The 57,671-nt window shown below is 42.2% G+C and carries 54 protein-coding genes and 1 tRNA gene (2 of these 55 cut by a window edge); 51 read left to right on the plus strand and 4 right to left on the minus strand.

All coding sequences use genetic code 11. From position 1 onward, the window contains the following. From T357_RS0104275 to loaP, 37 genes are all read left to right on the plus strand, one after another. Positions 1-34: the end of a hypothetical protein gene (locus T357_RS0104275; RefSeq protein ID WP_031549108.1), read on the plus strand. 197 nt of this gene lie to the left of the window's left edge; the window shows 34 of its 231 coding nt (coding positions 198-231); the start codon falls outside the window, past its left edge; the stop codon is at positions 32-34. Between the two features lie 162 nt (positions 35-196). After that, a complete protein-coding gene (locus tag T357_RS0104285) occupies positions 197-427 on the plus strand; it encodes a hypothetical protein (RefSeq protein WP_031549111.1) in 231 nt (76 codons plus the stop codon). Then, positions 403-522: a hypothetical protein gene (locus tag T357_RS22305; protein WP_139297899.1), complete on the plus strand. Its 120-nt coding sequence runs from the start codon at positions 403-405 to the stop codon at positions 520-522. The genes T357_RS0104285 and T357_RS22305 overlap by 25 nt, the downstream gene beginning before the upstream one ends. A 61-nt stretch (positions 523-583) precedes the next feature. After that, positions 584-1,309, plus strand: a complete 726-nt coding sequence (locus tag T357_RS0104290) for a tyrosine-type recombinase/integrase (protein WP_049962260.1) — start codon at positions 584-586, stop codon at positions 1,307-1,309. After that, the gene (gene ychF, locus T357_RS0104295) at positions 1,309-2,406 is read left to right on the plus strand and encodes a redox-regulated ATPase YchF (RefSeq protein WP_031549117.1); all 1,098 of its coding nucleotides are present in this window, start codon (positions 1,309-1,311) and stop codon (positions 2,404-2,406) included. The genes T357_RS0104290 and ychF overlap by 1 nt, the downstream gene beginning before the upstream one ends. Positions 2,407-3,179: 773 nt before the next feature. Continuing rightward, positions 3,180-3,608, plus strand: coding sequence for a division/cell wall cluster transcriptional repressor MraZ (gene mraZ / locus T357_RS0104300; RefSeq protein WP_029200249.1), 429 nt, complete (start codon positions 3,180-3,182; stop codon positions 3,606-3,608). Then, on the plus strand, positions 3,605-4,549 hold the full coding sequence (gene rsmH / locus T357_RS0104305) for a 16S rRNA (cytosine(1402)-N(4))-methyltransferase RsmH (protein WP_031549122.1): 945 nt from the start codon (positions 3,605-3,607) through the stop codon (positions 4,547-4,549). The genes mraZ and rsmH overlap by 4 nt, the downstream gene beginning before the upstream one ends. 171 nt (positions 4,550-4,720) lie before the next feature. Next, positions 4,721-5,251, plus strand: a complete 531-nt coding sequence (locus T357_RS0104310; RefSeq protein ID WP_031549125.1) for a hypothetical protein — start codon at positions 4,721-4,723, stop codon at positions 5,249-5,251. 79 nt (positions 5,252-5,330) lie between these two features. Next, positions 5,331-7,499, plus strand: a complete 2,169-nt coding sequence (locus tag T357_RS0104315; RefSeq protein WP_242840059.1) for a peptidoglycan D,D-transpeptidase FtsI family protein — start codon at positions 5,331-5,333, stop codon at positions 7,497-7,499. Positions 7,500-7,640: 141 nt separating this feature from the next. Beyond that, positions 7,641-8,597 carry a phospho-N-acetylmuramoyl-pentapeptide-transferase gene (gene mraY, locus T357_RS0104320; RefSeq protein ID WP_031549131.1) on the plus strand — a complete coding sequence of 319 codons (957 nt, stop codon included), beginning with the start codon at positions 7,641-7,643 and terminating at the stop codon, positions 8,595-8,597. 7 nt (positions 8,598-8,604) lie between these two features. Then, positions 8,605-10,068 (plus strand): UDP-N-acetylmuramoyl-L-alanine--D-glutamate ligase, encoded by a 1,464-nt coding sequence (gene murD / locus T357_RS0104325; RefSeq protein ID WP_255342795.1) that lies wholly within the window; start codon positions 8,605-8,607, stop codon positions 10,066-10,068. A 131-nt stretch (positions 10,069-10,199) separates the two neighbouring features. Continuing rightward, positions 10,200-11,327, plus strand: coding sequence for an FtsW/RodA/SpoVE family cell cycle protein (locus T357_RS0104330; protein WP_031549136.1), 1,128 nt, complete (start codon positions 10,200-10,202; stop codon positions 11,325-11,327). 165 nt (positions 11,328-11,492) lie between these two features. After that, entirely contained in the window at positions 11,493-12,311 is an 819-nt protein-coding gene (locus tag T357_RS0104335; protein ID WP_242840060.1) for a cell division protein FtsQ/DivIB, read from the plus strand. Positions 12,312-12,533: 222 nt separating this feature from the next. Next, the gene (gene ftsZ, locus T357_RS0104340) at positions 12,534-13,817 is read left to right on the plus strand and encodes a cell division protein FtsZ (protein ID WP_031549140.1); all 1,284 of its coding nucleotides are present in this window, start codon (positions 12,534-12,536) and stop codon (positions 13,815-13,817) included. 171 nt (positions 13,818-13,988) lie between these two features. After that, positions 13,989-15,581 (plus strand): peptide chain release factor 3, encoded by a 1,593-nt coding sequence (locus T357_RS0104345; protein ID WP_031549141.1) that lies wholly within the window; start codon positions 13,989-13,991, stop codon positions 15,579-15,581. A gap of 11 nt (positions 15,582-15,592) precedes the next feature. After that, complete coding sequence (locus tag T357_RS0104350) at positions 15,593-16,987, plus strand: Sapep family Mn(2+)-dependent dipeptidase (RefSeq protein ID WP_031549144.1); 1,395 nt, start codon at positions 15,593-15,595, stop codon at positions 16,985-16,987. A gap of 446 nt (positions 16,988-17,433) precedes the next feature. After that, positions 17,434-17,517, plus strand: a tRNA-Leu gene (locus tag T357_RS0104355). A gap of 168 nt (positions 17,518-17,685) precedes the next feature. Continuing rightward, complete coding sequence (locus T357_RS0104360) at positions 17,686-18,711, plus strand: methionine ABC transporter ATP-binding protein (protein WP_031549145.1); 1,026 nt, start codon at positions 17,686-17,688, stop codon at positions 18,709-18,711. Further along, positions 18,711-19,373, plus strand: coding sequence for a methionine ABC transporter permease (locus T357_RS0104365; RefSeq protein ID WP_031549148.1), 663 nt, complete (start codon positions 18,711-18,713; stop codon positions 19,371-19,373). Before T357_RS0104360 ends, T357_RS0104365 begins: the two co-directional genes overlap by 1 nt. Before the next feature lie 170 nt (positions 19,374-19,543). Next, positions 19,544-20,512 (plus strand): MetQ/NlpA family ABC transporter substrate-binding protein, encoded by a 969-nt coding sequence (locus tag T357_RS0104370; RefSeq protein WP_031549150.1) that lies wholly within the window; start codon positions 19,544-19,546, stop codon positions 20,510-20,512. 606 nt (positions 20,513-21,118) lie between these two features. After that, entirely contained in the window at positions 21,119-23,359 is a 2,241-nt protein-coding gene (nrdD, locus tag T357_RS0104375) for an anaerobic ribonucleoside-triphosphate reductase (protein WP_031549152.1), read from the plus strand. 165 nt (positions 23,360-23,524) lie between these two features. Next, complete coding sequence (locus T357_RS22310) at positions 23,525-24,163, plus strand: Sec-independent protein translocase subunit TatA/TatB (RefSeq protein WP_049962261.1); 639 nt, start codon at positions 23,525-23,527, stop codon at positions 24,161-24,163. Positions 24,164-24,247: 84 nt separating this feature from the next. Further along, positions 24,248-24,454, plus strand: coding sequence for a Sec-independent protein translocase subunit TatA/TatB (locus T357_RS0104385; RefSeq protein ID WP_031549155.1), 207 nt, complete (start codon positions 24,248-24,250; stop codon positions 24,452-24,454). Continuing rightward, positions 24,438-25,217 (plus strand): twin-arginine translocase subunit TatC, encoded by a 780-nt coding sequence (tatC, locus tag T357_RS0104390; RefSeq protein WP_031549158.1) that lies wholly within the window; start codon positions 24,438-24,440, stop codon positions 25,215-25,217. Before T357_RS0104385 ends, tatC begins: the two co-directional genes overlap by 17 nt. Before the next feature lie 34 nt (positions 25,218-25,251). Further along, a complete protein-coding gene (gene nrdG, locus T357_RS0104395) occupies positions 25,252-25,809 on the plus strand; it encodes an anaerobic ribonucleoside-triphosphate reductase activating protein (protein WP_031549160.1) in 558 nt (185 codons plus the stop codon). Positions 25,810-26,062: 253 nt separating this feature from the next. Beyond that, complete coding sequence (locus tag T357_RS0104400; protein ID WP_031549162.1) at positions 26,063-28,144, plus strand: methyl-accepting chemotaxis protein; 2,082 nt, start codon at positions 26,063-26,065, stop codon at positions 28,142-28,144. A gap of 48 nt (positions 28,145-28,192) precedes the next feature. Next, positions 28,193-30,262, plus strand: coding sequence for a methyl-accepting chemotaxis protein (locus T357_RS0104405; RefSeq protein ID WP_049962262.1), 2,070 nt, complete (start codon positions 28,193-28,195; stop codon positions 30,260-30,262). An 81-nt stretch (positions 30,263-30,343) separates the two neighbouring features. Further along, positions 30,344-31,681, plus strand: coding sequence for a DUF975 family protein (locus T357_RS0104410; protein WP_031549166.1), 1,338 nt, complete (start codon positions 30,344-30,346; stop codon positions 31,679-31,681). 89 nt (positions 31,682-31,770) lie between these two features. Next, on the plus strand, positions 31,771-32,238 hold the full coding sequence (nrdR, locus tag T357_RS0104415) for a transcriptional regulator NrdR (protein WP_031549168.1): 468 nt from the start codon (positions 31,771-31,773) through the stop codon (positions 32,236-32,238). A 41-nt stretch (positions 32,239-32,279) separates the two neighbouring features. Then, positions 32,280-33,047, plus strand: coding sequence for a type I 3-dehydroquinate dehydratase (aroD, locus tag T357_RS0104420; protein WP_031549170.1), 768 nt, complete (start codon positions 32,280-32,282; stop codon positions 33,045-33,047). Beyond that, a complete protein-coding gene (locus T357_RS0104425) occupies positions 33,044-34,003 on the plus strand; it encodes a C40 family peptidase (protein ID WP_031549173.1) in 960 nt (319 codons plus the stop codon). Before aroD ends, T357_RS0104425 begins: the two co-directional genes overlap by 4 nt. Before the next feature lie 126 nt (positions 34,004-34,129). Further along, positions 34,130-34,858, plus strand: coding sequence for a hypothetical protein (locus T357_RS0104430; RefSeq protein WP_049962263.1), 729 nt, complete (start codon positions 34,130-34,132; stop codon positions 34,856-34,858). A 262-nt stretch (positions 34,859-35,120) separates the two neighbouring features. Then, complete coding sequence (locus T357_RS0104435; RefSeq protein WP_031549177.1) at positions 35,121-36,482, plus strand: hypothetical protein; 1,362 nt, start codon at positions 35,121-35,123, stop codon at positions 36,480-36,482. Between the two features lie 4 nt (positions 36,483-36,486). Continuing rightward, positions 36,487-37,146: a ribulose-phosphate 3-epimerase gene (locus T357_RS0104440; RefSeq protein WP_031549179.1), complete on the plus strand. Its 660-nt coding sequence runs from the start codon at positions 36,487-36,489 to the stop codon at positions 37,144-37,146. Continuing rightward, positions 37,143-37,829 (plus strand): IspD/TarI family cytidylyltransferase, encoded by a 687-nt coding sequence (locus T357_RS0104445; protein WP_031549181.1) that lies wholly within the window; start codon positions 37,143-37,145, stop codon positions 37,827-37,829. The genes T357_RS0104440 and T357_RS0104445 overlap by 4 nt, the downstream gene beginning before the upstream one ends. Positions 37,830-37,930: 101 nt before the next feature. Then, on the plus strand, positions 37,931-38,995 hold the full coding sequence (locus tag T357_RS0104450; protein ID WP_044916096.1) for a galactitol-1-phosphate 5-dehydrogenase: 1,065 nt from the start codon (positions 37,931-37,933) through the stop codon (positions 38,993-38,995). 65 nt (positions 38,996-39,060) lie between these two features. Further along, positions 39,061-39,636, plus strand: coding sequence for an antiterminator LoaP (loaP, locus tag T357_RS19985; protein WP_049962264.1), 576 nt, complete (start codon positions 39,061-39,063; stop codon positions 39,634-39,636). 116 nt (positions 39,637-39,752) lie between these two features. Here loaP and T357_RS0104460 read toward each other — a convergent pair whose 3' ends face one another. After that, the gene (locus T357_RS0104460; RefSeq protein WP_031549187.1) at positions 39,753-40,604 is read right to left on the minus strand and encodes a hypothetical protein; all 852 of its coding nucleotides are present in this window, start codon (positions 40,602-40,604) and stop codon (positions 39,753-39,755) included. A gap of 757 nt (positions 40,605-41,361) precedes the next feature. On the opposite strand from T357_RS0104460, the gene T357_RS0104465 reads away from it, so the two are divergent. From T357_RS0104465 to T357_RS18995, 5 genes are all read left to right on the plus strand, one after another. Then, positions 41,362-41,694, plus strand: coding sequence for a nucleotidyltransferase domain-containing protein (locus T357_RS0104465; RefSeq protein WP_031549190.1), 333 nt, complete (start codon positions 41,362-41,364; stop codon positions 41,692-41,694). Positions 41,695-41,715: 21 nt separating this feature from the next. Then, positions 41,716-41,868, plus strand: a complete 153-nt coding sequence (locus tag T357_RS21105; RefSeq protein ID WP_255342798.1) for a HEPN domain-containing protein — start codon at positions 41,716-41,718, stop codon at positions 41,866-41,868. A gap of 208 nt (positions 41,869-42,076) precedes the next feature. Next, positions 42,077-42,229: a HEPN domain-containing protein gene (locus tag T357_RS22315; protein ID WP_442944860.1), complete on the plus strand. Its 153-nt coding sequence runs from the start codon at positions 42,077-42,079 to the stop codon at positions 42,227-42,229. Between the two features lie 114 nt (positions 42,230-42,343). Next, positions 42,344-43,171 (plus strand): ATP-binding protein, encoded by an 828-nt coding sequence (locus T357_RS0104480; protein ID WP_049962265.1) that lies wholly within the window; start codon positions 42,344-42,346, stop codon positions 43,169-43,171. A gap of 69 nt (positions 43,172-43,240) precedes the next feature. Next, positions 43,241-43,486, plus strand: a complete 246-nt coding sequence (locus T357_RS18995) for a nucleotidyltransferase domain-containing protein (RefSeq protein ID WP_049962266.1) — start codon at positions 43,241-43,243, stop codon at positions 43,484-43,486. A gap of 169 nt (positions 43,487-43,655) precedes the next feature. Here the strand turns inward: T357_RS18995 and T357_RS0104490 are convergent, their stop codons facing one another. After that, entirely contained in the window at positions 43,656-44,105 is a 450-nt protein-coding gene (locus tag T357_RS0104490; protein ID WP_031549193.1) for a hypothetical protein, read from the minus strand. A 315-nt stretch (positions 44,106-44,420) separates the two neighbouring features. Beyond that, positions 44,421-44,894: a PBECR3 domain-containing polyvalent protein gene (locus T357_RS0104495; RefSeq protein ID WP_031549195.1), complete on the minus strand. Its 474-nt coding sequence runs from the start codon at positions 44,892-44,894 to the stop codon at positions 44,421-44,423. Positions 44,895-45,492: 598 nt separating this feature from the next. Here T357_RS0104495 and T357_RS0104500 point away from each other — a divergent pair. From T357_RS0104500 to T357_RS0104530, 7 genes are all read left to right on the plus strand, one after another. Then, on the plus strand, positions 45,493-45,825 hold the full coding sequence (locus T357_RS0104500) for a nucleotidyltransferase domain-containing protein (RefSeq protein WP_031549197.1): 333 nt from the start codon (positions 45,493-45,495) through the stop codon (positions 45,823-45,825). A 212-nt stretch (positions 45,826-46,037) separates the two neighbouring features. Next, positions 46,038-47,105, plus strand: coding sequence for an NHL repeat-containing protein (locus T357_RS0104505; protein ID WP_031549199.1), 1,068 nt, complete (start codon positions 46,038-46,040; stop codon positions 47,103-47,105). Further along, the gene (locus T357_RS0104510) at positions 47,102-48,445 is read left to right on the plus strand and encodes a radical SAM family protein (protein ID WP_049962267.1); all 1,344 of its coding nucleotides are present in this window, start codon (positions 47,102-47,104) and stop codon (positions 48,443-48,445) included. Before T357_RS0104505 ends, T357_RS0104510 begins: the two co-directional genes overlap by 4 nt. Positions 48,446-48,863: 418 nt before the next feature. Beyond that, the gene (locus T357_RS0104515; RefSeq protein ID WP_031549203.1) at positions 48,864-49,142 is read left to right on the plus strand and encodes a hypothetical protein; all 279 of its coding nucleotides are present in this window, start codon (positions 48,864-48,866) and stop codon (positions 49,140-49,142) included. Between the two features lie 2 nt (positions 49,143-49,144). Beyond that, complete coding sequence (locus T357_RS0104520; protein ID WP_044916098.1) at positions 49,145-51,535, plus strand: polysaccharide pyruvyl transferase family protein; 2,391 nt, start codon at positions 49,145-49,147, stop codon at positions 51,533-51,535. A 54-nt stretch (positions 51,536-51,589) separates the two neighbouring features. Then, on the plus strand, positions 51,590-53,002 hold the full coding sequence (locus tag T357_RS19990; protein WP_049962268.1) for a glycosyltransferase family 2 protein: 1,413 nt from the start codon (positions 51,590-51,592) through the stop codon (positions 53,000-53,002). A 38-nt stretch (positions 53,003-53,040) separates the two neighbouring features. Then, on the plus strand, positions 53,041-53,451 hold the full coding sequence (locus T357_RS0104530) for a hypothetical protein (protein WP_031549209.1): 411 nt from the start codon (positions 53,041-53,043) through the stop codon (positions 53,449-53,451). Between the two features lie 281 nt (positions 53,452-53,732). Here the strand turns inward: T357_RS0104530 and T357_RS19000 are convergent, their stop codons facing one another. Then, complete coding sequence (locus T357_RS19000; protein WP_242840061.1) at positions 53,733-54,818, minus strand: IS110 family RNA-guided transposase; 1,086 nt, start codon at positions 54,816-54,818, stop codon at positions 53,733-53,735. A gap of 367 nt (positions 54,819-55,185) precedes the next feature. Here T357_RS19000 and T357_RS0104545 point away from each other — a divergent pair, with 367 nt between their 5' ends. Then, positions 55,186-57,108, plus strand: coding sequence for a pyruvate formate lyase family protein (locus T357_RS0104545; protein WP_031549211.1), 1,923 nt, complete (start codon positions 55,186-55,188; stop codon positions 57,106-57,108). Positions 57,109-57,114: 6 nt separating this feature from the next. Next, positions 57,115-57,671, plus strand: the 5' portion of a protein-coding gene (locus T357_RS0104550; RefSeq protein ID WP_049962269.1) for a 4Fe-4S cluster-binding domain-containing protein. 211 nt of this gene lie beyond the right edge of the window; 557 of the gene's 768 nt are visible here — the first part of the coding sequence; its start codon is at positions 57,115-57,117; the stop codon falls past the right edge of the window.

Genomic DNA, 57,671 nt, shown 5'->3' on the forward strand with positions numbered 1-57,671 from the left:
TTCTAGAATGCATCGCAGGAAATCTGCATGGTAAAAAAGCCGAAAAGCCATACCTGTTTTCATGCCGCAGACTATCTGCGGTTTTATTTTGCACTTTTTTATTTTCTTGTTTCGGATTAGCCAATATCTTGTCCCACATACAAGATGAAAGGCAAAGAAGCTTCAGCCAATATTAATGCAGGACAGGAGGATTGCAATGAGTGATTACACTGATGAGAAATTTGTGAAGATATTGAGGCATCTGGCATCACAATTGCCGGCGTACTGGGTTGTGAGTTGTGAAGGGGGAGTGAGTTCCAAAAAACTTAAGGAAGAGCTGATGGATGAATTTAAAATGCCTGAGTCCAGTGCCAGAGCGTGTGTGAATGTGGCAAAAAGTAATAGTATCGGACTGATTTTGTATTGTATGTTGGGAAGAAAACTTTAATCAAAAGAGTGCCCTTCGAAGAGTACATAAACCGCGCTACAGAGGTGCGATTCGCCTTTTTGACTTTACGCCAATATATTGATAAAAGAGCCTGATTGTGGTAATGTATTGCTTGCACTTAGGCTCTTTTTCGGAAGAAGGAAAGGAGCTGATCGTATGGGTAGAGATCTGAAAGGTAAAGAACTTGGACCTGGGGTCATGCAAAGGAAAGACGGAAAATATTCCGCCAGATATACAGGTGCAGATGGTAAGCGACATGAGAAATACTTTGATAAAGTATCAGAAGCAAAGAAATATGTCGCTTTGGGAAAACTGAATAATGATGAGGATGTGGACGGCAGAGTAGAGACTCTTACTGTTGATCAGTGGTATCGGTACTGGATGAGGACTTTTAAATCCTCATTGGCGCCAAACACACAAAGGAACTATCGTGACAGGTATGAACGTGATATCAAGCCTCGTATAGGTAAGATGAAGATTACGGATGTCAAAGCTATGCATTGTCAGCAGATCATAAATGCGATGTCTGGTAGATATGCCACAAGCACAATCTATCAGACTTATATTTGCATGGGTTCAATGCTGAAAAGTGCTATGATGAATGACATTATTCCCAAGCAGCCGATTAATGGTGTTGTGATGCCTAAGGATAAAAAGAGAGGTGTGATACACTTCCTTACTATCGATGAGCAGGACCGTTTTGTTGAAGCTGCTAAGAAGACAAGGAATGCGCCGCAGTTCCTGCTTGTTTTACAGACAGGCTTGAGAACGGGAGAGCTTATTGGATTGACATGGGTTTGCGCCAGTTGGCGTAAAATTGGCGTAAACCTCCGAAATAAAATACAAGAAAAGCCCGTAAATTCGGGCATGGAGGAAATATAATGAAATTAGGAATCGTGGGATTACCGAACGTTGGTAAGTCAACACTTTTTAACGCAATAACAAAGGCAGGAGCTGAGTCTGCAAACTATCCTTTCTGTACCATCGAACCGAATGTCGGCGTAGTAGCAGTACCGGATGAGCGCCTCGACAAGCTGGCTGCTCTTTACAACTCACAGAAGATCACACCGGCGGTTATCCAGTTCGTGGATATCGCAGGACTTGTAAAGGGAGCATCAAAGGGTGAAGGTCTCGGCAACCAGTTCCTTTCAAACATCAGAGAGACAGATGCCATCGTTCACGTAGTCCGCTGCTTCGATGACGGCAATATAGTACACGTAGACGGTTCCGTTGATCCTATCAGAGACATCGAAACCATCAACCTTGAGCTCATCTTCTCCGATCTTGACCTCCTTGACAGACGTATGGCAAAGACCAAGAAGCTAGCCAACAACGACAAGGATGCCAAGGCCGAGTACGCCCTCCTCGAGGAGCTTCACGCACACCTCGAGTCAGACAAGCTCGCCATCTCCTACGACGCCGGTGACGACGACAAAAACGCCTTCGTAGATTCCCTCGACCTCCTCACCAGAAAGCCTGTAATCTATGCGGCAAATGTTGACGAAGATTCCGTTGCTGACGATGGCGCTTCCAATGCCTACGTCCAGAAGGTTCGCGAGTATGCGAAAACCAACAACTCCGGAGTATTTGTTATCAGTGCCAGAATCGAAGAGGAAATCGCAGAGCTTGAAGACGACGAAAAGGCAGAGTACCTCGAAAGCCTCGGCATGACAGAGTCCGGTCTCGACAAGATCGTCCGTGCCTCCTACAGCCTTCTTGGCCTCATGTCCTTCCTGACAGCCGGCGAAAAGGAAACCAGAGCCTGGACCATCAAAGTGGGAACCAAAGCTCCTCAGGCCGCCGGCAAGATCCACTCCGACTTCGAAAGAGGCTTCATCAAAGCCGAAGTCATAAACTATCAGGACCTTCTCGATTGCGGCTCCACCTCCGCCGCCCGCGAAAAAGGCCTTGTAAGAATGGAAGGTAAGGAGTACGTCATGCAGGACGGCGATGTTGTAGAATTCAGGTTCAACGTATAAAGCGCATTGCAAACTCCCGAACTTCCTGTAGTTTTAAAAAAGTGAGATTAGAAGCAGTAAAGTGTACAAAGCACTTTGCTGCTTCTTGTATTTTTCGCATTTGTATGCAAAAAAGGTGATTTTAGTAGAGAAACTAATGTTTAAGAATATGCTACTATCGCCTTATACAAAGTGAGGAAAATGGAAGGGATGTGTGGCTAGGCTTGCGAACCTTATCAGCGTTTCGTGAGAAATGCTGATGCCCCCAGGCGACGAGGCTGTTTCGGCGTAAGCCGAAATCAAGCGAAAATGCCTGCGCGTAGCGCATTTAAATGGCATTTTCTCCTTAGTACTTCGTGAGCCGTCACGCGTCCCTTCCATTTTCCGTACCATTTCAAAAAAACGGTGGAGAAAAATCCCAAAATCCTGGGATTTCCCTCCACCTTATTTTTTTGCGATTTTTACCCCGAAAAAAGATACTATTCTTACATCCCCCACTATCCACCACCAAAGAACCGGTCGCACTGTTCAAGGGCCGGCACGTCAACCGTGCCACTCAAAAACCCACGCAATTCCGCCAAAATTCTGTAAAAATTTCGAAAACTCCATATTAAAATAATTAAAAATCCCGGAGAAAAAACCCTAAAATAATATAAAAATATCCTAAAAATTTATTATAAAATTCAGAAGCTTTACCCCCATTATTACGGTATCTTAGCTTGACACCGATGGTAAAAAATTGCATTATATTTATAGAAGTGGTAGAAAGTGGTAGAAAGTGGTAGGAAAGGGATATGTCATTTACAGGAGAATATCACCACAACCTAGATGCCAAGGGCAGACTTATCATTCCCGCCAAGTTCAGAGACCAGCTCGGAACGGAGTTCACGGTTACAAGAAGCTTGGACGGATGTCTTGCCATGTATGCAGCTAAGGAGTGGGAAATCCTTGAAAACAAGTTAAATGCTCTTCCTATGACAAACGAGAAGGCCAGAGGCCTTAAAAGATTTCTCCTCGGTTCTGCCAACACCTGCGAGTTAGATAAGCAGGGAAGAATCCTTATCCCGCCGGTTCTCAGAGACAAAGCGAACCTCGATAAGGACATTACATTACTCGGAGTGGGAGACCACATTGAGATATGGAACGCTGATCTTTACAACGAAAAGTACAATTTTGATGATGAGGAAGCTCTTGAAGCCGACTGGGAAGGTCTTGGTATCTGATGTTTAAACATTATTCCGTTCTTTTACATGAAACAGTAGATGGACTCAACATTAAACCGGACGGAATCTATGTAGACGGAACCCTGGGGGGCGGCGGACATGCATCACTTGTATGCGAAAGGTTATCATCGGAAGGAAGACTCATCGGTATAGATCAGGATAAGGATGCCATAGCGGCAGCCACAGAAAGACTGAAGGACCACAAGGACAAGGTCACCATAGTCAGAAGCAACTATGAAGCCATCGACAAGGTGCTTCAGGATCTTTCAATCAGCAAGGTCAATGGCATTTACCTCGACCTCGGAGTTTCAAGTTATCAGCTTGACACCGCAGAGAGAGGCTTCAGCTACAGGGCGGATGCGCCCCTTGATATGAGGATGGACGACAGAAATCCCATAACTGCAGCTGATATCGTTAATGATTACACCGAGTCTCAGCTCTTTCACATGATCAAAAACTATGGGGAGGATAGATTTGCACAGAATATCGCAAAGCATATCTGTCAGTATCGTGAGAAAAAGCGCATAGAGACAACCTTTGAACTGTCAGAGATCATTTCGGGAGCAATTCCCGCAAGGATTAGAGCGACCTCGGGACATCCCGCAAAAAGAACCTTTCAGGCGATACGAATCGAGCTGAACCGGGAACTGGATGTTCTTGAGGACTCCATCGACAAGATGATCGATGCCCTGGAGGAAGACGGAAGACTTTGCATCATCACCTTCCATTCCTTAGAGGACAGGATAGTAAAAAACAAATTCCGCACAGCCGAGAAGCCGTGCGTTTGCCCGCCGGAGTTTCCGATCTGCACCTGCGGAAGGAAATCAAAAGGCAGGGTTATCACAAGGAAGCCGATACTTCCGAGTGAACAGGAGCTTTTGGAGAATTCCAGATCCAAGAGCGCAAAGCTCAGAATTTTCGAGAAACACACAGACTTATAAAACGGACAGCAGAGTCACAACATGTAGACATTAGCATCAGACAGAAACACGAGGCACCGGCCGAAGGGCAGCCTTTGGCCATGGATTGGTCGCACAGCCAGGGATGGCTTTTACATAGTTCCTGTTATATGCGGTAAGAGGGACCGTTAGGAATTCAGGGGAGGAGTAGTTATGGCACGAGTACGTAAGGGTGCAGCGACAACATCTAGAATAGCCAGAACTTATGTAGATGGAAATACTGTACGTAAGGTACAGGACAGACGTCAGGAGGCGCTGCGTCAAAAGCAGAAAAAACAGAAGGCGCTTGAGCGCGAAAAGATATTACAGGATCGTGAGAAACAGTACAGAGCTCAGCAGGAGAGACTCAGAAACAAGACAGTGGAGATGGATGCGCCATTTATCGCAACTCTTGCTATAGCCCTTACATGCACACTTTTAATGTGCTTTTCTTACATTCGCCTGCAGACAAATATTAATACGAGGATTCATTCCATAGAGCTTATGAAGCAGGAGCTTGACAAGCTTAAGTCCGAGAACGACGCTCTTCAGAACAGTATCGACACTTCACTGGATCTTGACAGGATCTACCGTGTTGCAACTCAGGAGTTAGGTATGGTTTATGCTGATGACAGTCAGACCATCTTATATGATAAGACTGAAAGCGAGTACGTAAGACAATATGAGAACATCCCAAAATACTGATAATGAAAGAAAAGTCAAAAGGGGAAAGATTCTTTCCCCTTTTATGCAGAGAAAGCTAGCCGTCACACTTGGTGTGATAATGCTAGCTTTAATTGCCCTTATCGTGGCGATATACATGCTGGTAAAAAATAACAGTGAGGAGTACAACAAGATAGTTCTGTCCCAGAGACAGGCTTCCTATGACTCCCGAACCATTCCTTTCCGTCGTGGAGACATCATGGACAGGAACGGCACTGTGCTTGCCACCAGCCAGAAAGTATATAATCTTATACTGGATCCCAAGGTCATCCATTCCGGTGAGGGAGACAGATATGTGGAGCCTACTATTCAGGCTCTGGTATCCTACTTTAGTTATGATGAAAGTGAACTCCGGACACTCATCAAAGAGAAAGCCGACAAGTCTTATGTTAAGTATAAGAAAGAGCTTTCCTATGATGAAAAGTCGGGGTTTGAAGAGTATATCAAAAATCAAAACGCGGTATATGTGAAAAAGGGTGATAAGGCCCGTATCCGCGGCATATGGTTTGAGGACGAGTACAAGCGAATGTATCCCTACGGCTCACTTGCCTGCAATGTCATCGGTTTCTCCAGTGCTGACGGTTCAGTGGGAACCGGCGGTGTGGAACAGTTCTATAATGATACCCTCATGGGCGTTAATGGCCGTGAGTATGGTTATCTTGACAACGATACAAAGCTTAAGTCTGTTCTTAAGGAGCCGACAGATGGTGATACTGTGGTTACCACCATCAATACAAACATTCAGATGTCCCTTGAGAAATATCTCAATGAGTGGCAGCATGACGATGTAGGTTCCAAGGTGGCAGGCGCCATCGTTATGGACCCGAAGACCGGCGAGATCCTGGCTATGGGTTCCACCAACCAGTTTGATCTTAACAATCCGAGAGAACTGGATGAGTCACAGTACACAAACTCTGAGCTTATGGAGCTTGGAAGAAAAGAAGCGGTGGGAGTTTACAAGAGACAGAATCCCGATGCCGAAAAGATTTCCGTGGATGAGGTCGGAAAGTACTTTTCGGAGGATGAAATCCTTTCTTTCGGTAAACAGGTTGCCTGGAACCAGGTTTGGAGAAATGTTGTCATCTCCGACACATATGAGCCGGGTTCAACAGCCAAGTCCATTACCCTAGCGGCAGCCCTTGAAGAGAGAGCTATTACCCCTTCCACAACCTTTGACTGTGAAGGTTTCATCGCTCTCAGCGACGGCATCCACACATGGAGAATCCGCTGCCACAATCATGACGGTGACGGTGTTATCGACGCACAGACAGGTCTTATGAGATCCTGTAATGTCTACCTCATGAACACAGCATTTGCACTTGGAGCTGAAAATTTCGTTAAGTACCAGCATATTTTCGGTTTTGGAGAGAAGACAGGCATCGATCTTCCGGCTGAAGCTGATACTTCAACTCTTGTTTATCCGGCAGAGAGTCTCGGACGTACGACTCTTGCTACAAACTCTTTCGGTCAGAACTACAACGTTACCATGGTTCAGATGGCTGCGGCTTACTGCAGTATCGTGAACGGCGGTAATTATTATAAGCCGCATGTGGTTAAGCAGATCCTGAACGGAAACGGCACAGTGATCCAGGATGTGAAGCCTGAGCTGCTCAGAACCACCTGCTCAAAGTCCACCAGTGATTTCCTCAGGGAAGCTCTGTACCAGACTGTTGAAGGCGGAACCGGTACCAAGGCGAAGATCCAGGGTTACCATGTAGGCGGAAAGACCGGAACAGCCGAGAAGATCCCCCGTTCCGCAAAGAACTATCTTGTTTCCTTTATTGGCTTTGCGCCGGTTGAGGATCCACAGGTTGTAGTATATGTTATAGTAGATACTCCGAATCTTGTGGGAGAGGCACAGGCAACAGCATCCTTCGCGATTTATATTGAAAGAAAAATCATGAATGATGCTCTTCAGTTCCTGAATATTCCTCCGGTTAGTGATACTGATCCGGAAGATAACATTAACAAGAAGCTTTCCGGAGGTTCTGAAGGTATCAACGATGAAGCCATGGGTGAACAGGTAACCTCAGGTTCTGATAACGAGAATGGCGAGTCTGAGACAGTTGAAACTGACGATGAGGGTAATGCTGTCGTTCGTACTCAGGCACCGCCCGTTACTGATGAGGTAATCTCAGGTGATGATGAAGGCTTCGAACTTCCGGATGCGGTTCCCAACAGCGGTGAAGGTTTGGAAGAACAGCCGGAAGAAGCTGAAGAAGAGGACTGAATCTGAGCCGGGTCCGATGAACCTGTTGCGTGGCGTCAACCTTTCGTGCAGAGTATTAAAACAGGCCGGAATTGCCGGCAGCTGTAGCGCAAATCGGTCGGACCTCGAATTTTTGACATTATATATTTTGTGGAGAGTAAAATGTATCTTGATCTGGTAATTTCAGTAATACTGGGCTTTGTGATAGTTGCGGCTGTCATGCCCTTTGCCATACCCGAACTTCACAAGCTGAAGTTCGGACAGCAGGTTCGTGACGACGGACCTGAGTCACATCTTAAAAAGCAGGGTACTCCAACCATGGGAGGCCTGGTTTTTGTGCTGGCCATCATTATCGTAAGTGTGTTTTTCGTAGGGCGATATCCAAAGATAATCCCTGTGCTGCTCCTTACAGTGGGCTTTGCCATCGTTGGATTTATAGATGATTATTTAAAGGTAGTTAAGCACCAGTCTGAGGGATTCAATCCGAAACAGAAATTTGCCTGTCAGTTTGTATTCACGCTGATCTTCGGCATTTATCTTTATATTTCTCCGGATTATGAAAATCTCATGAGGGTACCCTTTACGGATTTCTATCTTGACCTTGGGTGGTTTTATGTGCCGGCGCTTCTCTTTATAGTGCTTGGAACCGATAACGGAGCTAATTTCACGGACGGCATCGACGGACTTGCAAGCTCTGTGACATCTGTGATAGCAATGTTTATTGCCTTTGTAAGTATGTTTAATGGCGATGGTGAGCTTGTGCCCATCGCAGGTGCGGTTTGCGGCAGCCTTTTCGGCTTTTTGGTATACAACAGTCATCCGGCAAAGATATTCATGGGAGATACCGGTTCTCTCGCTTTAGGCGGTTTTGTGGCGGCGGCTGCATTTGAAATGGAAATCCCGCTTTTTATACCGTTTTTTGCACTGATTTATCTCGTGGAAGTACTGTCAGTCATTATTCAGGTGACTTATTTTAAGGCAACTCATGGCAAGCGTATCTTCCGAATGGCACCGATACATCACCATTTTGAGTTGGGCGGATGGTCTGAGACTAAGGTCGTGACAGTATTTACAATTATTACAATACTGCTTTGTCTTATTGCTGGACTTGGGATGTAAAGAGTGAGTGTATCAGGGTTTAACGCTGACTGCCTGCGGGCTGAAGGATGCCCTGAGGGATTCCTGTAAACAAAAAAATAAGATTAAGCATATATTATTAGGCGGGGTGAGTGAAATGAAAAGTCGGAAGGTGCTCGTGCTGGGCACGGGAAAGAGCGGGATCTGTGCAACAAAGCAGATCCTTAGTCTGGGAGGAGAGGTTATCCTCTATGACTCAAATGCGGAGCTTGATAAGCTGCAGCTCCTGAAAAATTTTGACAAAAAAGCACAGGTTACGGTTATAGCAGGTGAGCTGAAACCTGCAGATCTCATACAGGTGGATCTTGCGGTTATAAGTCCGGGAATACCTCTGGACAAGCCCTTTGTAAAGATGCTTGATACAGCAAAGATTCCTATCTGGGGTGAGATAGAGCTGGCATATCAGTCAAGCAAAGGAAAGCTTTGCGCGGTAACCGGAACCAACGGAAAGACAACTACAGTATCTCTTATCGGAGAGATACTTCAGGAAGAGTACGAAGATACTCATATATGCGGAAACATTGGCAACCCTTATACAGCGGAGGCCCTTGAAACAAAGGATGATTCTGCCACTGTTCTTGAGGTAAGCTCCTTCCAGCTTGAGACCATAATGGATTTCCATCCACATGTTTCCTGCATTACAAACATTACCCCGGATCATCTTGACAGGCATAAGACCATGAAGAATTATGCAAGAGTCAAGGAGGATATAGCCCTCAATCAGACAGAGGAGGACTATATCGTTTTAAACTATGACGATCCTGAGCTTAAGAAGTTTGGAAAGAGAAAGTCTTTAAAGCCGAAGGTAATCTGGTTCAGTACTTCACATATTCTGAAACAGGGATTATATTATAAAGAACCGAATATCCATTATGTTAATGATGGAAAAGATGAGGTTCTTCTGGATGTCCATGAGACAAATCTTCTGGGAGCGCATAACTATGAGAATATCATGTGTGCCATTGCCGTATGCATGCATATGGATGTTCCCATGAAGAAGATTCTGAAGGCGGTTAAGAATTTCAAGCCGGTTGAGCACCGTATAGAATTTGTGAGAGAAAGAAACGGAGTAAGATATTATAATGACTCCAAGGGCACAAATCCTGATGCTGCAATCAAGGCACTGCTTGCCATGCCGGGACCTACGATCCTTATCGGAGGAGGTTATGACAAGGAGATACCGTTTGATGACTGGTGCAAACTTTTCGAAGGAAGAGTTAAGTATCTTATACTTATAGGTCAGACCAGAAACATTATCGCAGACTGCGCTAAAAAATACGGTTTTACCAATGTTGTATTTGCAGAGGATATGGAAGAAGCAGTCAGGGCCAGTGCAGCTTATGCCGAGGCCGGTGACTACGTGCTTCTGAGCCCTGCCTGCGCATCCTGGGGAATGTTCAAGAATTTCGAGGAGAGAGGACGCATCTTTAAGGAATGTGTAAATGCACTCTGAAATGAGTGATGACTCAGGAATAGAAATTGGAGTATAAGAGAAGGCAAGATGCAGATTCGAGTGACTGGTGTCACTGAATAGCATCTTTGAATAGAAAGATCAGACTCAATTAGTCAGAGGGGGAATAATATTTGGGAAAGAAAAAGAAAATTAAACACTTCTTTGACTTCAGTTTGATGTCTACCATCATATTTGTCACGGGTTTCGGACTGCTTCTGATGTATTCCGCATCGGGTTACAGTGCACAGAATTCCATGAATGATGCAATGTATTTCCTGAAGAGACAGGCGATATTTGCGGTGGGCGGCGTGGTATTTATGCTGCTGGTATCCTTTATAGACTATCACCTGTATGCCAAATTCAGTGCCATTATCTTCGCTGCTGCCTGCTTCCTTCAGGTTGCAACCCTGGGTATCGGAGTTGCTTCTCATGGATCCGCAAGATGGCTTAGCCTCGGCGGTATGAGATTTCAGCCTTCGGAGGTTACAAAGGTAGCGGTTATCATCATGCTGTCTACATTGATAACGAAGAAGATCTACCATATGGATGAATGGAAAACCATATTTCAGGTTGCTGCAGTGGGAGTCCTGCCCGGAGTTTTCATTGCCATATCAAACCTTTCAACGGCTATGATCATCCTGGGAATAACCTTTTTCATGATCTGGATATCAAGTAAAAAAGTGGTTCCTTTCGTTGCGGTAGGTGCAGCGGGAACCGCGGTTTATATATTTGCCTATCCGGTGGCGAGACTCCTGCAGAGATTAAACATACTTCAGGAGTACCAGCTTACGAGAATTTTTGCCTGGAAAGACCCTTCGAGTTATGCGGATGAAACCTTCCAGACATTGCAGGGGCTTTATGCCATAGGTTCCGGAGGAATCTTTGGAAAGGGTCTCGGTGAATCGGTTCAGAAGTTCCTTATGCCTGAGGCACAGAATGATATGATATTTACCATCATCTGTGAGGAGCTGGGACTTTTCGGAGCGGTGTCCATCATCCTGATCTATGCATTCATCATCTACAGACTTTACGATGATGCAAGAAATGCAAGAGACCTTTTCGGGTCAATGCTTACAATCGGAATCATGTGCCATGTTGCACTTCAGGTAATCCTCAATATCGCGGTTGCCACAAATACGATTCCGAATACCGGTGTTACACTTCCTTTCATAAGTTATGGAGGTACTTCACTTTTTATTCTGATGGCAGAGATGGGAATCGCACTTTCGGTATCAAGACAGATAAGGCTGGAAACGTAAGATGCCGGTTGGGTATGCATTACCCTGACAGACTGCATTGCAGTGAGGGTGTAATGTAGAGACTGATATGCGTGAGTCATAGCTTTAGCTTAAAACATTAATATCAAACTAAGAAATAAACGCGATGTTATTGAAATGACATCGCGTTTTTGTATAATTTAACGTATGAAAAAAGATAAGTTTAATAATGACGATTATTTTTACGAAGATGAATATGATGATGACGAATATGATGATGTCTACGAAGACGAAGACCGTTACGAACGGGAAAAGAAAGCAAGACGTATGCTTCTCGGAGGATTTGCCATCATCATTCTTCTTGTGGCTGTGATACTTGCCAGCGCCAGGATAAAGAACATTAAGGTTTTAGGGAATAACAGATACACCAGTGAGGAGATGGTGTCGAAGATCTTTTCCGATTACTGGGATACAAATGCATTTTACTGTTTCTGGAAAGACAAGACCAAGCCGCATAAGCAGATTCCTTTTGTACAGAGATATGATATCAACTGGGAAGGCCCCCTTTCCGTAAGCATCACCGTGTACGAAAAAAATATAGTTGGTTATGTTGATTACATGTCAAGCCATATGTATTTTGATAAGGATGGTATAGTTGTGGAGTCCACAAGGGAGAATCTGGCGGGCATTCCCAGGATCACAGGACTTACCTTCGGATCCATAATTCTGTATAAAGAGCTGCCGGTTCAGAATATGCATGTCTTTAATGACATATTGAATCTTACGGGTTCTCTCAGTGATAATGAGATCAAATGTGACGAGATCGCATATGATGAGCTTCTGAATGCTACCTTAAAGATGGGTGACATCCAGGTATATCTCGGAAGCAACAAGGACATGGAAATGAAGATATATACCCTTAAGGATATACTTCCGAACCTTGAAGGCTTGAAGGGTACGCTTAATCTGTCAGATTACAATGAAAGTACCGATCATGAGAGCTACATTTTCAGATCGTCGACTTAAGAAATAATGTCATAAAAATGTAAGAAATAAGTGAAAAAACCTTAGGTTTAAAACGCTTATCTGCGTGCTAAAATCTGTTAAGCTATTGATAATAGTTAAATAAATATGTATATTTAATTAGGGTGTGTGACCGGACTAGATGAGATTTGGAAATACAAGCGTATGTGGTCACGCAAATTCAAGCTACATTATGGGATGATATAGTGTTGAAGGAGGAAGATTATGCTTGAGATTAAACTTCCTGAGTCAGAGGCAGCTGCAAGAATTATCGTTGTTGGTGTTGGTGGCGCAGGTAATAACGCGGTGAATCGCATGGTGACTGATGGCATTGTCGGCGTTGAGTTCATCGGCGTTAATACAGATAAGCAGGCCTTACAGTTCAGTCAGGCACCAACTACTATGCAGATTGGTGAAAAGCTTACAAAGGGACTTGGTTGCGGAGGCAGACCTGAGGTTGGTGCCAAGGCAGCTGAGGAAAGTTCAGAGGATATTACTGCAGCTTTGCAGGGCGCAGATATGGTATTTGTAACCTGCGGTATGGGAGGCGGAACGGGAACAGGTGCAGCTCCTATCATTGCAAAGATTGCAAAGGATATGGGTATCCTTACTGTTGGTGTAGTAACAAAGCCTTTCCGTTTTGAAGCTCGTCAGCGTATGCAGAATGCTATAAAGGGTATCGAGCAGCTTAAGGAATCTGTAGATACACTTATCGTTATTCCTAATGACAGACTTCTTGAGATCGTTGACAGAAGAACTACCATGCCGGATGCACTTAAGAAGGCAGACGAAGTTCTTCAGCAGGCTGTTCAGGGTATCACAGACCTTATCAATGTTCCCGGTCTTATCAATCTTGACTTCGCCGATGTATCTTCAGTTATGAAGGACAAGGGTATCGCTCATGTAGGTATCGGCGCAGCTAAGGGTGATGAGAAGGCAACAGAGGCTGTTAAGATGGCTATTTCATCTCCGCTCCTTGAGACAACTATCCAGGGCGCAACAGATGTTATCATTAATATTTCAGGTGATATCTCTCTCGTTGAAGCAAACGAGGCAGCTTCTTATGTAGAGGAGCTTGCAGGTGAGAATGCAAATATCATCTTCGGTGCTATGTATGATGAGAGCGCACAGGATGAGTGCAAGATCACAGTTATCGCTACAGGCATTCAGGATGAGCAAGCAACACAGTCTGTTTTTGATGCTCCTGAGAAGAAGACTGTTGCACCACAGGCAGCACCACGTCAGGCAGTTCCTGTTCGTGAGCCACAGCCGGTACAGACTCAGAGACAGCCTATTCCAAGCTTTCTCAACACACCGTCTCAGTCTGTAGGATATACAATGCAGAACCAGGCAGCACCTTCAGTTCAGACTCCTTCAGTTGCGCCTCAGGTTCATGAGACACATATGCCGAGCATGGAGCCGGCTCCTTCAGTTCAGCCAAGCTACCGTCCTCAGCAGAACAAGGATCTGTCAATCAACATTCCTGAGTTCCTGAGAAACAAGAGATAAAGAGTATATATTTGGAAAATAAGAGACTATGTCTTTACGGCATAGTCTCTTTTATGTTAAGATGCAACGCGGAATAAAAAAGTTTGATGTATAAATATTGGAAATCAAAGGTGGAGAGGAATATATGATCCACCCGGGATACCTAAGGATACATTTATATATGGAGAAGACATGGCAAATTTAAAAGAAGAGATTGAGAAGAGACGTACGTTTGCGATCATTTCTCACCCGGATGCAGGTAAGACAACATTAACAGAGAAGTTCCTTCTTTACGGAGGTGCTATCAACCTTGCAGGTACCGTTAAGGGACGTAAGGCCACCAAGCATGCAGTTTCAGACTGGATGGAGATAGAGAAGCAGAGAGGTATTTCCGTTACTTCTTCAGTGCTTCAGTTTAATTACGGAGATAAATGTATAAATATCCTTGATACTCCGGGTCACCAGGATTTCTCGGAGGATACCTATCGTACACTTATGGCTGCCGACAGTGCCGTCATGGTTATCGATGGCGCAAAGGGTGTTGAGCCTCAGACAATCAAACTTTTCAAGGTCTGCGTAATGCGTCACATTCCTATCTTTACTTTTGTTAATAAGTTTGACCGTGAGGCCCGTGACCCATATGAGCTTCTTGACGAAATCGAGAGCGTTCTTGGCATCCACACCTGTCCTGTAAACTGGCCCATTGGCTGCGGACGCAACTTCAAAGGCGTCTTCGATCGTGAGACTGAAACCGTGGAGCTTTTTACTGCCAATGCCGGCGGCACCAAAGCTGTTGAGGAGCAGGACGTAAAACTTGATGATCCTAAGTTAAAGGATCTTGTGGGTTTTGAGTATTATGACAAGCTTCAGGAGGATCTGGAGCTTCTGGACGGAGCTTCTGACGATTATGATCAGGAAAGAGTCAATAAGGGAGAGCTTACTCCTGTATTCTTTGGCTCAGCTCTTACAAACTTCGGTGTCAGAACCTTCCTTGAGCACTTCCTGAAGATGACATTACCACCTCTTCCCAGAAGTAGTGACAAGGGCGTTATCGATACAGTTGACGAGCAGTTCTCAGCCTTCGTTTTTAAGATTCAGGCTAATATGGATCCAAAACACAGGGACCGTGTCGCTTTTATGCGTATATGCTCGGGCGAATTCGATGCAGGAATGGAAGTTAATCACGTGCAGACCGGCCGTAAGGTGAAGCTCAGCCAGCCTACCCAGATGATGGCGGATGAGCGTAAGATAGTTGAAAAGGCCTACGCCGGAGACATTATCGGAATTTTCGATCCGGGTATCTTCTCTATCGGAGATACACTGGAGCTTTCCAATAAGAAGTTTGCTTACGAGGGAATCCCTACCTTCGCGCCGGAACACTTCGCAAGAGTCCGTCAGGTAGACACCATGAAGCGTAAGCAGTTCCTGAAGGGTATTTCCCAGATCGCCCAGGAAGGTGCCATCCAGATTTTCCAGGAGTACAACACCGGTATGGAAGAGATCATCGTAGGCGTTGTAGGTGTACTTCAGTTTGAAGTCCTCACCTTCCGTCTCAAGAACGAGTACAACGTTGACGTCAAGCTCGACATGCTGCCCTATGAGCATCTGCGCTGGGTTGAGAACTACACCGAGATCAACATTGACAAGATCCAGGGAACTTCGGACATGAAAATCGTAAAGGATCTGAAGGACCGCCCGCTGCTTCTGTTCGCGCATGAGTGGTCGGTAGGTATGGTGCTTGACAGAAATAAGGATCTCAGGCTTACTGAGTTTGGAAAGAATTAAGAGGTAAATATATGAACGAATCAGTAAATAAGTGGATAGAGGAACATTTAGACGATCTTATAGAGGATCTGAAGGGTTTTGTCTCAATCAATTCTGTACAGGGCTCATACGAGCAGGGAAAGCCTTTTGGAGACGGTCCCTTTGATGCCCTGAACTTTGCGATTGATCTTTGCGACAAGTACGGATTTTCAGTAAAGAATTATAACAGCTATGTAGGTACTGCGGATTTTGATCCGGAGCTTCCCAGAACCCTCGACATGCTTTGCCACTGTGATGTGGTGCCCGCAGGCGAGGGCTGGACGGTTACAGAGCCTTTTAAGCCTGTAGTAAAGGACGGAAGAATCTACGGCCGTGGAACATCTGATGACAAGGGTCCGCTTCTTTGCGCACTTTATGCTATGCGCGCCATCAAGGAGTGCGGCGTCCCTCTTAAGAAGGGCGTTCGTCTCATTATGGGTTCCGATGAAGAGACAGGTTCTAGTGATATTGAGAAGTACTATGCTGTAGAGCCCGAGGCAGAGATGACATTTTCTCCGGATGCGGAGTTCCCTCTTATAAATATAGAAAAAGGTCAGTTCAGAGCCGGAATCGTAAAAAGCTTTGAGGAGTCAAAGACTTTACCGCGACTTGTTTCACTTGAGGCAGGTGTGGCCGTTAATGCTGTTCCCCAGAAGGCAGTCATCACACTTGAGGGTCTCGATATGAATATGGCTGAGGCTCCCATGGACGAGGTTGCAAAGGAGTGTGGTGTTACCTGTGAGCAGACCGGTATGAATGAGATAACAGTTATCGGTGAGTCTGCCCATGCATCAACTCCCGAGCTTGGAAAGAATGCCGGCATCGCTGCACTTATGCTTGTTGCAAAGCTTCCTCTTCCCGAGTGCGAGCAGATAAAGGCTATTAAGAATGTACTTAAGCTGTTCCCTTACGGAGTTACAGACGGTTCCGGCCTCGGCATCAAGATGAGTGATGCAGAGTCCCACGATCTTACATGCACCCTGGATATGTTCCATATCACAACTACCGGGCTTGATCTCATGTTCGACAGCCGTACACCGCTTATTGCAACCAAGGAGAACTGTGAGGATGTGGCAGGAAAAAGTATTGAGTCCCTCGGCCTTGAGTTTGAAAGCAAGGGTATAGTTCCTCCTCATGCGGTTCCTTCAGACTCTGAATTTGTTCAGAAGCTCCTTAAGTCCTACGAGACAGTAACCGGCCTCAAGGGCGAAGCCATGGCCATCGGCGGCGGCACCTATGTTCACGAGTTAAAGAACGGCGTAGCCTTCGGTGCAGTCCTTCCGGGCGTTGACACCCGCATGCACGGCGCCGACGAGTTCTTCGACCTCGATAACATCGTGATTGCCACCAAGGTGTACGCAGAGGCGATCATTGAGCTTTGCTCATAAAATTGCAAAAGGAGACCATGGGGGCAAATCTTGCGTCCATGGTCTCAATTAGTTTATCTTGAAATTGAGTCAACCATATAGATGTAATTGATTGACTGCAAATCCAATAATGGCTTGATATGAGTCAAATCCCAAGCATATTATTGATGACTTCAATTCAAGATATTTTCATGAGAGTCAAACGATGAGTTTGATCAGAATGCTTCAAAATCTTCAAATCAACAATATGAGTCATGTTTGCAAGCAATAATGGATGACTTCCATTATGATATTGTTCAAAATGGGTCAGCTTGAAGATTTGTAACAGTTCAGCCGATCCTGTTTTTAGAACCTGGGTCAAATATTTTTTGTATCAGTGCAATTTTTTCGGGGCCAAAAAAATTTCTGTATTTGTAGTATTTTTTTCTTGACTTTTATATATCGAGGCTGTATATTATACGAGTCGCGCGGAGGTGCTGAAATTGGCAGACAGGCAAGACTAAGGATCTTGTGTCCGGTAGGACGTGTGGGTTCAAGTCCCATCCTCCGCAGCAAAGAGCAACAGGTTAGACCTGGTGCTCTTTTTTTGTTCTCAGTCTTCCCGGTAATCTCTGCTATAGCTTCTCTTTATAACTCATTATCGTTTTAATTTAATTGATTAAATCCCAACCGTGTACTAAAATTTGATGCATATTGAATTCGATATATGGAGGAACTTAATGGCTAAGGGTGATGTAATCATCCAATTGGTCAACATGGGCAAGGCATTTCACACAAGTTCCGGGGATGTTGTTGCGCTTGATGACATTAATTTGGATATAAAGGAGGGTTCCGTTCAGGGAATCATCGGACTTTCCGGCGCAGGAAAGTCAACACTTGTAAGATGTATAAATTATCTTGAGATACCCACAAGTGGTAAAGTTATTTTCGAGGGCAAGTCCCTCGGCGATCTTTCCGAAAAGGAGGTTCGCGAAGCCAGAAGAAACATGGGCATGATCTTCCAGCAGTTTAACCTTCTGGATCAGCGTAATCTTCTGGATAATGTTACCTTCCCGCTGGAAATCGCGGGAACGGACAGAAAGAAGGCCAGGGAGAGAGCCATGGAACTGCTCAAACTCGTAGGTCTCGAAGACAGAGTAAAGAACTATCCGGCACAGCTTTCCGGAGGTCAGAAGCAGAGAGTGGCTATCGCAAGGGCTCTCGCTACAAATCCGAAGGTGCTACTTTGTGATGAGGCAACCTCGGCCCTGGACCCAAAGACCACAACTCAGATCCTTGAGCTTTTGAAGCAGATCAATCAGGAGATGGGAGTCACGGTCATAGTCATTACCCACCAGATGTCGGTTATCGAAGCCATCTGCGATTCCGTGGCCATCATTGACCACAGCCACATCGCCGAGAGCGGACCTGTGGCGGAGGTATTCAGCAACCCGAAGACAGAAATCGGCCGCAGGCTTATCCTTGGGGATGGTAATGCTGACTCCGTGAAGCCGGTGGATTTCGGTGTAGACAGTAACAGGAAGATACGTATCGTATTTGACGGCCACTCTGCTCATCAGCCTATCATTTCGGATCTGGTGCTCACCTGCAAGGTGCCGGTCAACATCCTTTTTGCAAATACTAAGGAAGTTGAAGGTCAGGCAGTGGGCCAGATGGTGGTGGAGCTTCCCGGAGAGGAAGAGGATGCAGAGAAGATCCTGCATTATCTTAAGGACAACAGTATAAAGTTTGAGGAGGTGAACTGATGGACGCAGCATCAATTTCCATGTATTTTGAGGAGACCTGGGCGACCATTTACATGACACTCATCTCCAGTGCTATTTCATATCTTATAGGTATCCCCCTGGGAGTTATCCTGGTTGTAACGGATAAGGACGGTATCGCACCCTGCAATCCGGTGCACACGGCACTTGGTGTGGTTATCAATATTTTCCGTTCCATTCCGTTCCTGATCCTTCTGGTAATGGTTTTGCCCCTCACCAAATTCCTGGTGGGGACAACATTGGGACCTAAGGCTATCATTCCGCCCCTTATCATTGCTTCCGCCCCCTATATAGGAAGAATGGTGGAGTCCTCACTTAAAGAGGTAAGCGCCGGCGTTATAGAAGCCGCAAAGTCAATGGGTGCCAGCAACTGGCAGATTATTTACAAGGTGCTGATCCCTGAGGCAAAGCCAAGCCTTCTTGTGGGAGCCGCAATCTGTATCACAACCATCCTCAGCTATTCGGCTATGGCAGGTTTTGTAGGAGGCGGAGGCCTGGGAGCCATCGCCCTGAACTACGGATATTACCGCTACAAGACAGATATCATGATGATCGCGGTTGTGATCCTTGTGGTGCTTGTACAGATCATTCAGGAATTCTGGATGAGAGTTTCCAGGGCTACGGATAAGAGAGCAAGGAACTGACAAGTTTAATGTTTTCGTATTTTCTCTGGTGCTTCCCGAAGGAGTGTCAGTCTAAATAAAACCGACAGGTCAAACCTGTCGTGGGGATCACCGTTTCCCCAAAAAACGGTATACGTAAGTCCTTCGTCTGACAAGACGAAAAATCAAAGGACCAACGAGGGAGGAACATTATGAAAAAGAATTTAACAGTAGTTCTTGTAGCAGTACTTGCGGCAGCATCACTTGCAGCCTGCGGTTCATCAGAGACCAAGGCAACAACAGCTGCAGCAACAGAAGCAGCTGCAACATCCGCAGCAACATCCGCAGCAACAGAGGCTGCCAAGGAGACAGAGGCAGCAGGCGAGACAGAAGCCGCTAAGGAAACAGAGGCAGCTGCTGAGGCAGGCAGTGCCGTAGAGCCGCTTGCAGAGGCAGTAGACATTAAGATCGGTGCAACACCAAGCCCTCATGCAGAGATTCTCGAGCAGGCAAAGGATGAACTTGCAGCAGCAGGCATTAACCTTGACATCGTTGTTTACAATGATTACGTTCAGCCAAACCTTGCTACAGATCAGGGCGAGATCCAGGCTAACTACTTCCAGCACCAGCCATATCTTGATGATTTCAATGCTGAGAACGGAACCCACCTTACATCAGTGGGCGCTATCCACTATGAGCCGTTCGGAATCTACGCAGGAAAGGCAAATGATCTTTCAAACATCGCTGACAAGGCTCAGATCGCTGTTCCTAACGATACAACCAATGAGGCTCGTGCTCTTCAGCTTCTTCAGGCTAACGGCATCATCACTCTCAAGGAGGGTGTAGGTCTCACAGCTACAAAGCAGGATATCGTTGAGAATCCTCACAATGTTGAGATCCTTGAGGTTGAGGCTGCTCAGATCCCGAGATCTATCGAGTCAGTTGATTTTGCCTGCATGAACGGTAACTATGCCATCGATGCCGGCTTCAAGCCTTCAGATGCTCTTGCTCAGGAGGATGCTTCTTCAGAGGCAGCCCAGACTTATGCCAATGTTGTGGTAGTGTCAGATGCTGACGCTGATTCAGAGTGGGCTAAGAAGCTTGTTGAAGTGCTTCAGTCTGAGAAGGTTTCTGAGTACATCACAAATACTTATGAGGGCGGCGTTATCCCGATGAAGTAATATATATGCTCAACACATGAGCTGCCATCACTATATATAGTGATGATTCCCACCTACATATGGATTTTTGATCCCTGCAGACATATGCTCTGCAGGGATTTTTCTTTGCTCCCGAAAACAATAATATGACAAAATTTAAGTGATTATTTAAGATTTTAAAAATCAAGTTGGAATTTTCAACAAAACATCGGCGAAACCGGCGAAAGCCCGGAAGACCGCGAAAATGCTTGATTTATACCCCTGTAATCTATGAGAAATCGTGGGTGGATTTTTAGGTGGAAATTGCTAAAATTCTCCGTTTTTTACAAAAAATTGACTTTTGGATATTTGGTATTTAAATCCGGTGGAAATAGTAGTATAGTATTTCTGCACACAAGATATAGTGTTTTTAGAGACGAGAAAAACAATATTTGGTAAAAACACTATAGAAGAAATATATTTTTGAAAATGCACTTAGGCTGATGAAATTACGAAATCATCAGAAGATGTCGAGGCCGAAACATTGGTCCGGGCACAAAATATAATAAAGATTTTCGAGGTTCGGGTTAAAGGGAACTGGTCTGAAATTCTTTCTGCGGTGTGGATGTAAATAAAGGGGGAGCAGATATGGAAGTTTTAACAGAAGTCGTAAAACAGAATGTTATCAAACGTAACGGCAAGGAAGTCCAGTTTGATATTTCAAAGATCGCTAACGCTATCCGTAAGGCAAACAATGAGGTAGAGCCTATTTATCAGATGAATGAGTACCAGATCATGGGCATTTCCGAGAATGTTGCCGCAAAGTGCGCAAAGCTCAATCGTGCGGTATCGGTTGAAGAGATCCAGGATATGGTTGAGACCGGCATCATGGAGATGCGTGGTTATGAGGTTGCTCAGAAGTATGTGCGTTATCGTTACAAGAGAGAGATCGCACGTAAGTCAAACACAACCGATGATGAGATCCTTTCACTTATCGATCAGTCAAACGAGGAGCTGAAGCAGGAGAATTCCAACAAGAATCCTGTTATCAATTCTACACAGCGTGATTACATGGCAGGTGAAGTTTCCAAGGATCTTACAAAGAGACTTCTTCTTCCCGAGGATGTGGTAAGAGCTCATGACGAAGGCATTATCCACTTCCATGATTCTGATTACTTCGCTCAGAAGGAGCATAACTGTGACCTCGTAAACCTCGAGGACATGCTGATGAACGGCACAGTTATTTCTCAGACCATGATCGAGAAGCCACACAGCTTCTACACAGCCTGCAACATCACAACGCAGATTATTGCGCAGGTTGCTTCCAACCAGTACGGCGGACAGTCATTTACATTGTCACACCTTGCTCCATTCGTAGACATTTCCCGTCAGAAGATCAGAAGCCAGGTTGAGGAGGAGAATGCTGAGGCCGGCGTTCAGATGACAGCCGAGCAGATCGGAAAGATCGTTGAGAAGCGTCTTCACGAGGAGATCACAAGAGGCGTTCAGACCATCCAGTATCAGCTCATTACTCTCATGACCTGCAACGGCCAGGCTCCTTTCGTAACTATGTTCATGTACCTGGATGAGGTTCCTGAGGGACAGACAAGAGATGACCTTGCGATGGTTATCGAGGAAGTTCTGAAGCAGAGAATGAAGGGCGTTAAGAACGAGAAGGGTGTCTGGATCACACCGGCATTCCCGAAGATCATCTACACTCTCGATGAGGATAATGTTTACCCTCAGTCAAGATACTATTACCTTACAGAGCTTGCTGCCAAGTGCACAGCCAAGAGAATGGTTCCGGATTACATCTCCGCTAAGAAGATGAAGGAGTACAAGGGCGATGTTTATCCTTGCATGGGATGCAGATCCTTCCTTACACCGGATAACGAGTCACTTGCAGAGGGTCTTTGCGATGCAGGAAACAAGTCAAACAGCAAGACTTATACAGAAGGCAAGCATAAGTATTACGGACGTTTCAACCAGGGCGTTGTAACCATCAATCTTGTAGACGTTGCATGTTCAGCTCACGGAGATATGGACGAGTTCTGGAAGATCTTCGATGAGAGACTTGAGCTCTGCCATAAGGCATTGAGACTCCGCCATGAGAGACTTAAGGGCACAACCTCAGATGTTGCACCTATCCTCTGGCAGTATGGTGCACTCGCAAGACTTAAGAAGGGCGAGAAGATCGACAGACTTCTCTATGGCAACTATTCAACCATCTCCCTTGGATATTCAGGTCTTTACGAGATGTGCGTACGCATGACAGGAAAGTCACACACAGATCCTGAGGCAAAGCCATTTGCACTTCAGGTAATGCAGCACATGAATGACAAGTGTGCAGAGTGGAGAAAGGCAGAGAACATCAGCTACTCACTTTACGGTACACCGATGGAGTCCACAACTTACAAGTTTGCAAAGGCTCTTCAGAAGAGATTTGGAATCATCGAGGGCGTTACAGATCACAACTATGTAACAAACTCTTATCACGTAAATGTTCGTGAGGAGATCGATGCATTTACCAAGCTTAAGTTTGAGGCTGATTTCCAGAAGCTTTCACCGGGAGGAGCTATCTCTTATGTAGAGGTTCCTAACATGCAGAACAACATTCCTGCAGTACTCAGTCTTATCAAGTTCATCTATGACAACATCATGTATGCTGAGCTTAACACCAAGTCAGATTATTGCGAGTGCTGCGGCTATGACGGCGAGATTAAGATCATAGAGGACGATATGGGCAAGCTTGTCTGGGAGTGCCCTAACTGCGGAAACCGTGATCAGAGCAAGATGTCCGTTGCCAGAAGAACCTGCGGATACATCGGAACCCAGTACTGGAACCAGGGCCGTACCCAGGAGATCAAGGACAGAGTGCTTCATCTGTAAAAGTCATTTACATTCATTGTAGACATACACCCCAATTCAGGAAAGCTCCGACCTCGCAGAAAAGGTCGGAGCTTTTCTTTTTTTGATGTTGCATTATATGTGTGTGAACAATTATAATAATTAGGTTATAGAAAGATATAGAAGGAAAGATCAAGGAATCGAGTTATGAAAATAGGATTTTCAGAATTAATCATCATTTTCGTCGTGGCGCTCATCGTCATCGGTCCTGACAAGCTTCCTGAATATGCAAAAAAGCTGGGGGAATCCCTGAAGGCATTCAGGAATGTCTCAAACGATCTGACAAAGGACATCAGGGAATCGGTGATAGAACCTTTGGAAGAGGCACAGAAGCCCATAAAGGAAGCTATGCAGCCGGTTACCGAAGTGGCAGATGAGATCAAGAAGAACATCGATGATGTGAAGAAAACGGTGAATGACATCGGAAAGCCTTCATCTGTAAAACCGGAGCCTAAGGCAGAGGAAAAGACGAAAGAGAATGGGGCTGAAACAGCCACAGCAGAGGTAGAAAAGGCTGAAGAGAATAAGACAGAGTTGATTTCAGATGAACCTGGTACCGTTGCAGAAGAAGTGACATCAGAAGAAAAGCTTGAAAAGAAAGATTCTGAGTCAGCTGCAGCTGATTCCGGAATGGCTGAAGAAAAAACGAAGAGCGATAATCAGTCAAACGAGGCGAAGTCAGAAGAGCATTCAGAAACCAAAGACACAGATGCTGAAGAGGCAAAGGCTGAGAAGCCTGCCGAAGAAACCGGCAAATTTGATACAGTCGGTCATTACAGAGCATAATGTTTAAAACAAAAGAGCTGATTAAATCTGCATCTGCATGTCAGAAATAAACGGCAAAAATATGTATTTATAGAGGAGAAAATCATGAAAATCGGAACACAGGAATTATTAATCGTACTTGCAATTGTTGTAATCGTATTCGGACCTACACAGCTTCCTAAGCTTACAAAGATGTTTGGAAAGTCTGTAAAGAGCTTCAGAGACGGCATAGCTGATTCAGAGGAAGAGAGTAAGGACAAGGAAGATAAAGTAAGCGAGACAAAGGCAGCAACTGATGAAAAGAAAGACTGAGAAGAAGCCGGCTGATGGCGAGATGACACTGAGCGGTCATCTCACAGAGCTTAGAAACCGCATCGTTGTAATCGTGGTGGTGCTGGTGATAGCGGCGTTTGTAGGACTGGGGCAGGCCGAGAAGATCGTGTCTGTGCTTCTTGATATAGGAAGAGCCAAGGGCTACCAGTTTGTATATCTGGCACCACAGGAAATGCTTATCCAGTTTTTTTCAATCTCCCTCATTTTTGCAGCTCTTATTGGGCTGCCTCTTATATTCTATGAGGCATACGCATTTATGAGTCCGGGACTCAGGAAATCCGAAAAACTGTTTTTCCTGCTGGCTATCATCTTTGGCATCATTTTTGGATTTTTGGGGATATTGTTTGCTTACAAAGTGCTGATACCCTTTATGCTCTATTTTTTGCTTGATGTAAGTAGGGGTGTTAATGTCTCAGCTTCAATAAGTGTCGGAAATTATATTTCCTTCCTAATGACCATATTCATCATTTTTGCGGTGATATTTGAGTTTCCGGTTGTCACAGTGCTGCTTACTCAGCTCGGAATACTGAAAGTAGAGTGGATGAAGAAGGCCAGAAAGATAATGATCGTTGTGATTTTTATCATGGCGGCCATAGTTACTCCTCCGGATATAGTATCCCAGGTAATGGTGGCTCTTCCAATGCTCCTTCTGTATGAACTCAGTGTCATCCTTTGCACAGTTTTAGGAGCCTTCAGGAAAAAATCTGTTGAAGTTCCCGAGGAAGATGACGAAAACGAATAAGCCACCGTTTTAAAGCGGCAAAATGAGGATTAAAATGAATTACGCGGAAATAAAGCATTTTGATATAGCAAACGGACCGGGTGTCAGACTCAGCCTCTTTGTTTCAGGCTGCACTCATGCATGCCCGGGCTGCTTCAACAAAATCGCCTGGGATTTCAATTACGGAAAAGAATTCACAAAGGAAGTTGAAGACAGCATTCTCGACGAACTATCCGATGAAGCATATCAAGGCCTTACGCTTTTAGGCGGAGAACCCTTCGAGCCGGAGAATCAAAAAGGACTTGTTTCCCTCGTAAAAAGGTTCAAGGAAAGATATCCGGAAAAGGACCTTTGGATATTCTCCGGTTACCTCTTCGATGAAGATATGCTTGATCGCATGTGGTCTCAGATCCCCGAAACCCGGGAGATCCTTGAAAGAACCGATGTCCTGGTAGACGGCGAATTCAAACAGGACCTTAAAGACATCACCCTTCTCTACAAAGGTTCCTCAAACCAGAGAACCATTGACGTCCAAAAGTCCCTTAAAGCAGGTCACATCGTCCTCTGGGACCCCGGCGACAACCTCACAGTTTCAAACACATCACATTTGTAAAAATGTTTGATGTCTAATAGCTCATACGGAATATAAAACGTAGCCGTAGCAGGAGGGCATCCATTTAAAGGCGAGTCGCCTTTAAACGGATGCCCTCCGGCTTCGGCGTATTCTATGCCGGTTTTCTTTAAATCCCAACCCGAAAAACAATTTTTCTTTTAACACTTAACAAAAACCATATTCTGCCGATATGAAAGATAGACAGTGTAAAAACTTAGCAGTAATGCGAAATTCATACCAGGCAGGAGGCAGTATGAGTAAGTTAGAAATGAAAAAGACAGAGAACGGCAAAGGTAAATTTGTGAGCCTTGCTGTCCGCATACCAACCATAGTTGTTGGTGCGGTTCTTGTCGTAGTTGTGATCATTTGCATAGCCTTTGGTGTTCTGACCATCAGGTCCATCAATGACCTTGCAAAGAAACAGATCAGTAATGTTGCCAGGGAAAATGTTCTTACTATCCAGAAGTATATGGATGGTATGAATATCTATGCGGATACCCTGGGCGACAGCGTAATGAATTACAGGAACTTGGGAAGAGAGGACGGAGAAACGGCGATAATTGAAGCCCTTACCCGTGCTGTTGAGTCCGGCAAGATTTTTTCTGCGTATTTTGCATTTGAACCAAATGCATTTTTCAGTGATACAGATAATGGATTATCGTATTACGTTTATAAAAGCGGAAACGGAACTGCAACGGATATCCTGAATGACTTTGATTCATACGGTGAGGCAGATTACTATGCGCCTACAAAGGCAAGCCTTAAAACACACCTTACCGATCCCTATGAGTATGAGCTTTCAGACGGAACCGCTGTATGGCTTATTACATTAAGTACACCTATCGTGGAAAACGGTAAGTTCATCGGTGTTGCCAACTGCGATATGCTCCTTGATACCTTAAAGGATCTTGACTATACAAACGGCAATTACAAAACATCATATATGACCATAACCGATGACAAGAATACCTACATTGTTCATTCCAAGACCCCTGAAGCTGCAGGACAGGTTGTGGATTACAATGAAGGCATAGTTCAGCGTGTTCTCGGAGGAGAGACTGTAATAAGAACCGATATCCAGGACAAGATTGACGGGGCAATGTCCTTTGTGGTATTTACTCCGGTACTGCTTGAGGGTTCGGATCTTCAGTGGGTACTCACCAATATCGTTCATCGCTCAGAGGTATATGCACCGGTTTATACATCACTTCTGATAATCATAGTGATAGGAATAATCGGAATCGCAGTCCTCGCATTCGTGGCATTCAGCATTGTCCGTTCAGCCCTTGCACCTATCAAACCGCTGATGAAAACGGCTGAAGACGTAGGTGAATTCAGACTTTCCGACGCTCAGAATAATTACGAATATCCAAACAATGAATTTGGAAAACTTGCGGATACCTTCCTTTCCATGTCTGATAACCTGAAATCCATCATTTCCGATGTGGATGTGGTTCTCAGCGGAATGGCAGAAGGTGATTTTACCGCCAACAGTTCATGCCCTGAGAAGTATGTCGGTGACATGAAAAATGCTCTGATGTCCATCAATTCAATTCAGGAAAATCTGGGAAATACCCTCAAGGATATCAGTGAATCCGCAGAGAGAGTGGCAGTGAATTCGTCTCAGATTTCAGACGGATCCCAGGCATTGGCACAAGGCGCTACCGAGCAGGCAGGTTCTGTTCAGGAACTTAGCGGCACCATTAACAACGTCAGTGAGGAAGTCAGAAACAATGCCGATAATGCAGGCAACGCAAGTACCATTGCTCTTCGCACCAAGGAAGCCATTGCAGCAAGTAATGAAGAGATGAGCAAGCTTACAGCATCCATGGATTCCATAGAAGAAGCCTCAAATAAGATACAGGATGTCATCAGCATCATTGACAATATCGCTTTCCAGACCAACATCCTCTCCCTCAATGCAGCTATCGAGGCGGCAAGAGCGGGACAGGCAGGAAAGGGCTTTGCGGTTGTTGCGGATGAGGTAGGAAACCTTGCAAAACGCAGTCAGGAAGCAGCACAAAGTACCAGCGATCTCATACAGATGGTTACTGAAGCGGTTGACAGAGGAAAAGGCATTACCGATGATACGGCAGAAGCTCTTGAAAGAGTATCCGGATACGCAGATGAGACCAATGACATGATCAAGGATATTTCCGAAGCATCCATAAATCAGTCGGAAGCACTTGAACAGATAAGCATTGGCATCGGACAGATCTCGGAGGTTGTACAGACCAATTCCTCAACCTCTGAACAGAGCGCGGCAGCCAGCATTGAGCTTGCCAATGAAGCAAATAAGCTGAAGGAAATCGTAAAGCCTTTCAAGCTTAGGTAATGGAAATTTTGTCGTATGAATGCTTAAGTATCGAGAGGTGAAAAGAGTATGTCTAACATAAATAATAAAAATAAAAAAAGACCATACATGAGCCTTGCAGTGCAGATACCTATGGTGCTGGCAGTTACCGTATTTGTGGTTATCGCCGTCATGTGCATTGTTTTCGGAATAGTTACCTTCAAAAACATTGACACTATGGTTCAGACCCAGATAGAAAATATCGCGGATCAGAACGTGACAACGGTACAGAAATATGTCAGCGGTATCGAGATCTACGCAAGCTCTCTTGGCGACAGTATCATGAATTACCGCGAAATGGGCAGAGAGAAGGGTCAGGAGGCTATCCTCGAGTCCATGAGAGAGGCTGTTAATTCCGGAAGAGTATTCGCAGCCTACTATGCCTTTGAGCCTAATGTTTTCTTCCCGGACACACCGGATGGCCTTTCCTATTACGTATATAAGAGCGGAGGCAGTCTGGGCACGGATATCCTGACGGATTACGATAGTTACGGAGTTGCCGACTACTACGTTCCTGCTAAGGAAAAAGGTCTCACCCATATAACAGACCCGTATGAGTGGACCTGTGAAGACGGTTCAGTCCTTCATCTGATCACAATTTCAACTCCTATTATGGATGACGGAAAGTTCATCGGAGTTTCAAACTGTGATGTGGAGCTCAGTTCCATGGCCGATCTGGAATATTCAAACGGTGGCTATAACAGTGCTTATGTTACAGTTAATGATTCCAACAAGACCTATCTCGCAAATACGGGAGATCCGGCGACTGTTGGTACGGCAGCTGATTTTTCTGATTCCATCATTGAAAGTGTTACAGGTGGAGACAGACTCCTGAAGTCAGTTAAGGACAATATCGGCGGCAAGGACTCCTTCGCGATTTTCGTACCGGTTAAGATCAACGGAACGGATATCAACTGGGTTCTCACCAGTATCGTTCATAAGGATGAAGTAAGGGCAGCGGTTTATCAGTCCCTTATGATTGTTGCGATCATAGGAATCATCGGAGTAGTTGCACTTGTTATGATTTCATCATATGTTGTCAACAAGTCTCTGGCACCGGTTAAGCCACTTATGAAGATCGCAGAAAATGTGGGAGAGTTCAATCTCAGTGAAGTGGATAGTAATTACAAGTATCCTAATGATGAGATTGGTGAGCTGGCCGGAACATTTACGCATATGTCTGAGAATCTTAAGCGTATCATAGAAGATCTCGGATTCATGCTTTCTGTAATGTCAGATGGAGACTTTACAGTTGAGAGTACCTGTCCCGGAAATTATGTGGGAGATATGAGATCGGCTCTTAATTCCATGAATACAATTAAGTCCACTCTTGGACGGACTCTGAAGGACATCAGCATTAGCGCAGGTAAGGTTGCGGACAATTCTTCACAGATTTCCGATGGTTCCCAGGCTCTTGCCCAGGGTGCAACCGAGCAGGCAGGTTCCGTTGAGGAGCTTAGTTCCACCATCAGTTCGGTAAATGACAAGGTGCAGACCAATGCTGAGAATGCCGAAAAGGCAAGTAAGATTGCCATGCGCACCAAGGATGCCATTACCGAGAGTAATCAGGAGATGCATAAGCTTACGACTTCCATGGATGAGATCGAGGAAGCTTCCAACAAGATCCAGGATGTCATCAGCATTATCGATAATATCGCTTTCCAGACCAATATCCTTTCTCTCAATGCTGCCATTGAGGCTGCAAGAGCGGGTCAGGCAGGCAAGGGCTTTGCGGTTGTTGCCGATGAGGTAGGAAATCTTGCGAAGCGCAGTCAGGAAGCGGCTCAGAGCACCAGCGATCTTATTCAGATGGTTACTGAGGCAGTAAACAATGGTAAGGGTATCACTGATGATACAGCGGATGCTTTGGAAAAGGTTTCAGGCTTTGCGGATGAGACCAATGAGATGATCGGACAGATTTCCGAGGCGTCACACAAGCAGGCGGATGCTCTTGATCAGATCAGTATCGGTGTCGGACAGATTTCCGAGGTTGTACAGAATAACTCATCAACTGCGGAGCAGAGCGCTGCCGCAAGTATCGAGCTTGCAAATGAGGCAAAGCGGCTGTATGAGTTGGTGGAGCGCTTCAAGTTACCATAATGAATATAGAGGATGCCGTTCACGGCATCCTCTTTTTTTGGTATAATATTCTAAGTGACTTGAAGCGGAGGGTGTAGAAATATGATGACTATAGCTCAGATTAAGATGTTTGCTAAAAGACAGTTGAGGGGCAATAAGATGGCGGCGGCGGGAGCCATGATTTTGACATTGGTCTGCGTCATGCTTTGGAGTTTTGCGCTGTTTTGTACTGTTTTTGTGGGTATCATAGCGCCTGCTACGGGTAGATTTTTAATCCCTGGATTAGTGGGAGATGAGAGGCGGAAGCTTTTGTTTTTTGTGGGGATAGGCATCATTATCGCATCCCTTCTGTTTATTGGGCTTTTCCTTTATTCGGGGCTGATGCTCGGCACTCAGAAGCTTTACCTTAATATCGCAAAGGGCAGACGGGTTTCGGCTTTTGATGTGTTTAAGGGCTTTTCGGACGGTGCCCATCTAAGTCATTTTTTCTCAGTTATTCTCATTATTTTGCTTATACAGATTCTGATCATGGTTCCTGAAACTGTTATAGGGATTGTTTACGGCAAAAGATCCATGGATTACAAGATCACAAGTTATATCGCAAGTTTTATCATGTATATCGTTGCTCTTTTTCTCAGTATGGCAAGTTTTGCGTCTGCGGATCATCCGGAAATGGGTGCATGGGAAGCCATCGGCGTTTCGCTTCATCTTATGAGAAAAAGAAAATTTAAGCTTATGTGTCTGGAGCTCAGTTTCATTGGATGGTTCGTGATTTTCGTCATAACCTTTGGTATTGCCGGACTTTGGATCATACCGTACTTCAATACTTCTTTAAGTATCTTTTATCTAAGTGTATACGGTCAGGATTACATCAGTACTCCGAAGGATGTTTATGTCAGGGGGGATGCAAAACCTGATGCCGAGAAGCCGTCCATAGCTGAAGCGGTGATGGCGGGCTACACGGAACCGGAGGATGTGGAATCGGAATCATCAGCTTCGGAGTATAAGGCGGCAGATACTAAATCCGGAAGCAGAAGCTTTGAAGAAGTGAGGAGTGAGTTTACAAATTTCGGTGGATATGAGGATAATGCTTCTGCAGATTCAGGTACATATGGTACAGATGATTCTACAGTGAGTGATGGCACAGCCACAAGCGTGACTGAAGTCGGCAGCTTCTTAAATGCTGAGAATAACGACACTGAAAATTCTTTTGGAAATGAAGAGAGCGACTTTGATAAGACTTATGATGCTAAATCGGATATGGGTGCCGGAACAATTAAGCCGGAGGAAGGTTTAAAGAAAAACTACAATACCGAAGAGGATGCATACGCTGCTTACGTACAGTGGAAAAAGGATCACGACATCACCATTGACAATCCGGATCCGTTCCACAACATTCACCATAAGAGTAATGAGAAGGGTAATGCAGGCGAGGAGTAAATTGAATGGTAGGTCAGACCCCCTTAAGAATTATGTAAGGGGGTCTGACCCCAAGGGGAGCTCCGCAAAGGAGTATAAAGGGGGAAAATATGAAGTGTCCGTTTTGTAATGCAGAAGATACCAGAGTTATCGATTCCAGACCGGCTGATGACAATACAGCCATCAGAAGAAGACGTCAGTGTGAGACTTGCGGAAAGAGATTCACAACCTATGAAAAGCTTGAGACCATTCCTTTGATGGTTATCAAGAAAGATCAGAGCCGTGTGCCATATGATCGTTCGAAGATTGAGGCAGGTATAGTGAGAAGCTGTCACAAGAGACCGGTATCCACGGCTGAGATCAGTAATGTGGTGGATGAGATTGAGAATGAGATTTTCTCAATGGGAGACCGTGAGATAACAACATCTGAGATCGGAGAGCTTGTTATGAATAAGCTGAAGGCTCTTGATCAGGTAGCTTATGTAAGATTTGCGTCAGTTTACAGAGAATTCAAGGATGTTAATACTTTTGTGGATGAGATCGGCAAGCTGCTGAAAACTCAGAAAAAGGAAAAATGATATAAACAGCAAAGCTGACATTTGATTGAGGAGACCTGAAGATGAAAGAGCATCAAGTTAAAATCATTGTTCCTGTTACAGGGGCGGATGAAGAGACTATATTGAAAGAAGCGGCATCAATTTCAGAAACTGTGGCGGATTGCGTTGAGTGGAGATTTGATCTTGCGAAAGAGCTTTACTCCATTGACATTACTTCAAAGCCTGGGGAGTCTTACGTAGACGAAGCTTCCGCAAATCTTTTAAAGGTTTTGAAAGAGCTTGCCGGGACACTTGAAGGAAAAAAGCTGCTTTTCACCATCAGGACGAAGTGTCAGGGCGGAGAATTCCCGGACAATCCTGAGGTTTACGAAAGACTTGTAAGTGATGCTGTTAAAAGCGGAGACATTGGACTGGTGGACCTGGAGGATACGGTGGCTGCCGACAGTTTCAGCCGTATACTTGAGCTGGCTAAAAAAAATGGAGTCATAACCATAGCTTCATATCATAATTTTTCCTACACTCCGGATGTGGATGAGATAATCAACAAGTTCATGATATTGAGAAGTTCAGGCGCAGACATTTTAAAAACTGCTTTTATGCCTGTGAATCCGAAGGATGTTGCCGCGGTTCTCTATGCTACCGCAAAGTTCAAAGAAGAGGATAAAGGACAGCATGAGATGATCACCATGTCTATGGGAGACCTCGGAAGGATCAGCCGTGTCAGTGGAGCGGTATTCGGTTCGGATTATACATTCGCAACGGTAGGAGAAACCAGCGCCCCCGGACAGATGCCCATAGAAACAGTGCTCGAAATGATGGAGGTGCTGTGAAAAAGTTTGAGAAATTAATCAAACTGAATAAACTGTTACGCATAATTGCGTTATCCTTAGGTGTGGCTGTATTTATAGCGACACCTGTTTTTGCCGCCGGGACAAGGCAGATGTTTGAGGGAAATGCCTCCATGACGGTGAATGACTTTATGAGGCTGGCGAACGGGGAGGATGCGAAAGAGGTTTTTGGTTCTTCAAAGATTAAAAAAGAGAATGAAGGAAATGCTGAAGAAAAAGCTGATGACAATACCGGAACCGATACTTCGGGTAATTCCTCTGACACGACAGTAAAGTACGGCATTACCGGAGAAGTGGTGATTCAAAAGAAAACAGAGGATCCGGTTCCCAAACCCCTTGATGCGGAGCAAAGCAGCTCCTCGGGTTCTGTGGCAAAGAATCAGACAGTAACAACTGTGTTTATTAACAATAAGCCGGCCTCAAGTACCTCAGATACCGTGAGAACCGACCCTGAAGATGTGATGACAAAGCAGCAGGAGGAAGAGGTTCTCGATACAGCATCTATACAGAATTACATTAATGCTGACTACAACGTACTACAGCAATTCACCAATGAAAGCGAGTATACCACCAGAGCAAGGCAGTCACTGATCAGTTTTGCCATGCAGTTTGTGGGTAATCCTTACGTATGGGGAGGCACCTCCCTCACTAACGGTTGTGACTGTTCGGGATTCGTGCAGGAAGTATTCAGACATTTCGGTATCATCACCGGAAGAACCTCCCGTGACCAGTATGCAAACTGTGTCTATCTCAAGGGGCAGGAAGTGATGCCGGGAGACCTGATTTTCTATGCGGACGAGACCGGCTATATAAATCACGTTGCCATCTATGCCGGAAACTATATGATCGTTCATGCCGCCAATCGTAAGGCGGGAATTAAAGTTAACCGTTATGATTACAAGCGGCCATACGCATATGGGCGGTTTATAGCAAATTGATTTTCATTGTCTTTTAACATTTAGGGTTTATATATTAGCTCAAAAATGTCGATTAACATGTTAAGGATAGTGTGAAAGTCTATCCATTTGCAACAGAATTGATCAGTTTTACAGGAGGAGACAAGGATGTTATCCCGTATAGACAATTCATCAAGTATGCTTTTAAAAAGCACAAACTCTACGAAGAAGACCGATGAGACAGGGAAGTCGCAGAAATCATCTTTACAGAGTCAGGATAATGTCTCAACCGAGGCAGCAGAGCTCAATATGTCTGTTGATTCCTTTGTGAGATCAAAATCCTCGGAGGACAGCGACATGTCTGAGAGCGCTTCCTCCGGAAAGAAATCGTCAGCTCTTGATGTATCAAAGGCCGACAAATTTGGAGTTACAAAGCTAAGCGAATCCGAAAGATCCGAGATCATCTCACAGCTTAAGGACGAGCAGGAGGCAGTTCAGGCGAAGTTCCTTCAGAAGATGACCTCAGGAACCCTGGGAGAGCAGTTCCGTCAGTGGAGTGCAGCTAATTCTCAGCTCACACAGGATGGCGACGGCATCTGGAAGTTCATTGCCAGCGGCAACTACACTGTAGATCCCGAGACCCGGGCCGCAGCTCAGGAGGCGATCTCCGATGGCGGTTACTTCAGTGTGGAGAAAACTTCCCAGAGAATCTTTGATTTTGTTTCAGCATTTGCAGGTGATAATGTTGAACTCATGAAGAGCCTTCAATCCGCCGTTACGGCCGGATACAACGAGGCTACCAAGGCATGGGGCGGAGAGCTTCCGGAGATCAGCAAGAAGACCCTTGAAGCAACAAATCAGCTGTTTGATGACTACTACAAGCAGCATGGAGCATGATTAGTTAATACCCGGCAGGCATCGTTAAATGCAGGGTGCTGTGCCGAAAAAACAGAAAACGAACCTCTAAGAGTACCATTGTACATTTTAGGGGTTCGTTTTTGAATGCAAGGTTATCTCCGGTGGATAACCTGAATTTCAAGTCTTCATAGAGTCAATACTGATTATTCCGGCATTCTGTTTTTTGATTATATTTTTGTATAATAGAGTCGAAATTAAGTACGAGATATTGCATTATTCTTGTCGGGAAGGGGGCCGCAACATGAAGAAACATCTGAAAAAACAGCTGATGGAACTTGTTGGGCTTCTTTCGGATGCGCACGAAAATATAGTTCAATGTCTAAATAAAGGGGATATGGATTCAGCTGTCACCTGCCTTTTGGACTGTCAGAATACCGCTATTGCCGTGGGGCAGAAAATCGATGAGTCTGAAGGAGAGGGAACCACCTCCGTAAAGGCTCTGGAAAACTACTGTGAATTGATCTTTCAGATATATAATCAGCTTATAAACGGCGAATCCTGTGTTGTGGATAAGCTTTATAAGAAGCTTAGAAAAAGCCTCTTCGAGATCACAAACAGAATGCAAAATGACCTCCCGGAAATAAAGGAAGTGGTCTTTCTTCCCTACAAAGCTTCTATGTGGGATTCTCTTGAAACTGTGTGGAAAAAGGCAGACGCAGATCCACAGGTGGAGGCGAAGGTCATACCCATCCCGTACTATGACATTAACCCTGATGGTACCTATGGGGAGATGCATTATGAGGGAAATGAGTTTCCCAAGGATGTACCCGTGACCTCCTATGAAAAATATAATCTGGAAGCAAATCATCCGGATGAGATATACATTCATAATCCCTATGATGACCAGAATCTTGTGACCACAGTTCATCCTTTTTTCTATTCGAAAAATCTCAGGAAATATACTGATAAGCTGATTTATATTCCTTATTTTGTTCTGGAAGAGACGGATCCTTATAATAAAAGTGCCCTTGAAGGGATGAAAAAGTTTGTGAAGCTCCCTGCTGTGCTCTATGCAGATGAAGTCATCGTACAGTCCGAAAATATGCGGAAGGTATATATCGAATGCATGGTCATGTATACCGGCGAAGAGAACCGGGATTATTTTGAAAAAAAGATAAAGGGCACAGGGTCCCCGAAGATTGAAAAAATAAAGTCCATGACCATGGAGGATGTAGCAATCCCGGAAGAGTGGAAAAAATTCATATACAAACCTGACGGAAGCCGTAAAAAGATAATCATTTACAATACAAGTATCACAGCATTTCTGCATGACCCTGAGCAGATGCTGAAAAAAATCCGTGATGTGTTTAATGTCTTCGTCGAACATAAGGCTGATGTTGCACTTTTATGGAGACCGCATCCGCTTATGAAAGCAACCATCTGCTCATTAAAGCCGGAGCTTTGGGAAGAATTTGAAGAGAGAATAAAGTATTATAAAGATAATGAAATCGGAATTTTCGATGACACTGCAGATTTGGACAGGGCGTTGGTGATGGCGGATGCCTATTATGGGGATCCAAGCAGTCTGGTGACACTGTGCAAGGCTGTAAATATGCCGATCATGATACAGAACGCCATGGTAATCAGTGAGGAAAAGGGGTGATTATATGGGAATAGAATTTAATGCATCCATGATGTGCGCGGATTTCGGGCACTTGTATGATGAAGTAAAAGCATTGGAAGAAGCGGACATCGATTCTTTCCATATCGATATAATGGATGGAAGATATGTTCCTAATTTTGCAATGTCTCTATATGATCTTGACTGTATTGCGAGAGCCACTGCTAAACCTCTGGATGTACACCTCATGATAGAACATCCCAGGAATGTGATCCAGATGTTTCTAAAGAAGCTTAGAAAAGGAGATACAGTTTACATCCATCCCGAGGCAGAGTACCACCCTTCATCAACTCTTCAGGACATAATCGATGCGGGGATGATTCCCGGCATAGCCATTAATCCCGGAACCAGCGTGGAAACCGTTTATGAAATGCTGAGAATCGTTGACAAGATCCTGGTTATGAGTGTGAACCCCGGTAATGCGGGACAGATGTACCTTCCTTATGTGGATTTCAAGGTAACCAGACTTCTCGAGCTTAAAAATGAAATGAATTTCAAGATGTACTGGGATGGAGCCTGCACCTATGACAAGGTGGAAACCTACGGACCAAAAGGAGTGGATGGGTTTATCCTGGGTACCAATATACTGTTCGGGAAGGACAGACCGTATAAGGATATCATCGAAGATGTAAGGAAAAGGGTATGAGAGCAATTTTGCTGTCCGGGGGAACCGGCACGAGACTTGGGGGAGACATCCCAAAGCAATATTTTAAAGTAAATGACAGGATGATCATCGAATACAGCATCGAGACATTGGCAGGGTGCAAGGATATAGAGTCTCTAGTCATAGTGGCGGATGAAAAGTGGCAGGAGGCAATAACCACTGCTCTTAAGGAGTATGATGACCGGCATGTTTTTTCGGGCTTTGCAGCTCCGGGGGAGACCAGACAATGGTCAATATATAACGGACTTCTGGCTTTGAAGGGTCAGGCCGGAGAAGAGGATTCTGTCCTCATACATGATGCCGCGAGACCTAAGCTCAAGGAAACTTTGATAAAGAATATGGGTAATGCCTTAAAGGGATATGACGGTGTGCTTCCGGTGTTGCCAATGAAGGACACGGTTTATAAAGTGGACGGGACCGGGAAGATTTCGGCTCTGCTTGAACGGAAAGAAATCATGGCGGGGCAGGCCCCGGAGCTTTTTCTTTACGGAAAATATTTAAAGGCAAATGAACAAATGATTGAGGATGGCAGGATGGGGAGCATCAACGGCTCAACAGAACCTGCTTTTCTTGCCGGGATGGATATCGTGACTATCCCGGGGGATGAAGATAATTACAAGATTACAACAGTGAGAGATCTTGAGAGATTCAGGACGGAATGCTGAAGGGGCTAAGAAACATTATTTTTATAATATATGCCCATACTATCTTAATGGAAAGTGCAGAAGTATAAGATGGTATAATATTTTTAGGAATGGAGACAGAAATGAAAGCCTGGAAGCTGGATGGTGTCGGAAATATAAATTTTTATGAGGATGTGGCGGAGCCTGCATTGGCCCGGGATCAGGTGCTGGTGAAGGTGAAGGCCTGCGGTATATGCGGCTCGGATGTGCCGAGAGTCTATAAGAGTGGTGCACACAATATGCCCCTCATAATCGGGCATGAATTTTCCGGAATAGTGGAGAAAACCGGGGATCCCGAGGACAAAGAACTCGTTGGAAAAAGAGTGGGGATATTCCCGCTGATTCCCTGTAAGAAGTGTCCGGCTTGCCTTTCAAAAAAATACGAGATGTGCTCTCATTACAGTTATCTTGGTTCCAGAACCGATGGAGGATTTGCGGAGTACGCAGCAGTACCGAAGTGGAATCTCATAGAGCTTCCGGATAATGTTTCTTTCCGGCAGGCAGCCATGCTGGAGCCTATGGCGGTGGCGGTTCATGCCATGAGACAGCTTGAGATTGGCCCGGATGATACAGTGCTTGTTTGCGGCGCGGGAACCATTGGACAGCTTTTGATAATGTTCCTTTTGGACAAGGGAATCAAGGGAGTTTATGCCCTTGGCAATAAAGAGTTTCAGAAAAAGACACTTCTGGGTATCGGACTTCCGGAAGATCACTATTTTGACGTAAAAAGCGGTGATGCAAAAGCATGGATCAGGGAGAAGACATCGGACCTTGGGGTTGATGCATATTTCGAATGTGTAGGCAGGAACGAGACCGTGGAGCAGGGCTTTGATATGGTGAAGGCAGGAGGACAGTTATGCCTCGTTGGCAATCCTGCAGGGGATATGACATTAAGCCAGGGAAACTACTGGAAGATTTTGAGAAAACAGCTCCGCATAAGAGGGACATGGAATTCATCTTATCTTGGGGATGATACGGAAGCTGCAAAGGATGACTGGCACTATGTGCTTGAGAGAATTGCAGAAGGAAACATTCATCCCGAAAAACTTATAACCCATGAGCTGCCTCTTTCGGAGCTTGAAAAAGGGCTCCTCATCATGAGAGATAAGAAGGAAGACTATATCAAGATAATGGTTGAAGAGGGGTGAAGTTTCGCACTTCGTTTTTGTGTGTTAATATAGTGCATAGCAATATCTGAAGGGGCGATAGTGATATGTGGTACGTGATCCAGACAATGAAAGGCAAAGAATACAAAGCTGCCGAAGAAGTTCGATGCGATGTGGCGGCAGAAGATGAAGCCGTATTTGTATTGGAAAACGAAATGGAATACAAAGTAAACGGAGGCTGGATCAAAGACACTAATCCGTTTTTCCCGGGATATATATTTGCAGATCTAAATTCTGATATGGTTGAAGACTTTGACTATAGATTAAGAAAAGAAAAACATCCTTTAAAGCTACTCCGGGTGGACGACATAATCACACCCATCAGACCGGAGGAAGAGGAATATCTCAAAAGACTTGGCGGTGAAGAACATATCGTCCGGAATTCAGAAGGATATCGTGTAGATGATATGATCGAGATAACCTCAGGATCATTTAAAGGCTGGACAGGGGAAATCAGGAAACTTGATCGCCATAAAAGAAGAGCTACCATATGTGTAACTATGATGGGACGAGAGGTGGAAGTGAACATCGGACTTGAAATCGTGAAGTTTATTTCCGGAGATCAGCTCGGGGGAGAAGATGGATTTGACCGTGAGAATATGGCGAGAATAGTGAAGGCTTAGGTTGGTTGATTAACATGGAAGGGCTATGGCATCTAAACATGCCATAGCTTTTTAGTCAAATGAATCCATGTGCTCTATGCATTTCCATTAAAGTATCACGAACATTATTTCTAGGCTCACTTTGTCGCTAGTGACATTAATGAAGTGACAAATTCTCTGGTCACATCATATTTTTTGATAATTTTTTGAATGATATCCTCGTCAGATTCGCCATATTCGCGGTAAACCTCAACTGCACTTGTTATTTTGTCTCTTTGTTCTTTTTTCTTTAAAGATTCACACATATCAATTTTAGTCTCCTTTCGCTCAAATTCCAGATCAAGTTTAGCAGCTTCTTTGATAAAGAAGGCTGCATCAGAATCAATTTTTCTGTGGTTTGTCTTCTCAATTATTTTATCGGCATCAACTTTCTGATGCTTGATTATCTGCATGGCCAAGCCTAAATCTGTTTGGAATTTTCCGAAATCTTCTTCGTCCATATCTGCAGCCGATATAATGTTTAGCTTATAATTATTTAGGAATGGGATGAGTCGCTTATCGTATACATCCATCATATCAAAAAGACTTCTTGGACCATCCCAGGGATCAGCTCCTACGTATATCACAGCTGTAATTATAGGAATCAGCCTATCGCACTTTCTGAAGCCAGATAAAAACTCATCACTTGTAAGTTTTATCTTGAGGATTTCATCTTCAGCATACAACTCAGCATCATTTTTGTGTAGTCCTTTTTTCTTCTTGAAAGACTTTCTTGTCTCTTCAACCTGATTGGAATATCCTATCCAATCGTATAATCCATTTTTTACGGGCATTGCATAATGAACTCTACCTTGGATTTCTGCACCCAAAATCACATATATGGCTTTTCCATCTGTCTTGGCTTCCCATATTCGTAGCAGATCTCTGTATTTCTGAACCGGTAAATGTGCATTATTTCCGTAAGGGACAGTGATTTGAGAAGTATCCATTTCATGTAAGTTGGTTGGGTTTAAAATAGGCTCTCCATCATAGAGAAGAAAATTGAAAGCATCTGCAAATGCTTCCTTTTTCCTAAGAATTTTTTTGCTTCAGTATCAAGTGCGCCCACTGATTTACCTACACTTTCTATTCAAACTTATTCTGGCTTAACTATCAAATCTGTATAATAAAGAACGACTGTTCCGGAAGATTTTTATAGATTAAAAATGTCGAATGTTTTTGAATTAGTTTTCAGATGTGAGCATCATAGCATAGCCTAAATAGTTTTCAAATAGTCTAAATTCAGACTACATGGTGCTTTTCTGTATGTTATTTGGTTCCCCTTATGAAAGAATCTTTTTATGACGAAAATACAAGTATAGGCTTACAGGATTTGTTAAAAAGGGATGGTTTTTCTATAAAATAAGGACTTTACAACCCTCCCGGAGAAGACGAAGTAGTGTTGCTTTTAAAAAACAGAAGTTATAAAATATTTATAAATAGAGAAAATATTTTTTTAATATTTCGTAAAAAAAGATATCTCAAAGATTCAGGAAGCTGAAGAACAAAGTGTCGTGGTAGGCGTATGGCGGGAGGCGGCGGACATAGCAGGAGTCAGGGTGACTGAATGAAGTCATCATGGCGAAGCTATGGGTAGAGAGTCGATTATTAGATAACTTTTGTAAAACAACATATGCGTACATTATGATAGAATTATAATTATAAAGCGTTGTACGGATAAGCTATTCAGTATGTTTGGAGGCGTATATGGTAAAAAGTGATGACAAGCTTTTTGATCGCTTTGTTAGCGAAGTCACATCTGTATATGGTAACAATTTAAAGTCTATAATATTATATGGCTCCGTTGCCCGTGGTACCGCCAGTGAAGAATCAGACGTAGATATCGCTTTGATTATTGAAAATGAAAACGAAGAAATGTATGACAAACTGCTGGATATAGTAGTGGCTTTTGAGCTTGAATATAACATAGTTATTACTACAGTGCTTATAGAGACAGCTTTGTTTGAAAAATGGAGAAATGTCTCACCTTTCTATAAAAACATAACTAATGAAGGGATAGAGTTATGGAAGGCAGCATAAACTGAAGAGCTTCAGTGTGATATATCCAAGAAAATCGCAAACGCGATGAACGTGAGACAACTTTCAGATTATGATGATTTTTATGTTGCCTCAAAGAAAGTGGCAGAAGAACAGGTACAAGTTGCAGAAGAAATATTGGGCCTAGTTGAAAAATACCTGAATAAGAAAATGTGATTATTTTATAATAAGTATATGGATAAAGCTCCTGATATAAGATGTTTGAGTATCTTATATTTGGGGCTTTTTATGTGGGGAATTGTAAGGGATTCTTAAAGGTGACAGGAACCTAAATTCTTTGGATAGTTTTGATAGCAGTAAACATAGTGGGGTGATTGCGCATTTCAATCAGTTTCATGTTTAATCGGAAGAATTTCCGAGAGATATATCCAAGAAAATAGCAAATGAAATGAATATAAGACAGTTGTCAGATTATGATGATTTTTATGTTGCCTCGAAGAAAGTGGCAGAAGAACAGGTACAAGTTGTAGAAGAAATATTGGACCTAGTTAAAAAATTCCTGAATGGGAAAATGTGATTATTTTAAAATGAGTACATGGATAAAGCTCCTGATATAAGATGTTTGAGTATCTTATATTTGGGGTTTTTTATGTTGGGAATTGTAAGGGATTCTTAAGGGTGACAGGCACCAATGTGTTCGGAAAGAGATATACTTCAAACTATAGCGTCTGCACTTTATGAAAATCCTATCCTTAAGCCTTTATTCTCAAAAGCTGATATCAATATATCCATAGCTGTTGCAGGAGTTTCTATACACCAGAAAAATGTCCCGGTTGATATGGCTGTAACTGTCGGGAAAATGCTATCTTTGATAAAAACAGCAGGAAAACGTGTTCTTATAATGTTGGATGAGGTTGTAAACAATGAGTTTGTGAGACCATTTGTCAGTCAGTATCAGATATATATCCGTGAGGATCTTCCTATATACCTCTTGATGACAGGGCTATATGATAATATTTCTGACCTACAAAATGAAAAGACCCTCACGTTTCTATATCGAATGCCCAAGATAATACTGGAACCATTGGGACTGTACTTGGTTTCTCAAGATTATAAAAAGGTCTTCAATATAAGTGATGAAGAAGCAGTAGAAATGGCCAAACTTACAAAAGGGTATTCATTTGCATTTCAGGCACTGGGATATATGAGGTGGAAATATGATGGTGAGCCTTGGGAAAAAGTACTTGATGAATATGATAATCAGTTAGATAGGAATGTCTATGCAAAGCTTTGGAGCGAACTTTCGGATAAGGACAGAGAATTCCTGATAATCATGTCAGAAGGCATAGAAGATGTATCTATGATTCGAGAGAAACTAAATATGAAATCAAATCAAATGGCTGTTTATCGACGCAGGCTGATAGATAAGGGACTCATCAGAGAAAATGGTCATGGAAAAGTCATATATTGTCTGCCGAGATTTGCTGAGATAATTAAAAAGTGGCAGCTGTTTGAATGATGGCTAAACCTCCATAAGAGTATCGGAAACTCTTAATTTGCACCTGATTATGATGAAGAATGACAGAAATTGTCCCTATCCCAATATAGCTTCTATAACCCGATTTTCGTCATAGTCGGGTGCAAAAGCTGCAGCGCAATCAAAGATTGGTTTGTAGATGAAGTCAAATCTATATACGGAAATAATGTAAAATCCATAATACTGTATGGTTCTGTAGCTCGCGGAACGGCAGATGAAGATTCCGACGTTGATATTGCCATGATAATCGTAAATGAGGACGAGGCAATGTATGACAAGTTGTTGGATATCATTTAAGGGTGACAGGCACCCGAATGTCAGATGATCAGCTTCGAAATGAAGACAGATATGATCGGGAGAATATGGCAAGGTTCGTTACAGGTTAAAAGCAAAGGGACTATAGCATTGGATGCTATAGTCCTGAGTTTTGAAGGGTAACAGAAATCGACACTGCTTGTGTTTGCTGTTATTTAATGCCGTATTTTATATACATTTCCTGTCTTTCGTTGGATGTAGCGTTTAAAGCCTTAATGAATTCAGCACTTCCCGGATCAAGCTTCTTTAGAAGCTTGGCGAGCATTTCTTCGCCTTTAGATTGACCTTCAATGCGACCTTCAGTACGTCCTTCTGTACGGATATCATCCATTAATTCTTTCCATGCATTACCCATATTAACACGTCCTCCTATTGCGTTTTCTGTCGAAATCTTTGCACCGGTATATTCATTAATCATATTAACAGTATTTGTACTGATATTTTTGTATTCACCTAAATTCAGTATATCACGGGTTGCTGTTTTATTATCTGAAATCTGTATGAATTTTAATACTGTTCCGAGTTCACTGTTGAATCTGCCAAAATCATTGATTTCATTAGGGGTAATAAGATTGAGTTTATAATTGTTTACATATTTCAATATTTCCTCCGGAATATCACCAAACATATCATAAAGAGATCTCGAACCGTCCCATACGTTATTATCAAAACATATACATATCGTCTAAATTCAGACTACATTGCATTATTGAATATATATGTGTGATGGCATTTAGTATAACAACACGATTCGTTTCAAACAGGAATCAAGGCAATAAAAAAACCGCCTAAAGCTTAGACGGAAATTCAATACGAAAACAGAATAGGTAGGTGACAATCTACATCTCTTTAAGACCACAAGGGCGTGACGGCTGCCTGTTCCGTCCTCAGATTCTGTCTCTCATAGAGAATACTACTATGAATCTTGTACATTGTCAATGATGACCGGGGAGCCATCATCCTTATATTTTACTCTCCATGCATGATCAGTATCCATATAATGAGTCAGCATTGCATCTATCAAAGGATACATGGTTCTGTATGCGAGTCCTCCGCTGACTGTCACTCTAATGGCTACATTTACATGGTTTGATGAATAATTTCGGATAAAAGAAACACTATTCTTCTTGGGATGTATGCTTATATAATCGGGTTCATTAATGATCTTCGGGATTTCTTCGAAACAGAGTTCATAGATTGTATCAGATACAAAATCATTTTTATGTGTATCTGTATGTTCTATTCTTTCTGCCCAAAATATTATCGGGGTATCATATTTAAGGATCCCGTTAAGTCCATGTGTATTGAAAAAATCAACGAATTCTTTTCGTATCACACCAAGACTGATTTTATCTTTTTTAGAGAATATACCTTTGTTGAGTTTATCCATAACATTAATACCTTTGATGATTTTATTTGATGAACAAAACTAAGATGAAGAATAAGAAAAATATGATTGAAATGCACTGCATGTACTTTAGACGTGAGCATCATAACACAGCCTTACAGATTTGCATATCGTCTAAATTCAGACTACATGAGGCACCTTCCATCAGGTTGCCCTTATGAAAGAGTGTTTTTATGACGAAAATTAATGTATAAGCTTACAGGTTTTGGTGAAAAAGGATAATTTTTCCGAATAGCATGGACCTTGCTACCCTTCTAAATGGAACAAGGCAGTGTTGCTTTTGAAAATCCGAAGTTATAAAATATCTATAAATAGAGAAAAAATTTTCCAAAACATCGAGTAAGAAAGATATCTCAAAGATTCAGGATACTGAAGAACAAAGTGTCGTGTTAGGCGCATGGCGGGAGGCAGTGGACATAGAAAGAGTCAGGGTGACTGAATGAAGTCATCATGGCGAAGCTATGGGTAAAGTGTCGTTTTTGGGTTAACTTTTTATTCAATAACACACTCACGCGTTAAGATTGAATCTTAATTATAAAATTTAGTATGGACAAGTTTTGCGGGATAGTTGGAGGCGTATATGGTAAAAAGTGATGACAAGCTTTTTGATCGCTTTGTTAACGAAGTCAGATTTGTATATGGTAGCAATTTAAAGTCAATAATATTATATGGCTCCGTTGCCCGTGGAACCGCCGGTGAAGAATCAAATGTAGATATCGCTTTGATAATCGAAAGAGAAAACGAAGAAATGTATGACAAACTGCTTGATATAATAGTGGCTTTTGAGCTTGAATATAACATAGTTATTACTACAGTGCTTATAGAGACAGCTTTGTTTGAAAAATGGCGAAATGTCTCACCTTTCTATAAAAACATAACTAATGAAGGGATAGAGTTATGGAAGGCAGCATAAATGATTTAGCATTTTATCGTTTGTTAAGGGTGACAGGCACCCAATGCTTTTATTTACTCATTATTTATTGTAATGCTGACACGGGCGTCATATTATGATTTAAGAAATTGTTAGATGCGAAGATACAACAGTATAGAAATAATAGATTTGCGAAAGAAAACGTATTTTGACTGCTAAAAGACTGAGTATAGAGAGAAAGCGAGGAATGGTCAATGTTTTTAACAGAGGATATAGCTTGTTTGAATGGAGAATATTTCTTTGCGGCGAAAGAAATCAATGCGATTTGTTCATTCAATGAAAAGGATGGACAAATACAAGTGTTACGTACAGATGGCAGCGGTGATATATGGTCGTATCGAAGGTATGGCAGAATTTTCAAATATGATGATAAGCTATATTTTTTGCCACTATGGGCGCATAATCTTTTGATTTACCACATTGATACTAAAACCTTTGAAACGATTCCACTAAAAAAAATTGACGGTTATGACAATGATCATTTCTTTGCAGGAATTATTATTCAGGAGAAACTTGTTATGGTGGGTTGCCAATATCCAGCCATAGCGGTTTTAGATTTCAAAACACATGATTTGAGTTACTATGAAGAGCCATTTAAAGAGTTATTACCAAAACACAAAAAGGGAGGAGATTGTTTTTTTAGATGCGATATAACCAATAACGGAACTAAAGTGTATATGGCTTCGTGTTTATCAAATCAAATACTAGAATTCGATGTTGTTGATGGCTCTTATGAATGGCATAACATCGGGGGAGAAAAAAATACATATTCTGGAATAGCTTATGATGGACAAAAGTTTTGGATAAGTCCGAGGAGAGGGAAAAAGGCAGCGTGTTGGGATAGGAACAATAATACAATTAAAGAGTTTGATTTACCAATTACCTACGAATCTGATGATGATAAGGGGAATTGCACATGTCTGGGCGCAGTATATGATGGTAAAAATATTATTTTCCCGGGAATGGAAATCAATAAAACAATGATTATTGATCCTTTATCAGTAGATTTTGAACAAAGTATGAAAGTGCTTGATAAAGGATATGCCTTTTATGGACATCGAGAAGGGTTTAATTATGCTCTGAATAAATACGGAGAGTTGGAAGTATATTCCCCAGACGACAGCTATAAACCACTCAAAATGATAAAAACTACAAATGACAAAACTCTAATTGCAAGTTTTATACATGAAACCGGGGAAATAATACATGAAGGATATAAAGAGCTGGAATTGGTAGATTTTATAAATATGGTGACAGTATGAAAACATATTTTGACGATTATAAAGATAGACAATTCTACATATGGGGAAGAGGAAGGCTTTACTTTCGATATATGAAGGTGATTGCTTCTCTTAATATAAAAAGTGTTGTTGATAGTAATCCTGAAAAATGGAGATGTGGTGATAATCGGGAAATTTTGGATTGTATATCTCCACAGCAAATGGATATTTCAATAGCAGTAATTGTTGCTATAGAAGATACTGCGGAAATAAAGAAAATTACTGATTGTTTGGATAAAAGAGGAACCCCTTGGTGCCATATCAAGAATATCGTGGATTCAGTATTTTTGAAAAAACACAAACAGAAATCATTAGTGGGAAATGATGAAAAACTTGTCAAATTTATTGATGTAATGGTGCCAGTGGCAAGTTGTAATCTACAGTGTAAATACTGCTATTTAGAACAATTGAATATTGACAACAAGCATCTTCCGAGTGTTTACCATGATGCGCGATATATTCGCTATTCTCTTAGAAAAGAAAGGTTAGGTGGGACTGCCTTTATTAACCTGTGTGGCATTGGTGAAACAATGATTAGTGATTATCTAATACCGATAGTTAAAGAGCTGGTGGAAGAAGGTCATTATATTCAGATAGTAACAAATGCAACTATGACAAAGCGAATAAACCAGTTGACTAATGCTGGAATCAATAAAAGCCACCTATTCTTAAAGTGTTCCCTTCATTGGAATCAATTAAAGGAGAAAGGGTTACTTTCGCAGTATGCAGGCAATATCAAAAAAATTAAGGATGAAGGGATATCGTTTACCATAGAACTTGTTCCCGAAGACGACATTGTTAGTGAGATTTCAGAGATTAAAAGTTATTGTTTACAAAGCTTTGGAGCCCTTCCTCATGTGACAGTTGCTCGAAATGAGAGTTACGATGACTATCGAATTGATACATCTATGAGCGATGATGATTATAAAAAAGTGTGGTCTGTATTTGAATCACCATTGTTTGAATTCAAAATGAATAACAGAGAAAAAAATCGTTATAGTGATTGCTATGCAGGATTGTGGGCGGGGGAATTAAATCTTGCAACTGGAGATTTCTATAAATGTACTAACAACCCTTGGATTTGCAACATATATGAAAATCCCGAGGAACCAATCCCGTTTGAAAAGGTTGGGGCGAGATGCGCACTTCCTTATTGCTTTAATTGTCATGCGTATTTAACTTTGGGACTTAAACCCTCTGTTATAGCTCCTACATATCTTGAAATGAGAGATAGGGTAACGATTGATGGTGCCCATTGGATTTTAGGTGATATAAGAAACATTTTTAGTCAAAAGCTATATGAGAATAACAAGAGAGAATAAAATTAACTTTTCTGTTGACGATGTTTTGAATAGTCTTTTGTGGTTGGAAAGCAATCATAAAAAGTCTGTTTTTGATGCAAGGACATTTGAGATAGCTAGGTGGATATATGAAAAATAAGGCATCTCAACGACATATAACTGTTTTTACGAGAGTGATAGAGGGTCGCTTACAGGTGTATCTGATAGATTTAGGGATGAGATAGAAGATTCTGCATTTCTATTATTTTCATTTCACGGGAGAAATGCTGAAACAGATTATGGAAAAAGTGACTATGACTGTGCTTCTGCTGACTACAGACTGACGGTACATGAATTAAAAAGAATAGCTGGTGCGAAATCCATTTCGGATGTTTTGCGGATTCATCTGTATAGGGCAAATGATGATGTTGTTAAAGCATTAGGTGATCTTGGAGTACAAATGCTATTAACAGCTGATGATGACCGAGGAAGTTATGATCTTTCTATAAAGGAAGAACAAAGGGCGCGAGAGGGTATTTATCAGAGAGATACAGGGGTTGTTATGAAGTATCTCGCTACTGATATACGCTTGGAGTTGTTTTCGATAGACCAAATCTCAAGTGTTTACACAAAAGAGGATAGACCTATTGTTGTTTTTACACACGAACACATATTGATGTTGGATGAGACGAAGAAAAAGTTTGACCTGCTCTTTACACACGTTTTGGGAGAAAGATGAGTATGAGAATTTCTATCATTATACCAGCATGGAATGTTGAAAAATACATAGTTAAGTGCATAGATAGCTGTTTGAGAATAAAAGGTGCGGAAATTGAAATTGTAATCGTTAATGACGGATCGACGGATAGCACTTTAAGAAAAATAAACGAGAATTTTGGCGAGTTGAACAATCTAAAAGTATACACTACTGAGAATCATGGCCTTTCAGCAGCGCGAAATTACGGAATCAAAATGGCAGAGGGAGATTATATTATTTTTCTTGATGCTGATGATTGGCTTAGGACTGATTTGAATCAGCTGATTAGCAATGAAACAATATTCGATAATCTTGATGTGTTATTTTTCTGTTGTCAGATGATAGATGAGATGGACGAAAACAGACTATATCCCAATAAATCTTTTCCGGTGGATTTTGGGATTTATTCTGGTGAGGATATTTTTAAAATCAGTAGAGATAGATATGCGGGTTCTGGATTCTTCCATTTCGCGTGGTTGGGGGTATATAAAAGATCTTTTTTGTTGGAAAACAATATATCTTTCCTTGAAGGAATTGTGTATGAAGATTACGACTTCTGGTTTAAGGTGCTGAGAAACGCAAATCGAATCAGATATTCGTATCGTATTTGTTATGCATATCGTTTAAGGAATGCATCTATTACGCATGTTGGCTTTTCTGAGAGAGTTTTAGACAGTATTTTCAAAACAATGAATAGTGTACTGAATGTAGAAAATGCATCAGATGCTTACCTTGCATGTGCGGCAGCAAAACTTGAGCTGTTGACCATTTATGGGGAAATGCGAACATCAACAAAAAACGCAGAGTATTTGACGCAGAAGATATATGAAAAAGGAATTGAAGAGAAACAAAAGCTTTTCAAACTTATAGAAAGAAAATATCCGGAAAAAGATCAGGATTGGATTAGGATAAAATATAGAATTCTTTCTCATGTGGTATTTTGCTTTGGAATATACGATGAAGAGATGTTGGGGAGACTTTGGAATATCTATGAAAAAATGAATCAAAATCTGATTGGGGAGATGAAAAAGTGGGGTTTAAGCGACGGTACAAAACGTGTTGGATTCTATGGACATGATCTTCAGGATGATATTGTCGCTAATACATACACGGAACTTTTGGGCGATATCAAGGCAGATTGTGTATATATTGATGATAGTGTCAAAAGTCATAGATTGAAGCATTACAATCGGGACATTATCAATATTAATGACATAGAAAAAGAACATATAGATGAGGTTATTGTCTGCTCCAACTATTTGTTGGAGGAAATGCAAAACAGATTAGAGGAAATGCATCCGAGGGTTAAAGTGGTCTCACCATATTTTGATTCTAGGATTTCTTTGTTATGGGTTGTATGTGGGAACTATACAGAAATATTCAAGAAAATGCAAGCAACAGATGGAAAGAAGAGGATACTTCTGTTTGAGACACCAGAATATCCAAATGTTGGAGACCACTTGATTGCAGTTTCTGAAAAGCAATTTTTACACACCTATTTTCCAAAGCATGAAATTATAGAAATTACGAACGATGAGTACTCTTTCTATAAATGCAGGCTAAAGAGAATAATTCGAAAGAGTGATATTTTAATAATAACGGGCGGTGGATTTTTTGGTGGAATGTGGAGACAGTTTCACTATGATCAGGCGTTAGACATAATTTCCGGATATCCCGATAATGAAGTCTTTGTAATGCCTCAGTCGGTTTACTTTGAGAAAACAGAGGAGGGAGAGAAGTATATACAAAGAACAAAGATTGCTTTTGATAGAAAACATCTCAAAGTTGTCTGTAGGGAACATTTTTCGTACGAAGAATTGAGAAGAATAGGTGTTGATAGAAATGCCATTTATCAATGTCCAGACATAGCATTCTATTGGAAGTTTAACAAGAAGATAGACAGAAAAGAGAGCATAGGTATGTTCTTCCGTTATGATAAAGAGTCTGTAATGGAGAAAAAGGAGCGAGAGAAAATAGAGACTGTATTGGTTTATAGCGGGTTGGAATTGATTCATTCATCAATGCAATATGGGTGTGAAAAGATTTACAAACAAGAGAGAGAACTTACAGTTGAAGAGAAACTTGAGGAAATAGCTGGATATAGGGTTGTGATTACAGACCAGCTTCATTGCATGATATCGTGTGCTATCACGAGAACACCATGTATAGCTTTTAACAATATAAGTAGAAAGCTTGAAGGAGTATATGAATATTTGAAGGATTATCCTTATATCAAATTTTTGTCCGATTCAAATCACTTGCAGGATATTTTGGATGAATTAATAAGACTTGATACAAGTGAGATGAGTAGACCGGATTTTTCGCAAGACTGGGATAAACTGGCAGAATTTCTAAAAATGAGTGTTGACGAGTAACATTGATGATTAAATTAGACGGGGTAATACCTAAGTTTAAATGGAGGTCAGTATATGAATGAAATAGGCGTTTATATTTGTAACTTTAATGGAAAAGACTGGGTAATAGGTTGCGTTGAATCATTAAAGGAACAAACGCTGAAAAGTTTTGACATACATATAGTTGACAATGCTTCGACCGATGGAAGTGTAGGGGAGCTAACTAACAGATATGGTAATGATGTAGAAATTCTAGTGAATGAGAAGAACTTAGGAGGTGCCGGAGGATTTGACAGAGGCCTGAGAGATGGCATTCAAAAGAAATACAAGTATGTAGTTTTACTGGACAACGATATCAAATTAGATAAGAACATGCTTGCGAATATGTATGAATACTTAGAGGAGAATAAAAAAGTAGGTATTGTAGGTGCAAAGGTAATGATTATGGATGAGCCTGAATTGGTTCAGGACTTTGGTTGCCGCCTTGATTTTAATAAGTATAAAGAGTATCCACAATACCAGTTTAAAAAGGAAGATGAAACACCTGATTTGTGGGAATGTGATTATGTGCCGACATGCGCTGTAATGGCAAGGACTGACGCTTTAAGAAATAGCGGTACGATGCCTGTAGATAATTTTATTTATTATGATGACATAGAGATGTCATATAGATTGAAACAAAACGGATACAAGGTTGTCGCGCTCGGTAATGCAAAGGTATTTCATAAAGGGGGATTTAGGAAAGCAGAAAAGAACACATTTCCCAAGTACTATTTTACTCGAAACAGATTACATTTCTTTTCCAAGTTTGTACCGTTAGAGCGTATGGAAGATTTTATTGAAGTAATTCTTAGTGAAATATATGCACAGTTATTTGGCTTCTATATTAAAGGAGGCAAAGAATTATTCTATGCGGTAAATACGGCATTTCACGATTATCTTGGATTGGTAAGGGGAAAAGCAGCGGAAAATAGGATTATTCCTATTTCTGATCAGACAATACCATTCATCAATTTGTTTGCAGATTCAAATGCAAAGATCAAAATACGAGTGATTGATAATTATATTGAGGAGAATCCTCTTGATTTGTTTGGAATTCTAATATTCTGGTTTAGAGAGATACAGAGAAGATATGAATTAGAAACCATTGCGATTGGTCTTGAAGATTGCAACTATGGGGAGGAAGAATTCATCAAATTGTGGGAAAAGTCAATAGAGGCGTATGCGAGCCAAGAGCATATGCCGAAGTTGTATATTACAAAAGAAAATGATTCTAGTTTTGATCAAGTCATAAGAATGTGTACGCATGTAAAGGATATAAAAGAGGATATACTGCCGGAGGTGTGGGCAGACAGATATGCAAACTGCGTTTATAAAAAAGAGATATATCAGCAAGCAGCAGCCTATAGAGAGAATGAAAACTTTTTCAAGGAAGTTTATAGACCTATTATGGCTGAAACGATAGCAAAAATTAAGTCAAAGATGTGAAATGGTAGTGTGATTAAAACAGGTGAAGGTGGAGACATATGGATGCCATAAATAATTATAAAAATCCAAATGATGTTTGGGACACGATGGTGACATTGAAACGGTGGCTTGAAAACAAACTTGATCTGAAAAGTTTTGAATCTTATTTCCAACAGTATGGATATAAGACAATTGGTTTTTTTGATGCAGGTGAGATAGGGAAAATGTTTCTAAAAGAGCTGCAAGGTACGGAAATCAGAATAGATTGGTTTGTAGATAATAATGCAGAAGGTATCGGACACATTGAAGGAATCCCAGTTTACCTTATGAAGGATGTACTGAAACTGCCAAAGGTAGATATTGTGTGTGTTTCTCCAATATTTAACTATGAAGCAGTAAATAGATATCTTGTAGAAAATAACAGTCATATTAGGACGCTTTCATTAAAAGATGCCACATTCGAAATATAGTCCAGCGGTGTGATGTCAAGTGAAAAATAATAATGTTTTGATATATTTTCTGCATCATTTGCTGGAAATAGGGTAACCTTAATAAACCCTGCGATTTCAGCTTTTTTGAAGCATGGGGTATTAGCAACAGGAATAAGTTCTTATTCCGCTGCTCGATATAGGCGATTATCTTTCAGCAGTCGAAAGATTAACCGCACAAGTTTACGGGCAGTTAATGCGAGTGCACGTTTGTGTTGATGCCTGTTCACTTCTTTATACTTGGAGTGATAGAAGTTGCGGTACTATGTGTCGCATTTCACGAGAGACAAGGCACCTTCACACAGGTAATACTTTAGGAATCGGTTTCCGGATTGTATGAGTTTTGTGTTTTCAGCTTCAAAGTCACCGGATTGATTCTGAGTCCAAGCTAGGCCTGCATACTTGCCAAGCTGAGCTTGAGACGGAAAACGATTGATATCTCCTATCTCCGCAATAATGCCTGCGGAGTATACCGGACCAATACCGGGGATGGATGTCAATACATTTGGGAGGAGTTCCATCTGGGCTTTTATAGCTTTGTCAAACTCCTTGATTTGAGCATCCAATGCCTTTATCGAGGTTATGGATATAGAAAGCACCTGATTAACGGAGTCATTCACCGTCTTGGGTAAACGGTAGGAACTCCTGGCAGCTTTCTGGATGGCTTTGGCTACAGCATCCGGATTAGGGAAGCGGTTCTTTCCCTTTTCCATAATGAAATCTGTAAGCTCTTGTAAGTCCATCGAGGCCAACGCTTCTGCGGATTCAAACTCTTCGTAGACAGCTAAGGCAGTAGTGCTGAAGGTATCGCCAAATACCTTCTCCTGCGTCATCGTAGAATACTTCTTGAATAGGACATTGATGAATCGCTGTTTTTCTTTAACGAGATTCTGAACTGCGAAAAAACGCGCCCTTGTGAGGTTCTGAAGAGCTTTATAACGGTAATCGCTTTGATAGACCTCTTTGTTGATTCTACCGAAACGCAGGCAGTCAGCAATGACATAGGAGTCCACATAATCATTCTTGGGCAGGTCGTTATACGCTTCTTTGAAGTTTTTAACCTGCTTAGGATTGAGGACATGAATCTTCTTGTCATAGGGTACCAGAGTGGCATCTTCCCTTAAGAAATACACGAGGTTGTCACCATAAACAGAAGTGGCTTCGAGACCAATGATTACAGTGTCAAGGGAAAGCGATTTAATCGCTGACAAGATACGTTTTACCAGTTGAGTGGATCCATCGTGAGAATTAGCAACAGAAAAGTTGCTATGCTTACTGCCATCAGGAAGCATCAGGTATACGACATTGGATTTGCTGCTCACATCAATACCGACGTAAAGTGGGTTCATGTTATCACCTTCTTTCTATGTTGGATTTGAGTGTTCAATCGGCTTGGTAAAACCCATGATCACGGAGCATCGACACCCTCGCATATAAGAATCCAGCCTAAGATGGACTGATGCGACCCCCACTGCTAAGAGGCAGGCCATGAACTTAGGCAAACAGCCAGCTGGTTTGAAGCTAACATCCGTGTCAGGGGAACAGACTATGAATGAAGTAACCATTATTGGTTCAACAGGGGGAATCAGAACTGATACCTGATTGACACTAAGGAGCAATTATACCATGGGCTTTACTAAGCCTATTGAACAAAAGTAACTATTAATTTTTTATAAAAAACGGTATCTAAAAGATACTATACGAGGGAGGGTTATTATGATTGCAGGTTTAAGAAATGTATCTGACGATTTTTTTGATGACGGAATAATCAGATCTTATGTTGAAGTTTTTGATTTGATTTGTAAAAAAATTAATATTTTACATAACGATAATGAAAGGTTTTTCTACTTTATCGACACTGATTATGTAATGGATACAACTCGAGGTTTTCGATATGAGAATATCACACCTGCGTACGATAAGATCCTAACGGGAGGGTTCAGAGATTTAAAGTATCCAGATGAAAATACAGAATTTAGAAGAAACTACAATATGGTATGTGAAAGCATATGCACTCTCATAATGAGAATAGTAAAAGAAATGAGATGTGAAGATCGTAAATCAACTTCTGCTGAAGTTTTTATGAACATGATTGACAAACCAGCCTCTCATTTTGAAGAAGCAATTCAGCGTATGCTTTTTTTGAATCAGTTATTTTGGCAGACGGATCATAGGCTGGTGGGATTAGGAGCATGGGACAGCTATCTGATCCCATATTATAACAAGGACATTAAGGAAGGCATCTTAACGAGAAATGATGTAATTCACATTTTGGAAGATCTGTTCAAAGTTTTACACGAAAACTATAGATATAAAAGTAATGTGTTAATGGGTGATACTGGTCAGATTTTTGTTTTGGGCAAAAGCACAATAGAAGGGGAGTATGTATGTAATGATCTAACATATCTTTTCATTGAGGCCATGAAAAATGTAAACCAGCCAGATCCCAAGTGCCTGCTTCGCATTAATAAGAATACGCCGGATGATTTAATCTCTTTAGCATTAGACTCAATATCTACAGGTTTGGGTGCACCGCTTCTTGCAAATGATGATGTAGTGATTCCTTGCCTTACTGGTTTTGGTATTTCAGAAGAAGATGCGTGTGAATACACGACATCTGCATGCTGGGAGCCACTGATTGGCGGAAAGAGTGCTTGCAATAATAATAGAACCCCACTTAATTATTTGCGCGCTCTTGATAACTTGTTTAAGAGAGATGACCTTGAGAATATAAAATCTTTTGATGAAATGCTTGATAGATATTTGTTCTACCTGGGGCTAAACATAAATGCTGTTAAACGAGTATTGAAAAATCAGGTGTTTCAGAATGATATCTTACTGTCAATTTTTACATATGGATGTTTTGAAAACGAAAAAGATGTTTCTGCAGGAGGAGGATTGTATGGTGATCTTGGAATTACTTCTGTTGCTATGGGTAATACCATAGACTCATTATACAATATAAAGAAATATGTTTTCGATGAAAATAAATATACGCTTTTTGATGTAAAACGAATGATAGCAACAGACTTTGAGGGACAGAAAGAGATGTTTGAGGAGTTGCAAAGGGAACGATCCCATTTTGGATGCGACGATCCTGATGTTATTACGTTAACACAAAAAATAATGGATTTTGCATCCGAAAAGCTTAGTGATTATACTGACAATTTTGGTAGTAGAATTAAGGTTGGATTGAGCGGTGCTGCATACATGGACGCAGCTAGAAATTTTGGCGCGTCCTTCGATGGTCGTCACAAGGGGGATCCGTTTACGGTTCATATTTCAAATGAAAGTAATGAGGCCTTTACGGAAATAATAAACTACGCTTCTCGGCTTGATTATACAAAGAACCAATTCAATGGAAATGTAATAGATTTCATGGTCAGTCCTGATTTTATAAAGCATAATATGGAAAAAATGATAGGGCTTATTAAAGGGGCAGTTGTAGCAGGATTTTTTGAAATGCAAATGAATGTTGTAAGTAGCAAGACTCTTATTGAAGCAAAGAAGAATCCGGAAAGATTTCCAAATTTAATTGTTAGGGTGTGGGGCTTCTCGTCATATTTTAAAGATTTACCGGATGAATATAAGGATGTTCTGATAAAAAGAGCCTTGGAAAATGAAAGAAAGGTGGCATGAAAATAAGTGGATGAAAAAGTGCTCGTTACAAACATTCAAAGAATGTGTTTTCATGATGGACCAGGAATACGAACAACAGTATTTTTTAAAGGTTGTAATCTATCTTGCCCCTGGTGTGCAAATCCCGAAAATATAAGTGTTGTTCCTCAAGAGTATTATTTTAATGGTAAGAAGGGTGTTTACGGTACTTATTATGGTGCGAATGATTTGTTAAAAGAAATACTGAAGGATAAATCCTTCTATGGAAATGATGGTGGCGTGACTTTTTCCGGTGGAGAACCTCTCTTGCAACTCACAAAAATAGAGAACGTATTGCAAGAATTAAATGATAGGGAAATAAACATATGTGTAGAAACAGCTCTTCAGGTTCCATATAAGAGTTGGAAGAAAATTGAGAATTACATAGATGTTTATATAATAGATATAAAGTTGTTGGTTGAGGAGCAATGTGCTGAAATACTAGGTGGAAATATAAATTGTTATTTGGAAAATATGGATATCATCCATAAGACTAATAAACAAATTATTTTTCGCATTCCACTTAATTATGAATACACTTTAGC

Source organism: Oribacterium sp. FC2011 (assembly GCF_000701645.1).
Classification (GTDB): domain Bacteria; phylum Bacillota; class Clostridia; order Lachnospirales; family Lachnospiraceae; genus Oribacterium.

What these genes read in the sequence shown, in the direction of transcription:
- T357_RS0104285 (WP_031549111.1), top strand. Translation starts at nt 197, where the DNA reads ATGAGTGATTACACTGATGAGAAATTTGTGAAGATATTGAGGCATCTG.
- T357_RS0104290 (WP_049962260.1), top strand. Translation starts at nt 584, where the DNA reads ATGGGTAGAGATCTGAAAGGTAAAGAACTTGGACCTGGGGTCATGCAA.
- ychF (WP_031549117.1), top strand. Translation starts at nt 1,309, where the DNA reads ATGAAATTAGGAATCGTGGGATTACCGAACGTTGGTAAGTCAACACTT.
- mraZ (WP_029200249.1), top strand. Translation starts at nt 3,180, where the DNA reads ATGTCATTTACAGGAGAATATCACCACAACCTAGATGCCAAGGGCAGA.
- T357_RS0104310 (WP_031549125.1), top strand. Translation starts at nt 4,721, where the DNA reads ATGGCACGAGTACGTAAGGGTGCAGCGACAACATCTAGAATAGCCAGA.
- T357_RS0104315 (WP_242840059.1), top strand. Translation starts at nt 5,331, where the DNA reads ATGCTAGCTTTAATTGCCCTTATCGTGGCGATATACATGCTGGTAAAA.
- mraY (WP_031549131.1), top strand. Translation starts at nt 7,641, where the DNA reads ATGTATCTTGATCTGGTAATTTCAGTAATACTGGGCTTTGTGATAGTT.
- T357_RS0104335 (WP_242840060.1), top strand. Translation starts at nt 11,493, where the DNA reads ATGAAAAAAGATAAGTTTAATAATGACGATTATTTTTACGAAGATGAA.
- ftsZ (WP_031549140.1), top strand. Translation starts at nt 12,534, where the DNA reads ATGCTTGAGATTAAACTTCCTGAGTCAGAGGCAGCTGCAAGAATTATC.
- T357_RS0104345 (WP_031549141.1), top strand. Translation starts at nt 13,989, where the DNA reads ATGGCAAATTTAAAAGAAGAGATTGAGAAGAGACGTACGTTTGCGATC.
- T357_RS0104350 (WP_031549144.1), top strand. Translation starts at nt 15,593, where the DNA reads ATGAACGAATCAGTAAATAAGTGGATAGAGGAACATTTAGACGATCTT.
- T357_RS0104360 (WP_031549145.1), top strand. Translation starts at nt 17,686, where the DNA reads ATGGCTAAGGGTGATGTAATCATCCAATTGGTCAACATGGGCAAGGCA.
- T357_RS0104365 (WP_031549148.1), top strand. Translation starts at nt 18,711, where the DNA reads ATGGACGCAGCATCAATTTCCATGTATTTTGAGGAGACCTGGGCGACC.
- T357_RS0104370 (WP_031549150.1), top strand. Translation starts at nt 19,544, where the DNA reads ATGAAAAAGAATTTAACAGTAGTTCTTGTAGCAGTACTTGCGGCAGCA.
- nrdD (WP_031549152.1), top strand. Translation starts at nt 21,119, where the DNA reads ATGGAAGTTTTAACAGAAGTCGTAAAACAGAATGTTATCAAACGTAAC.
- T357_RS22310 (WP_049962261.1), top strand. Translation starts at nt 23,525, where the DNA reads ATGAAAATAGGATTTTCAGAATTAATCATCATTTTCGTCGTGGCGCTC.
- T357_RS0104385 (WP_031549155.1), top strand. Translation starts at nt 24,248, where the DNA reads ATGAAAATCGGAACACAGGAATTATTAATCGTACTTGCAATTGTTGTA.
- tatC (WP_031549158.1), top strand. Translation starts at nt 24,438, where the DNA reads ATGAAAAGAAAGACTGAGAAGAAGCCGGCTGATGGCGAGATGACACTG.
- nrdG (WP_031549160.1), top strand. Translation starts at nt 25,252, where the DNA reads ATGAATTACGCGGAAATAAAGCATTTTGATATAGCAAACGGACCGGGT.
- T357_RS0104400 (WP_031549162.1), top strand. Translation starts at nt 26,063, where the DNA reads ATGAGTAAGTTAGAAATGAAAAAGACAGAGAACGGCAAAGGTAAATTT.
- T357_RS0104405 (WP_049962262.1), top strand. Translation starts at nt 28,193, where the DNA reads ATGTCTAACATAAATAATAAAAATAAAAAAAGACCATACATGAGCCTT.
- T357_RS0104410 (WP_031549166.1), top strand. Translation starts at nt 30,344, where the DNA reads ATGATGACTATAGCTCAGATTAAGATGTTTGCTAAAAGACAGTTGAGG.
- nrdR (WP_031549168.1), top strand. Translation starts at nt 31,771, where the DNA reads ATGAAGTGTCCGTTTTGTAATGCAGAAGATACCAGAGTTATCGATTCC.
- aroD (WP_031549170.1), top strand. Translation starts at nt 32,280, where the DNA reads ATGAAAGAGCATCAAGTTAAAATCATTGTTCCTGTTACAGGGGCGGAT.
- T357_RS0104430 (WP_049962263.1), top strand. Translation starts at nt 34,130, where the DNA reads ATGTTATCCCGTATAGACAATTCATCAAGTATGCTTTTAAAAAGCACA.
- T357_RS0104435 (WP_031549177.1), top strand. Translation starts at nt 35,121, where the DNA reads ATGAAGAAACATCTGAAAAAACAGCTGATGGAACTTGTTGGGCTTCTT.
- T357_RS0104440 (WP_031549179.1), top strand. Translation starts at nt 36,487, where the DNA reads ATGGGAATAGAATTTAATGCATCCATGATGTGCGCGGATTTCGGGCAC.
- T357_RS0104445 (WP_031549181.1), top strand. Translation starts at nt 37,143, where the DNA reads ATGAGAGCAATTTTGCTGTCCGGGGGAACCGGCACGAGACTTGGGGGA.
- T357_RS0104450 (WP_044916096.1), top strand. Translation starts at nt 37,931, where the DNA reads ATGAAAGCCTGGAAGCTGGATGGTGTCGGAAATATAAATTTTTATGAG.
- loaP (WP_049962264.1), top strand. Translation starts at nt 39,061, where the DNA reads ATGTGGTACGTGATCCAGACAATGAAAGGCAAAGAATACAAAGCTGCC.
- T357_RS0104460 (WP_031549187.1), bottom strand. Translation starts at nt 40,604, where the DNA reads ATGGATACTTCTCAAATCACTGTCCCTTACGGAAATAATGCACATTTA.
- T357_RS0104465 (WP_031549190.1), top strand. Translation starts at nt 41,362, where the DNA reads ATGGTAAAAAGTGATGACAAGCTTTTTGATCGCTTTGTTAGCGAAGTC.
- T357_RS0104480 (WP_049962265.1), top strand. Translation starts at nt 42,344, where the DNA reads ATGTGTTCGGAAAGAGATATACTTCAAACTATAGCGTCTGCACTTTAT.
- T357_RS0104495 (WP_031549195.1), bottom strand. Translation starts at nt 44,894, where the DNA reads ATGGATAAACTCAACAAAGGTATATTCTCTAAAAAAGATAAAATCAGT.
- T357_RS0104500 (WP_031549197.1), top strand. Translation starts at nt 45,493, where the DNA reads ATGGTAAAAAGTGATGACAAGCTTTTTGATCGCTTTGTTAACGAAGTC.
- T357_RS0104505 (WP_031549199.1), top strand. Translation starts at nt 46,038, where the DNA reads ATGTTTTTAACAGAGGATATAGCTTGTTTGAATGGAGAATATTTCTTT.
- T357_RS0104510 (WP_049962267.1), top strand. Translation starts at nt 47,102, where the DNA reads ATGAAAACATATTTTGACGATTATAAAGATAGACAATTCTACATATGG.
- T357_RS0104515 (WP_031549203.1), top strand. Translation starts at nt 48,864, where the DNA reads ATGCTATTAACAGCTGATGATGACCGAGGAAGTTATGATCTTTCTATA.
- T357_RS0104520 (WP_044916098.1), top strand. Translation starts at nt 49,145, where the DNA reads ATGAGAATTTCTATCATTATACCAGCATGGAATGTTGAAAAATACATA.
- T357_RS19990 (WP_049962268.1), top strand. Translation starts at nt 51,590, where the DNA reads ATGAATGAAATAGGCGTTTATATTTGTAACTTTAATGGAAAAGACTGG.
- T357_RS0104530 (WP_031549209.1), top strand. Translation starts at nt 53,041, where the DNA reads ATGGATGCCATAAATAATTATAAAAATCCAAATGATGTTTGGGACACG.
- T357_RS19000 (WP_242840061.1), bottom strand. Translation starts at nt 54,818, where the DNA reads ATGAACCCACTTTACGTCGGTATTGATGTGAGCAGCAAATCCAATGTC.
- T357_RS0104545 (WP_031549211.1), top strand. Translation starts at nt 55,186, where the DNA reads ATGATTGCAGGTTTAAGAAATGTATCTGACGATTTTTTTGATGACGGA.